This window comes from Spartobacteria bacterium UBA695 (assembly GCA_002298145.1).
Lineage (GTDB): Bacteria > Verrucomicrobiota > Verrucomicrobiia > Chthoniobacterales > Chthoniobacteraceae > UBA695.
Genome location: DBMP01000014.1, coordinates 1 through 47,270 on the forward strand (window position 1 = coordinate 1; position 47,270 = coordinate 47,270).

The 47,270-nt window shown below is 64.1% G+C and carries 45 protein-coding genes and 1 tRNA gene; 21 read left to right on the top strand and 25 right to left on the bottom strand.

From position 1 onward, the window contains the following. Positions 1-17 precede the first annotated feature (17 nt). Together B2828_RS08890 and B2828_RS08895 are read right to left on the bottom strand one after the other, a co-directional pair. Positions 18-740, bottom strand: coding sequence for a tetratricopeptide repeat protein (locus B2828_RS08890; RefSeq protein ID WP_479633369.1), 723 nt, complete (start codon positions 738-740; stop codon positions 18-20). Next, the gene (locus B2828_RS08895; RefSeq protein WP_479633370.1) at positions 737-1,477 is read right to left on the bottom strand and encodes a polyphosphate kinase 2 family protein; all 741 of its coding nucleotides are present in this window, start codon (positions 1,475-1,477) and stop codon (positions 737-739) included. Before B2828_RS08895 ends, B2828_RS08890 begins: the two co-directional genes overlap by 4 nt. Positions 1,478-1,773: 296 nt before the next feature. Here B2828_RS08895 and B2828_RS08900 point away from each other — a divergent pair, with 296 nt between their 5' ends. Further along, entirely contained in the window at positions 1,774-2,802 is a 1,029-nt protein-coding gene (locus B2828_RS08900; protein ID WP_479633371.1) for a DUF2278 family protein, read from the top strand. Between the two features lie 282 nt (positions 2,803-3,084). Here the strand turns inward: B2828_RS08900 and B2828_RS08905 are convergent, their stop codons facing one another. Then, on the bottom strand, positions 3,085-3,423 hold the full coding sequence (locus B2828_RS08905; RefSeq protein WP_479633372.1) for a histidine triad nucleotide-binding protein: 339 nt from the start codon (positions 3,421-3,423) through the stop codon (positions 3,085-3,087). 99 nt (positions 3,424-3,522) lie between these two features. Between B2828_RS08905 and B2828_RS08910 the strand changes: the two genes are divergently transcribed. From B2828_RS08910 to B2828_RS08945, 8 genes are read left to right on the top strand one after another with little or no spacing between them, the layout of a single operon-like run. Continuing rightward, complete coding sequence (locus B2828_RS08910) at positions 3,523-4,326, top strand: MlaE family ABC transporter permease (protein ID WP_479633373.1); 804 nt, start codon at positions 3,523-3,525, stop codon at positions 4,324-4,326. Further along, on the top strand, positions 4,323-5,084 hold the full coding sequence (locus tag B2828_RS08915; protein ID WP_479633374.1) for an ABC transporter ATP-binding protein: 762 nt from the start codon (positions 4,323-4,325) through the stop codon (positions 5,082-5,084). Before B2828_RS08910 ends, B2828_RS08915 begins: the two co-directional genes overlap by 4 nt. A gap of 24 nt (positions 5,085-5,108) precedes the next feature. Then, positions 5,109-6,086 carry an MlaD family protein gene (locus tag B2828_RS08920; protein WP_479633375.1) on the top strand — a complete coding sequence of 326 codons (978 nt, stop codon included), beginning with the start codon at positions 5,109-5,111 and terminating at the stop codon, positions 6,084-6,086. Then, positions 6,083-6,652 carry a Maf family protein gene (locus B2828_RS08925; RefSeq protein ID WP_479633376.1) on the top strand — a complete coding sequence of 190 codons (570 nt, stop codon included), beginning with the start codon at positions 6,083-6,085 and terminating at the stop codon, positions 6,650-6,652. Before B2828_RS08920 ends, B2828_RS08925 begins: the two co-directional genes overlap by 4 nt. A gap of 55 nt (positions 6,653-6,707) precedes the next feature. Next, positions 6,708-7,760 carry a cobalt transporter CbiM gene (gene cbiM, locus B2828_RS08930; RefSeq protein WP_479633377.1) on the top strand — a complete coding sequence of 351 codons (1,053 nt, stop codon included), beginning with the start codon at positions 6,708-6,710 and terminating at the stop codon, positions 7,758-7,760. Position 7,761: 1 nt separating this feature from the next. Continuing rightward, on the top strand, positions 7,762-8,553 hold the full coding sequence (gene cbiQ, locus B2828_RS08935) for a cobalt ECF transporter T component CbiQ (protein WP_479633378.1): 792 nt from the start codon (positions 7,762-7,764) through the stop codon (positions 8,551-8,553). Next, positions 8,550-9,338, top strand: coding sequence for an energy-coupling factor ABC transporter ATP-binding protein (locus tag B2828_RS08940; RefSeq protein WP_479633379.1), 789 nt, complete (start codon positions 8,550-8,552; stop codon positions 9,336-9,338). The genes cbiQ and B2828_RS08940 overlap by 4 nt, the downstream gene beginning before the upstream one ends. Before the next feature lie 13 nt (positions 9,339-9,351). Continuing rightward, positions 9,352-10,809, top strand: a complete 1,458-nt coding sequence (locus B2828_RS08945) for a glycoside hydrolase family 5 protein (protein ID WP_479633380.1) — start codon at positions 9,352-9,354, stop codon at positions 10,807-10,809. Between the two features lie 9 nt (positions 10,810-10,818). Here the strand turns inward: B2828_RS08945 and B2828_RS08950 are convergent, their stop codons facing one another. Both B2828_RS08950 and B2828_RS08955 read right to left on the bottom strand, forming a co-directional pair. Further along, positions 10,819-11,835 (bottom strand): hydroxyacid dehydrogenase, encoded by a 1,017-nt coding sequence (locus tag B2828_RS08950; protein WP_479633381.1) that lies wholly within the window; start codon positions 11,833-11,835, stop codon positions 10,819-10,821. Positions 11,836-11,847: 12 nt separating this feature from the next. Further along, positions 11,848-14,025, bottom strand: coding sequence for a glycoside hydrolase family 3 N-terminal domain-containing protein (locus B2828_RS08955; protein ID WP_479633382.1), 2,178 nt, complete (start codon positions 14,023-14,025; stop codon positions 11,848-11,850). 139 nt (positions 14,026-14,164) lie between these two features. Here B2828_RS08955 and B2828_RS08960 point away from each other — a divergent pair, with 139 nt between their 5' ends. Together B2828_RS08960 and B2828_RS08965 are read left to right on the top strand one after the other, a co-directional pair. Beyond that, positions 14,165-15,670, top strand: a complete 1,506-nt coding sequence (locus B2828_RS08960) for a trypsin-like peptidase domain-containing protein (RefSeq protein ID WP_479633383.1) — start codon at positions 14,165-14,167, stop codon at positions 15,668-15,670. A gap of 110 nt (positions 15,671-15,780) precedes the next feature. Then, positions 15,781-16,515 (top strand): hypothetical protein, encoded by a 735-nt coding sequence (locus tag B2828_RS08965; protein ID WP_479633384.1) that lies wholly within the window; start codon positions 15,781-15,783, stop codon positions 16,513-16,515. Between the two features lie 7 nt (positions 16,516-16,522). Here B2828_RS08965 and B2828_RS08970 read toward each other — a convergent pair whose 3' ends face one another. Genes B2828_RS08970 through B2828_RS08985 form a run of 4 tightly spaced genes read right to left on the bottom strand, consistent with a single transcriptional unit; the run spans position 16,523 to position 19,182 of the window. Further along, entirely contained in the window at positions 16,523-17,173 is a 651-nt protein-coding gene (locus B2828_RS08970; RefSeq protein ID WP_479633385.1) for a LysE family translocator, read from the bottom strand. Positions 17,174-17,222: 49 nt separating this feature from the next. After that, a complete protein-coding gene (gene arsB / locus B2828_RS08975) occupies positions 17,223-18,299 on the bottom strand; it encodes an ACR3 family arsenite efflux transporter (RefSeq protein ID WP_479633386.1) in 1,077 nt (358 codons plus the stop codon). Between the two features lie 11 nt (positions 18,300-18,310). Then, complete coding sequence (locus B2828_RS08980) at positions 18,311-18,769, bottom strand: arsenate reductase ArsC (RefSeq protein WP_479633387.1); 459 nt, start codon at positions 18,767-18,769, stop codon at positions 18,311-18,313. After that, positions 18,766-19,182 (bottom strand): ArsR/SmtB family transcription factor, encoded by a 417-nt coding sequence (locus tag B2828_RS08985; RefSeq protein ID WP_479633388.1) that lies wholly within the window; start codon positions 19,180-19,182, stop codon positions 18,766-18,768. Before B2828_RS08985 ends, B2828_RS08980 begins: the two co-directional genes overlap by 4 nt. A 177-nt stretch (positions 19,183-19,359) precedes the next feature. Between B2828_RS08985 and B2828_RS08990 the strand changes: the two genes are divergently transcribed. Then, a complete protein-coding gene (locus tag B2828_RS08990; protein ID WP_479633389.1) occupies positions 19,360-20,571 on the top strand; it encodes a 6-phosphofructokinase in 1,212 nt (403 codons plus the stop codon). A 185-nt stretch (positions 20,572-20,756) separates the two neighbouring features. On the opposite strand, the gene B2828_RS08995 is transcribed toward B2828_RS08990, so the two are convergent. After that, entirely contained in the window at positions 20,757-21,746 is a 990-nt protein-coding gene (locus B2828_RS08995; protein ID WP_479633390.1) for a glycoside hydrolase family 130 protein, read from the bottom strand. A 102-nt stretch (positions 21,747-21,848) separates the two neighbouring features. Continuing rightward, positions 21,849-22,682 carry a helix-turn-helix transcriptional regulator gene (locus B2828_RS09000; RefSeq protein WP_479633391.1) on the bottom strand — a complete coding sequence of 278 codons (834 nt, stop codon included), beginning with the start codon at positions 22,680-22,682 and terminating at the stop codon, positions 21,849-21,851. Between the two features lie 154 nt (positions 22,683-22,836). On the opposite strand from B2828_RS09000, the gene B2828_RS09005 reads away from it, so the two are divergent. Continuing rightward, positions 22,837-25,659, top strand: a complete 2,823-nt coding sequence (locus B2828_RS09005) for a family 78 glycoside hydrolase catalytic domain (RefSeq protein ID WP_479633392.1) — start codon at positions 22,837-22,839, stop codon at positions 25,657-25,659. 228 nt (positions 25,660-25,887) lie between these two features. Here B2828_RS09005 and guaB read toward each other — a convergent pair whose 3' ends face one another. The 7 genes from guaB to argA all read right to left on the bottom strand — a co-directional run bounded on the left by guaB (position 25,888) and on the right by argA (position 31,800). Continuing rightward, a complete protein-coding gene (guaB, locus tag B2828_RS09010; protein ID WP_479633393.1) occupies positions 25,888-27,465 on the bottom strand; it encodes an IMP dehydrogenase in 1,578 nt (525 codons plus the stop codon). Between the two features lie 60 nt (positions 27,466-27,525). Continuing rightward, positions 27,526-28,197, bottom strand: coding sequence for a PEP-CTERM sorting domain-containing protein (locus B2828_RS09015; protein ID WP_479633394.1), 672 nt, complete (start codon positions 28,195-28,197; stop codon positions 27,526-27,528). Between the two features lie 103 nt (positions 28,198-28,300). Then, positions 28,301-28,540 carry an FmdB family zinc ribbon protein gene (locus B2828_RS09020; protein ID WP_479633395.1) on the bottom strand — a complete coding sequence of 80 codons (240 nt, stop codon included), beginning with the start codon at positions 28,538-28,540 and terminating at the stop codon, positions 28,301-28,303. Next, positions 28,537-29,340 (bottom strand): hypothetical protein, encoded by an 804-nt coding sequence (locus B2828_RS09025; RefSeq protein WP_479633396.1) that lies wholly within the window; start codon positions 29,338-29,340, stop codon positions 28,537-28,539. Before B2828_RS09025 ends, B2828_RS09020 begins: the two co-directional genes overlap by 4 nt. Next, positions 29,337-29,741 (bottom strand): ExbD/TolR family protein, encoded by a 405-nt coding sequence (locus tag B2828_RS09030; RefSeq protein WP_479633397.1) that lies wholly within the window; start codon positions 29,739-29,741, stop codon positions 29,337-29,339. Before B2828_RS09030 ends, B2828_RS09025 begins: the two co-directional genes overlap by 4 nt. A gap of 10 nt (positions 29,742-29,751) precedes the next feature. Beyond that, positions 29,752-30,420, bottom strand: a complete 669-nt coding sequence (locus B2828_RS09035; protein WP_479633398.1) for a MotA/TolQ/ExbB proton channel family protein — start codon at positions 30,418-30,420, stop codon at positions 29,752-29,754. A gap of 69 nt (positions 30,421-30,489) precedes the next feature. After that, entirely contained in the window at positions 30,490-31,800 is a 1,311-nt protein-coding gene (gene argA / locus B2828_RS09040) for an amino-acid N-acetyltransferase (protein ID WP_479633399.1), read from the bottom strand. A 79-nt stretch (positions 31,801-31,879) separates the two neighbouring features. Between argA and ruvX the strand changes: the two genes are divergently transcribed. Then, positions 31,880-32,302: a Holliday junction resolvase RuvX gene (ruvX, locus tag B2828_RS09045; protein WP_479633400.1), complete on the top strand. Its 423-nt coding sequence runs from the start codon at positions 31,880-31,882 to the stop codon at positions 32,300-32,302. Then, entirely contained in the window at positions 32,302-33,066 is a 765-nt protein-coding gene (truA, locus tag B2828_RS09050; RefSeq protein ID WP_479633413.1) for a tRNA pseudouridine(38-40) synthase TruA, read from the top strand. The genes ruvX and truA overlap by 1 nt, the downstream gene beginning before the upstream one ends. Here truA and B2828_RS09055 read toward each other — a convergent pair. Then, complete coding sequence (locus B2828_RS09055) at positions 33,060-33,578, bottom strand: hypothetical protein (protein ID WP_479633401.1); 519 nt, start codon at positions 33,576-33,578, stop codon at positions 33,060-33,062. The two genes, truA and B2828_RS09055, sit on opposite strands and share 7 nt — an antisense overlap. 131 nt (positions 33,579-33,709) lie before the next feature. Here B2828_RS09055 and B2828_RS09060 point away from each other — a divergent pair, with 131 nt between their 5' ends. Together B2828_RS09060 and B2828_RS09065 are read left to right on the top strand one after the other, a co-directional pair. Further along, the gene (locus B2828_RS09060; RefSeq protein ID WP_479633402.1) at positions 33,710-34,687 is read left to right on the top strand and encodes a CobW family GTP-binding protein; all 978 of its coding nucleotides are present in this window, start codon (positions 33,710-33,712) and stop codon (positions 34,685-34,687) included. Between the two features lie 28 nt (positions 34,688-34,715). Continuing rightward, positions 34,716-35,018 (top strand): putative quinol monooxygenase, encoded by a 303-nt coding sequence (locus B2828_RS09065; RefSeq protein WP_479633403.1) that lies wholly within the window; start codon positions 34,716-34,718, stop codon positions 35,016-35,018. A 337-nt stretch (positions 35,019-35,355) separates the two neighbouring features. Here the strand turns inward: B2828_RS09065 and B2828_RS09070 are convergent, their stop codons facing one another. From B2828_RS09070 to B2828_RS09080, 3 genes are all read right to left on the bottom strand, one after another. Further along, on the bottom strand, positions 35,356-37,356 hold the full coding sequence (locus B2828_RS09070) for an alpha-1,4-glucan--maltose-1-phosphate maltosyltransferase (RefSeq protein ID WP_479633404.1): 2,001 nt from the start codon (positions 37,354-37,356) through the stop codon (positions 35,356-35,358). 130 nt (positions 37,357-37,486) lie between these two features. Then, the gene (locus tag B2828_RS09075; RefSeq protein ID WP_479633405.1) at positions 37,487-38,662 is read right to left on the bottom strand and encodes an MFS transporter; all 1,176 of its coding nucleotides are present in this window, start codon (positions 38,660-38,662) and stop codon (positions 37,487-37,489) included. A 59-nt stretch (positions 38,663-38,721) separates the two neighbouring features. Beyond that, on the bottom strand, positions 38,722-39,438 hold the full coding sequence (locus tag B2828_RS09080) for a cytidylate kinase-like family protein (RefSeq protein WP_479633406.1): 717 nt from the start codon (positions 39,436-39,438) through the stop codon (positions 38,722-38,724). 159 nt (positions 39,439-39,597) lie between these two features. Between B2828_RS09080 and rsmH the strand changes: the two genes are divergently transcribed. Next, positions 39,598-40,656, top strand: a complete 1,059-nt coding sequence (gene rsmH / locus B2828_RS09085) for a 16S rRNA (cytosine(1402)-N(4))-methyltransferase RsmH (protein ID WP_479633407.1) — start codon at positions 39,598-39,600, stop codon at positions 40,654-40,656. Between the two features lie 630 nt (positions 40,657-41,286). Here rsmH and folD read toward each other — a convergent pair. The 3 genes from folD to B2828_RS09100 form a co-directional block, all read right to left on the bottom strand. After that, positions 41,287-42,168 (bottom strand): bifunctional methylenetetrahydrofolate dehydrogenase/methenyltetrahydrofolate cyclohydrolase FolD, encoded by an 882-nt coding sequence (gene folD, locus B2828_RS09090; RefSeq protein WP_479633408.1) that lies wholly within the window; start codon positions 42,166-42,168, stop codon positions 41,287-41,289. Between the two features lie 62 nt (positions 42,169-42,230). Continuing rightward, positions 42,231-42,923 (bottom strand): response regulator, encoded by a 693-nt coding sequence (locus B2828_RS09095; protein WP_479633409.1) that lies wholly within the window; start codon positions 42,921-42,923, stop codon positions 42,231-42,233. Further along, positions 42,916-44,385, bottom strand: a complete 1,470-nt coding sequence (locus tag B2828_RS09100; RefSeq protein ID WP_479633410.1) for a hybrid sensor histidine kinase/response regulator — start codon at positions 44,383-44,385, stop codon at positions 42,916-42,918. Before B2828_RS09100 ends, B2828_RS09095 begins: the two co-directional genes overlap by 8 nt. Positions 44,386-44,579: 194 nt before the next feature. Between B2828_RS09100 and B2828_RS09105 the strand changes: the two genes are divergently transcribed. The 3 genes from B2828_RS09105 to B2828_RS09115 all read left to right on the top strand — a co-directional run bounded on the left by B2828_RS09105 (position 44,580) and on the right by B2828_RS09115 (position 46,987). Beyond that, positions 44,580-44,667: transfer RNA gene (locus B2828_RS09105), tRNA-Ser, on the top strand. A 59-nt stretch (positions 44,668-44,726) separates the two neighbouring features. Further along, on the top strand, positions 44,727-46,538 hold the full coding sequence (locus tag B2828_RS09110) for a sensor histidine kinase (protein WP_479633411.1): 1,812 nt from the start codon (positions 44,727-44,729) through the stop codon (positions 46,536-46,538). After that, positions 46,535-46,987, top strand: a complete 453-nt coding sequence (locus B2828_RS09115; RefSeq protein ID WP_479633412.1) for a response regulator — start codon at positions 46,535-46,537, stop codon at positions 46,985-46,987. Before B2828_RS09110 ends, B2828_RS09115 begins: the two co-directional genes overlap by 4 nt. Positions 46,988-47,270: the final 283 nt, after the last annotated feature.

Below are 47,270 nucleotides of genomic sequence, written 5' to 3' on the forward strand. Positions count from 1 at the left end.
GAAATATTTTTGCCACGCTACGGCACCATCAGCACCATGCCGGGCTTGAGCTTGGCGGTGCCGTCCATGGGCTCGAAGTTGGCGTCCTGGATGTTCTTCCACTTGGCGGAGTTGTTGTAGAATTTCCGCGCGATGGAGGCCAGGGTGTCGCCGGGGCCGACGGTGTAGGTGCGCACGCCTTCGCGCAGAGGCTTCTGGGTCTGCTCCGGCTTGGGCCCGCCCGCTTTGCCGAGGGCTTTGTATGCTTCGCTGCGCGCTTTAACGGCGGCTTCGAGGTCGCCCTTGAGCTGGACGATTTTCTTCTGCATCTCCAGGTTGGCGTTTTTCAGCCGCTTGGCGTCCTCCTGCGAAACAGTGGCCCCGTTGCCGAGGGCCGCGCCGAGCTTCATCTGGTCTTCTTTGAGGAAGCGCTGGGCGTCTTTGGCATGAGGGCCGCCGGGCGAGAGGGCCAGGTAGCGCTGGAAGTGGTGGATGGCTCCGACGGGGTCTTTGAGCTGCTCCTCGTAGATAATGCCGAGCTTGAAATGGATTTCCGCCGTTTTGGGCGTGCCGTCCAGGGCCGACTCGTAGAGCGGGATGGCTTCGCCGAACTGGCCGCTTGCCGCTTTCTGGTCGGCCTGGACGGCGCTGCGCTCGGCGCGGTCCTGGAAGGCCTGGTCGCAGCCGGTGAGGGCGACGGCAAGGCCAAGGGCGGCGGCAAGGACCGGGATGAAGGTGAGGGTCCGGGGGGGGCGGCTCATTTTCCGAGGAGTTTCTCGACCTGCTCGGTGACGATTTTCACCATGCGCAGGCGGGCGTACCATTTGTAATTAGCGGGAATGACGTACCAGGGGGCGGCGGCGGTGGAGGTGCGCTCGAACATCTCTTCGGCGGCTTTGTTGTGCTGATCCCAGTTGCGCCGGTTGCGCCAGTCTTCTTCGGTGATTTTCCAGTGTTTGTACGGGTCGGCCTGGCGGCGGTTAAAGCGCACAAGCTGCTCGTCTTTGTCGATGTGGAGGTAAAATTTGAGGATGAGGGTGCCGTCGTCGGTGAGCACGTTCTCGAATTCGTTGATCTCCCGGTAGGCGCGCTTCCATTCGGCCTCGGAGGCGAATCCTTCGACGCGCTCCACCAGCACGCGGCCGTACCACGAGCGGTCGAAGATGGCCATCTGGCCGTAGGCGGGCAGTTTGTTCCAAAAGCGCCACATATAGTGGTGCAGGTACTCCTCGGCGGTCGGCTTGATGACGGAGTAGACTTTGAGGAGCCGAGGATCGAGCCGCTCGACGAGGCGCTTGATGGCCCCGCCCTTGCCCGCGGCGTCGGGCCCCTCGACGACGACGATGACGTTGTTGGTCTTGGACTCGGCCAGCTGGCGCTGGAGGCTCAGGAGCTTGAGTTCCTGCTCTTTGAGTTTGCGGCGGTAGTCTTGCTCGGAGATCTGTTTGTGCTGCAATTCGGCAAGTTGAACGCGGCTTTTTTTGGCGGAGGACGGCATCGGCCCCCATATGAGCATTACCTGGAAGAAATTTCCAGTAAAAGGAAGGGGAGGAAGGGCCGCACTCCTTGCGGTTCCTTCCTCCCCCTGACTTCCATTGTCTTTAAAGGCGCCAGTCTCTCCGGGCGTGTCCATCGCCCGGTGTCGAGTCCATGACCGAAACTGTCGACGGGGGTAAGTTGATCAGAAAATGAAACCGCTGCCTATCGGGGCAACCCCCCGATATTAATGCAGGTTTAACCCATAGCGCACTTGATTCGAGGGGGTTCCATGTGGGAAGTTCAGGGCATTCCCCGATGCCGCTCAAATCCTACGCCGTTCTGAAGGGCCGTCCCTGGGCAACGCGTTCTTCTCAGGAGAACCACCCGCATTTCCAGCTCCAGGTCGACGCCGAGGGGGTCTTCTACCGGGCTGCGATCAATGTGCGCTCGATGCTGGAGCCCTCGGAGATGGAGTACTTGATCAAGCTGCGCTTTGGCCACCCGATCACCTCGGCGCTGCACCGCATTTCCCCGGGGCTGCACCAGATCGAATCGCGGCCGGGCGGGCTGGCGCTTGATTACATCCGGCTCAATTTATTTCCCCGCGATCAGTTCATGAAGCTGCCCTCCTCGGCGCAAAGGGGGGGCGTGGATTTGAACGAGGTGCTGGAGGGGATTTTCGCCGGGGCGATGGATGACCCGGGCTGCTGGGTCTACGTGTTTGGCGAGCCGTGGGAGGCGGACGCGAGCGACCGCATTTTCAAGTTCCACCCCTCGCGCGGGCTGCACGACGTCCATATGAACCAGGGCAACGACCCGTGCCACCTGGAGCAGGACGGGCCCTGGCAGGATGGGGCCGTCTTGATCGAGCATCCCCGGCAGCAGCGCTGGACGGGCATTTTCCTAAAGTTTCAGTCGCAATCCTGGCGTACCGCCTCCGCGAGCGGCCACGCGCTGCCCGCCCCGGCGGTCCCGGACGAACCGGCCCCGGTGGGCTGCGGCGAACGAAGCTCGCGCGCCGAGGAATGCACGGTGCGCATCGCGGCCTTGATGGTCAACCCGGCCCCGAACCAGCCCGCGCGGCAATCGGCCACGCTGCTCAACATCAGCCCGAAGACCATCGACCTGGCGGGCTGGCGGCTGATGGGCGAGAACAAGATGCGCTGGCCGCTCCAGGGGCGCCTCACGCCGGGGGAAGCCAAGGAGTTTCAGCTCGATAGCGGGATGGAGCTGCCGCAGCACGGCGGCATCCTGACCCTGGTAAACCGCGACGGTCTGAAAGTCCACGGCGTCTACTTCACCGCCGACCAGGCCGCGAAACAGGGCTGGCGGATCGCGTTTTAAGAAGAAGACAGGGGAGTTATCCGCAGGTTTTCGCAGATTATACCTGTGTAAATCTGCGTTTCTCTTCTTTCCCGAAAAAATCCTTGAGACAAGGTACTAGCCTCCCCTAAGCCGAAAATAGGTGCCCTATAAAAAAGGCAGGGGGCTCACGCAAAGACGCAAAGGCGCAAAGAGTCCTGCCTTTCTTTGCGCCTTTGCGCCTTTGCGTGAGTATCAATATCCCCCTCTTTTTTCATGCCGCGTGGAGCCCCCCTCTGCGGGGCATGGGGATCTGTCTTCTTCCTAGCCCGGAGGCCAACCCAAGGCCCGGCCGCCGAGTAGGTGGATGTGCAGATGAGGAACCGTCTCCCCGGCGTCTTTGCCGTGGTTGATGACCAGGCGGTAGCCCCCTTCGAACACCCCCAGCTGGCGGGCGATCTTGGGCGTCGCCACGAGCATTTTGCCCAGCAGCTCGGCGTCGCCCGGCTGGCTGCCGCTGATCCCCGGGATGGCCCGCTTGGGAACGATCAGCACATGCACGGGAGCCTGCGGAGTGATGTCCTTGAAGGCGAAAAAATCCTCCTCCTCGTAAACAATGTCCGCCGGAATCTCGCGCGCGGCTATTTTTTCAAAGATAGTCATAGGAAAGGGGCAAGCGTACACCCGCCTCCCGGGGGAACAGAAGGCAAAAGGCCCGGCCAAATTTGCCGGGATCACTGGACGGGGCGGTTTTCGCGGCTTATGATGCCCGGCTTCATGCTCCTGTCGCGTTTCATCGGATCCACTCTCCTCGCGCTTTTGGGCTACCTGGGCGAACTGATGTTCCTGGTGCTCGAAACCGCGCGCTCCCTTGTGACCACGCCCATCCGCTGGAAGCTCGTCCTGGCCCAGGTGATGGAGGTGGGCTACCGCTCGCAGCTGGTCGTCATCGTCACCGGGGCCTTCACCGGAATGGTCTTCGCCGCCCAGACGTATTTCCAATTTCACCGCCTCTCGATGGAAACCGCCGTCGGCGCGGTCGTCTCCGTCTCGATGTTCCGCGAACTCGGCCCCGTGCTCACGGGCCTGATGGTGGCAGGTCGGGTGGGGGCGGCGATGTCGGCTGAGATCGGCACGATGAAAGTGACCGAACAGGTCGATGCCCTGCGCTCCCTGGGCGTTCACCCGGTGGATTACCTCGTGGTGCCCCGGATGGTGGCGCTCATGATTTCCATGCCCATTCTCGTAGCCGAATGCGTCTGGATCGGCATTCAGGCGGGGCAATTCGTCGCCGTCCACATGATGGGCGTGGCGGAGGTCTATTACGTCAATTACATGGAGAAATTCACGGCCTTGCGCGACCTGGAGATCACGCTGACCAAGGGCTTCGTCTTCGGCATCATGATCGTCTTTATCGCCTGCAACGAGGGCCTCAAATCCAAGGAAGGGGCCGTCGGCGTCGGTTACGCGACCACGCAATCCGTCGTGATCGGTTCGCTGGCCATCCTGATCGCGAACTTTTTCCTCACGATGATCCTCAACGTTTTCTTCCCCGCCGGAGTATGACGACGACCGCCCAACAAAGCATGCTTTCCGTGGTGGGGCTGACCAAGACGATCGGCACCCAGAAGATCCTGCGCGGCGTGGACCTGGAGGTCTCCGAAGGCGAGACGCTGGTCATCCTGGGCCGCTCCGGCAGCGGCAAGAGCGTCTTTTTAAAGCACTTGATCGGCCTCATGACGCCCACCTCGGGCCAGGTCTTTATCGAAGGCCGCCAGATCGTGGGCTTGAAGGAGCGCGAGCTGCTGCCGATCCGCAAGACCATCGGCATGATGTTCCAGGGCTGTGCCCTCTTTGACGCCATGACGGTCGCAGAGAACGTCGCCTTCCCCCTGCGCGAAGCCGGGGAGCGCGATCCGAAAATCATCCGCGACAAAGTGGCCGAGGCGCTGGAATCAGTGGACTTGACCGGCCACGAGGAGAAGCTCCCGGTGAACCTCTCCGGCGGCATGAAAAAGCGCGTGGCCCTCGCCCGCGTCATCATCACCCACCCGAACTGCGTGCTTTACGATGAGCCGACGGCGGGGCTGGACCCGGTGGTATCGGACTCGATCAACCATCTCATCCGCCGCATGCAGAAGCGCTTCGGCATTACGTCCGTGGTCGTCACGCACGACATGAAGTGCGCGGGCCACGTGGCCGACCGCGTGGCGTTCCTGCACGAGGGGGCCATCTACTTTCACGGGGCCTACTGCGAGCTTGTCGCCTCGCCCGACCCGCTCATCCAGGACTTCATCGAGGGCCGCTCCGGCGACTCGGATTAACTAAAATTTCCCACTCTCATTCCCATGGCAAACGATCAAAAAAGTCTCGAAACCAAGGTCGGCCTCTTTGTGCTGATCGGCTTGGTCATCATCGGCGCGATGGCCGTTCAGTTTGGCCGCGTCGGGCAAGGCCTTTCCGACACCTACGAAATCACCGTCGAGTTCCCCAACGCCAGCGGGCTCGTCAAAAACGCCGACGTGCAGCTCTCCGGCGCGCGCATCGGCGTGGTGGCCGACGCGCCCAAGGCCATGCCCGGGCAGATCGGTATCATCCCGGTGAAGCTGAAAATCCGCAGCGACATCCGCCTCCCCAAGGGCTCCTTTTTCATGATCGGAAAATCCGGCTTGATGGGCGACACCTCGGTCATGGTGGGCCTGCCCACGGGGTTTGATTACGAGAAATTTGAACCGAAGGACGACAATGTGATCGCGGCAGGCTCGAAAGTGCGCGGAACCCCGGTAACGGACTTCAACGAACTGGCAAGCCAGGGCGAAAAGAACATGAAAAAGCTCGGCGTGGCGCTGGATGAAATCACCGACGTCCTCTCGCAGGTGCGCAACGGCGCGCTCAACGACGAGAACATGAAGAATCTGCAATCCTCCTTCGCGAACATCAAAACCACCAGCGACAACCTGGCCCAAGCCTCGACCAAAATCGACGGCGTGATCGGCGGAGCCCTCTCGGCGGTTGACAGCGCAAAGGAGACGTTCTCCGAGGCGAAGGCGGCCATGGTGACCATCAACGGGGCCGCCACCGATGTGCGCGGGGTCGTGACCGACGTGCGCGGCATCGTCAAGGTGGGCCAGGGCGTGCTCAACCAAGCGCAGAACGGCCACGGGGCGATCCCGATGCTGCTCGGCAACGGCCAGGTGGCCGACGATCTGCGCGCAGTCATCTACAACATCCGCCGCCACGGGGTGCTCTTCTACCGCGACAGCGCTCCGACGCCCGTCCCCGCCAGCGCGGCGGCCTCTTCAGCGGCTTCCAGGAAGACCCGATGAACCTTGTCTTAGCCTCCGCCTCGCCCCGCCGCCGCCAGCTTCTCAGCGAATTCGGCTATTGCTTCCGCGTGGAGCCAGCCGATGTCGATGAGATCATGCCGCCGGACCTGAACGTGGCCGAGATCACGCTTTTTAACGCCCAGCAAAAGGCGCTCCATATTTCGAAAAAGAACCCATCGGAAATCGTCGTGGGCGTGGACACGCTCGTGGCGCTCGACGGGGCCAGCCTTGGCAAACCGGCTGACATGGAGGCCGCCTTTGAGATGATTTCGCGCCTCAACGGGCGCATCCACGAGGTCTACACCGCCGTCTGGGCCGAGCGCGCCACCCCGGCCACCAGCCGCGCGCTGGTGGAGATTAGCCGGGTGAAGTTCCGCACGCTCGACGATGCGGGCCTGCGCCGCTACCTGGCGCGGATCAACCCGCTCGACAAAGCGGGCGCCTACGCGGCCCAGGACGACAGCGACGAGAGCATCGTGGAGTCCATCGAGGGCTCGCGCACGAACGTCATCGGCCTGCCGATGGAGGCCTTCGAGCGAATGCTGCGGGAATTTCCGAAGGCGTAAGGGCCCCAGCGATTTTCTTTTCCCCCGGCGCTCGCTTCCTGATAAAACTCGCTCCATGCATATCCCCGACGGATATTTGAGCCCCTCGACTTGCGCCGTCATGACGGCGGTGAGCCTGCCCTTCTGGGCGGTGGGCCTCAGGCGCGTGAAGGCGGCCTTTAGCGCCCGGCTGGCCCCGCTGATCTCGGTCTGCGCGGCGTTTTCTTTCGTGGTGATGATGTTCAATCTCCCGCTGCCAGGGGGGACGACGGGCCATGCGGTCGGCGTGGCCGTGGCGGCCATCGTGCTGGGGCCATGGGCCTCGATGCTGGCCATTTCCGTGGCGCTTTTAATCCAAGCGGTCTTTTTCGGCGACGGCGGGATCACGGCCTTCGGGGCGAACTGTTTTAACATGGCCATCGCGGGGTCGTTCGTGGCCGACGCGGTTTACCGGGCCATCGCGGGCGCGGCTCCGCTCGGATCGCGGCGACGCGTGGTGGCCGCAGGGCTCGCGGGCTACGTGGCGCTCAACGCAGCGGCGCTGCTGGCGGGGATCGAGTTTGGCCTTCAGCCGATGCTGTTCCACGACGCCTCGGGCGCGCCGCTCTACTGCCCCTACCCGCTCGGGATCGCCGTTCCCGCGATGATGCTGGGGCACCTGGCTTTTGCAGGGGTGGCCGAGGGCATTCTCGCGGCGGGCGTGGTGGCCTGGCTCCAGCAGAACGAACCTTCGCTTTTTGAAATTCACGCGGCGGCGGGCCGTGGCCGCGCGCAGCGCATCGGCTGGGCGGTCGTTCTGGCGCTGGTTTTCGCCGCGCCGCTGGGGCTCATCGCCACCGGGACGGCCTGGGGCGAATGGGCGGTGGAGGATTTCAGCAAACCCGAGGCGCGCGCCGCCGTGGCTGCCGCGTCCGGCAACGTCGAGCCGCCTGCGGAGGCCCCGGGTGGCATGGCCCGCCTGGCCGAGCTCTGGAAAGCGCCGCTGCCGGACTACGCCCCCGCTTTTCTCCACAACGCCGCCGCCGGTTACATCCTTTCCGCCGGAGCGGGGGTGGCCCTTACGGGAGCCGCCGCGCTCGGGCTGCAATGGCTCGCTCGCGGGGCACGCCGCCGGAACCCGGTCGGGTAATATGCGCCGTGATTTTCTGGAAAAAACGCTGCGCAACCTCGGCGATGCCCTGGATGAGGCGGGGCGAGCGGAGAGCTCGGGGCCGTTACGACGGCTCGATCCGCGCGTGAAGCTGGCCGGTTTTTTCGGGCTGATCCTGGCTGCGGCCAGTTCGCGCCATTTGCCGGTAACGCTTGGGCTCTGGGGCCTCGGGGCGACGCTGGCGGCGGTCTCGGGCCCCGGCGCGTGGCGGGCGATTCTGCGGCTCTGGGCGGGCGTGGGCCTGCTGACAGGGGCGGTGGCCCTCCCTGCGCTTTTCCTGACGCCCGGGCCCGCGCTCGACTGGGGCGTGACGCAGACCGGCTTGCAAAGCGCCCTCACGCTGCTCGTGCGTGTGGAGACGACGGCCACGTTCGCCTCGCTCATCGCGCTGACTACCCCGTGGCCCGCGCTCCTCAAGGCACTGCGGCACTTTCACGTTCCGGCGCTGGCGGTGGTGATCTTCGCCATGGCGACGCGGTTTATTTTCGTGTTGCTCGGCATCGCGCGGGACGCCTTCGAAGCCCGGCGCGCCCGGCACGTGGGCCACCTTCCCGGGAAGCTCCGGCGGCAGATGGCGGCCTCGGGGGCGGCGATGTTACTGGGTAAGAGCATCCAGCTCAGCGGCGAGGTCTACGACGCCATGCGGGCGCGCGGCTTCCGGGGCGAGGCGGTAACGCTCGACGAATTCCGCTGTTCCCGCGCCGACTGGGCCGCCGCTGGGCTCTTTCTAGCGCTCACCGGAGCGGCCTTGGAATGGGGGTGCTGGCGATGACGCCTGTTTTCGAACTCGAAGGGGTCGGCTTCCGCTACCCGAACGCCCCGGCGCTCGACGGCGTGAGCTTTTCCATCGCGCCAGGTCAATGCGTGGCGCTCCTGGGCGCGAACGGCTCGGGCAAATCGACGCTGCTGCGGCTGCTCGCGGGGCTGGCCTTCGCGCAGGCGGGCCACGTGCGCTTCCAGGGCGGCGAGCTGACCGAGGCGGCGCTGGCGGATGACGCCGGGGGCCTGGAATTCCGGCGGCGGGTGGGCGTGGTGTTCCAGAACCCGGACGCGCAGCTTTTTAACGCCACGGTGTTTGACGAAGTGGCATTCGGCCCGCTGCAAATGGGCTGGAGCCGCGAGCAAGTGCTCGAACGCACCGGCGAGGCGCTGCGGGCGCTCGATATCGAAGCCCTGCGCGAGCGCCCGCCCTACCGGCTCTCCGGCGGCGAGAAAAAGCGGGTCGCGCTGGCCTCGGTGCTGGTGCTCGACCCGGAGGTGCTGATCCTCGACGAACCGACCGCTGCGCTCGACCCGCAGAGCCAGGCCCGGGTGATTGATTTTCTCTTCGAGCGCCTCGGCGAACGCACCGTCATTATCGCCACGCACAGCCTGGAGGTGGCCCGGGAAATCGCCGACACCTGCGCGGTGCTTTCGGGCGGGCAGCTGGCCGCGCACGGCCCGGCAGAGGGCATTCTTTCCGACGAAGCGCTGCTGCGAAGCACCCATCTTTTGCACGTCCACCGCCACCGGCACGGACCGGGGAGCGCCCACTCGCACCCGCACCAGCATTCCTGATTTTTTTCCAAACATGAAACGCATCCCCCTCCTCGCGGTCCTGCTGGCCCTCTCCATTGGCGCTCCCTTGGCACACGCGGCCCCGACGCCGCTGCCCGAGGCCACCGCCGCGCATCTTCCCCGCTGGCGAGGCTTTAACCTGACGGAGAAATTCATCCAGGGGCAGAACAACCGCCCCTTCGCCGAGGAGGACTTCCAGATCATCTCCGAGCTGGGCTTCAACTTCGCCCGGCTGCCAATGGATTACCGGCTCTGGATCAAAGACAAGGACTGGAAGCAGATCGACGAGGCGGCCTTTGCCGATATCGACCAGGCCATTGCCTACGGCGAAAAATACGGCGTCCACATCTGCCTCAACTTCCACCGGGCCCCGGGCTACACTGTGGCCAAGCCGTCGGAGCCGCGCAATCTCTGGACCGACCCGGAGGCGCAGGCAGTTTGCGCGCAGCATTGGGCTTACTTCGCCCGGCGCTACAAAGGCATCCCCAGCCGCCGCCTGAGCTTCGATTTAATGAACGAGCCGGGGCAAATTCCCCCCGAAACCTACCGGGCCGTGGTGCAAAAGCTCGCGGAGGCCATCCACCGCGAGGACCCGCAGCGGCTCGTCATCGCCGACGGCCTGCGCTGGGGCCGGGACCCGGTTCCCGAGCTGGCGGATCTCGGCGTGGCCCAAGCGACGCGCGGGTATGAGCCGATGGCCATCAGCCACTACCGTGCAAACTGGATGCAGGGCAACCCGGACGGCGCGCCGCCCCTCTGGCCCATGCCGAAGGCCTCCTCGGTAGTCAAGCAGGGCTACCCGCCGAAGGAGCCGCCGCGGGATCTCATTATCGAAGGCCCCTTTCCCGCCGCTACGGCGCTGCGGGTTGACGTCACCAGGGTCCAGCCGCCATGCGAACTCGTCCTCGAAGCCGACGGGAAGCCGCTTCTTACCAAGGCGTGGACGGCCAAGCTGGAAAAGCCGGAGACGCTCGAAGCAGAAATCCCGGCGGGCACGCAAAGCCTCAAGGTCCACGCCAACACCGGCTGGGCCCTGGCCAGCGTCATCGGGCTGCGGCCCGACACCGGTAGTACTGAATACCGGATCGGGCTGGGAGAGGACTGGAAAACCCATACGGTGCCGGTCCGGTTCGACCCGGCCGATCCCGCGCAACCTTTCAAAGCCGCCGCTTCCTTCGACCGCGCCTGGCTGCAAACGGAGGGCGTCGCCCCCTGGAAAGCGCTCGAAGCGCGGGGCGTGGGGGTGTTCGTGGGCGAGTTCGGCGTCTATAACAAGACACCCCACCCGGTAGCTCTGGCTCTTATGGAGGATTACCTCAGCATCTGGCGCGACGCCGGTTGGGGCTGGGCGCTCTGGAACCTCTACGGAACCTTCGGCATCCTCGACAGCCAACGCGCCGACGTGCGCTACGAACCCTACAAGGGCCATAAGCTCGACCGCAAAATGCTGGAGCTTCTGCAGAAGTATTAGTACCTGGTATTACGACATACGCTCCAGCATCTCCAGGCTCACGACGTAGCGCAGTGGGCGGCCGCTCGTCCAGGCGTCGAATTCCTCCAGGCAGTAGTCGGCCATGCGCACCGTCTCGTCATTGGCGGAACCAGCGATGTGAGTGGTCAGGTGGACGTTGGGCAGCGTGAAGAAGGGCGAATCCTCCACGGGCGGCTCGGGCCAGGCGACGTCGAGCAGCGCCGTGAGGTCGGGCCGGGCCCGAAGCACTTCGATGAGCCCCGGTTCGTCCACCGTGGCGCCGCGCCCGGTGTTGATGAACGTGGCCGAGGGACGCATTTTGGCAAAAAGGCCGCCGTGGAGCATTTTGCGGGTCTCGGGGGTGTTGGCGAGGTGATTACTGACAACGAACCCCTGCTCGAACGCCTCTTCGAGGGAAACTTTGGTGACGCCGAGCTCCGCCGCGCGAGCTTCGCCGAGGAAGGGGTCGAACACGACGATGCGCAGGTGGTAGGGCTTGAGATACTCAATCACCCTGCGTCCGATGGCCCCCGCTCCGAGCAGCGCCACGGTCCCGCCGTAGTTGCCGGGCCCCTGAAAGCCCCCGGCCTCCATGTAGGAAGGGCTGGTGTACTCCCGCGCGTTGCGGAAGTAGCCCTTCATGGCCAGGACGACCTGCGCTGAGGTGAACTCGGCGACGGGAATGGCATTGGCCTGCCAGGCGCTGACGACGGTGATGCCCCGCTCCAGGAATGGCCGGGCGAACTTCTTCACGGTGCCCGCCGCGTAGAATACCGCCTTGAGCGAGGGCAACAGGTCGAGCTGCTCCGACTGCAACGCGGGCATGAGCCAGGAGGTAAAGATCGCCTCCAGGTCCCGCAGATGCGGGGCGTGCTCGTGGAAGTTCTCCAGGTCGATGACGTGGGGGTAGAGGTCGGTGCGCTCGGCGATCTGGGCGCGGCGGCCCCGGGCGTATACCTCGTCGATGATCTTATTCCTGCCGAAGAAGGCCGTCTTGATTTTCTTGGGATGTGGGGCGTTTTCCATGGGAAGCATCGCTCAATCGCGAGCCAGTTCGGTAGTGGCCGCCAGCAGGTCGGCCCGGCGGGAGGAGCCGCCGACAAGAATTTCAAACCGGCCCGGCTCGACGACGCGCTCTCCGGCGGCGTTGACGAGGGAGAAGGCCTCGAAGGGCAGGGAGAACGGGACAGTCCCGGTTTCGCCCGGCGCGAGCGAGATCCGCCGAAAGGCTTTGAGCTGCCGATCGACCCACGTAACGGAGGTGACTTCGTCGGAAACGTAGACCTGCACGATTTCGTCCCCGGCGCACTTGCCGGTGTTGGTGACGTCCACTTCAACTTCCACGGGCTGCCCCGGGCTCATCTTTGGGGTGAGCACGCGGAGGTTGGCGTAGCTGAAGGTGGTGTAGCCGAGGCCGAACCCGAAGGCGAAAAGGGGCTCCTGGGTGAGGTCGGCGTAGCGGTAGCCGTGCTGTCCGCGCACCTGGCTGTAGAAAACCGGCTGCTGGCCGACGTGGTAGGGGAAGGAGACGCAGAGCTTGCCGGACGGGTTGACCTTACCCCAGAGGATCTCGGCAACGGCGGTGCCGCCTTCCATGCCGGGGTTGAAGGCTTCCAGAATAGCGGCGGCGTTCTGGACGGAGCGGGGCAGGACGAGCGGTTTGCTGTTGATGAGAACGACGATGAGCGGCTTGCCGGTGGCGGCCAGGAGCTCCAGCAGTTCCAACTGCGCCCCCTGGAGCTCCAGGGTGGCGGTGGAAAGCGTTTCGCCGATGAAGGGGAGGCTGTCGCCCACGACCACGACGGCCAGATCGCTGCGGGCGGCGAGCTCCACGGCCTCGGCGATGGCGTCGGTCTCGGCGGTGACGCCGGAGCAGCCGGGGGCGTAGGCCACTTCGCACCCCTCGGGCGCGGTGCGGCGCAGGCCGTCCAGGATGGTGACGGTGTTTTCGCGCGGCTGTTTGCCCGCTTCGGACGGGTACTGGGAGGCGCCCAGGGACCAGTCGCCGAGCTGGTCGAGGTCGTTGTCGGCGTTGGGGCCGATGACGGCGATTTTCCGGAGGGCTCCGCCGGGGGCGAGCGGCAGGAGGCCGTCGTTTTTCAGGAGCACGATGGAGCGGCGCGCGGCCTCCAGGCAGACGGCGCGGTGGGCCGGGCTGTTCTGGATCTCAGCAGCGAGGGCCAGGTCGGAGCGGCGCGGGTTTTCAAAGAGGCCCATCCGGAACTTCAAGCCCAGGACGCGGCGGCACGGTTCGTCAATCTCGGCTTCGGTAAGGAGCCCTTCGCGAACGGCTTCGAGCGCCCCTTCGAAGAACTCTGGGGTGGTCATGATGAGGTCGTTGCCGCTCTTGACGGCCACGGCGGCGGCTTCCTTGTAGGTGGCGCAGACGCGCTGCTCGGTGACGAGGCGGCCGACGTTGTTCCAGTCGGTGACGAGGATGCCGGGGAAGCCCCACTCCTCCTTGAGCACGGTGCGCAGCAGCCAGCGGTTGCAGGTGGAGGGGACGCCTTCCATGGACTGGTAGCCGGTCATGAAGGTCTGGCAGCCCTCGCGCGCGGCTTTTTCAAAGGGCGGCAGGAAGTAGGAGCGCAGTTTGCGGGGGGAGATATCGGCCTCGGAGGCATCGCGGCCCCCCTGGGTCTCGGAATACCCGGCGTAGTGCTTGGCGGTGGCGAGGATGCCCTGGGGATCGTCCAGGCCGCTGCCCTGGTAGCCCCGGATCATGGCCGTGGCCAGCTCGCCGATAAGGAAGGGGTCCTCGCCGAAGGTCTCGCCCACGCGGCCCCAGCGCAGATCGCGCGTGAGGCAGAGCACGGGGGAGAAGGTCCAGTGGATGCCGGTGGGAACGACTTCGAGGGCGGTGGCGCGGGCGACTTTTTCCAGCAGCTCCGGGTCCCAGGAGCAGGCCAGGGCCATCTGGGTGGGGAAAATGGTGCTCCCCGGCCAGAAGGAGTGGCCGTGGATGCAGTCCTCGGCGATGAGGATCGGGATGCCGAGGCGGGTGGCGAGGGCCAGGTCGATAACTTCGTCGGATTCCGGCGGGCGGATGTGGAGCATGGAGCCGGGCTCTTTGCCCTCGGCGGTTTGCCGGTCCTGGCCGTTGAGCATGAGCAGCTGACCGACTTTTTCCTCCAGCGTCATGCGCGAAAGGAGGTCGTCGAGGCGTTCCTCGACCGAGAGGCCGGGATTCCGATAGGGAAGCAAAGTTTCAGACATTGGGAGTGATGGGGATGAAAGCCCTCTATCGTGCCCTACACGTGCGGGGTGGAACAAGTTCGCGGTTGCAAAAAAGATTCCGGCTTTGACCCCGGCCTGCCCTTCTCCTACAAACGAAAGGGTTACGCACTCGCTCCCGATGAAACGGTTTATTCTCTTTGTCCTTCTCGTGGTCCTGGGCCTTCTGGCTCTTTCCCGGTGGAATCAGCGTCGCCAAACCCCGGTTTCCTTCACCCCGGCCAAGACCGAAGCGCTCAATCTGGGGGATCTCCCCTCGCTGGCGGCCATTGATGAGGAAACGACCCGGCTCATCCAGGCGGTGGTCCCCTCGGTGGTGAGCATTACGACCTCCCGCAAGGTGAAGGATCCGATCATCGACCCTTTTGAATACTTTTTCGGCCGTCGCGGCCAGCGCAGTGAAAAGGCCCCAAGCTCGCTCGGCAGCGGCGTGATCGTCTCCAAAGAGGGGCACATCCTGACCAACTACCACGTGGTGGCCGATGTGGACGAGGTCTTGGTGCAGCTCTCCGATGGCCGCGCCCCCTACCCGGCCCGGATCATCGGCGGCGATGAAAAGAGCGACATCGCGGTGATCCAGATCGACGCCAAGGGGCTGCGGGCCCTGCCGCTGGGCGATTCCGACCAGGTCAAGGTGGGCCAGCTCGTTTTCGCCATCGGCAACCCGTTCGGCCTCCAGGAGACGGTGACCAAGGGGATCATCAGCGCTACGGGGCGCGTGACCGATGAGTTCGGCGAATATTTCCAGACGGAAGCGGTCATCAATCCCGGCAACTCCGGCGGCCCGCTCATCAACCGCAAGGGGGAGATCATCGGCATCAACACGGCCATCGGCAACTACTCCGGCACCGGCACCTGGCAGGGGGTCGGCTTCGCCATTCCCTCCAACAACGTCCGGCGGGCGCTGGAGGGGATCCTGAAAAACGGGCGCGTGGCCCACGGCTACCTCGGCGTGGCGATCGTGCCGCTGACGCCTGAACTGGCGGCCCAGCTCGGCGTGAACGCCCCCAACGGCGCGGTGGTGCGCGACGTCACCCCCGGCTCCCCGGCCCAGAAGGCGGGCCTGGCGGTGGACGACGTGCTCATCGCCTTTAACGGCAAGCCGATCAAGGACAGCCGCGATCTAGTGCGCCAGGTGGCCAACTCGACGGTCGGCTCAAAGGTGGAGCTAAAGCTGCTCCGGGACGGCAAGGAGATGACGCTCCCCCTGACGCTGGAGGAGCCGCCGCCCGGGATGAAGCTCGGGCCGACCCAGCCGCAAGCGCCCCAGCAGCCGCAGCAAACGCCTCAGATGCCCCAGCTTCAGCCGCAGCAGAAGCCCACGCCCGCCCCCGGCTCCGGTTCCGGCCCGCTTTCCGGCCTCACGGTCTCGGAGATCCCGGCAGGGGAGGTCGGGCGTTTCCCGGGGAATGTGCAAGGGGTTTACGTCATGGCGGTCGACCCCTCCGCCCCTTCGGCTGGGTCATTGCGGCCGGGCGATGTCATCGAGCAGATCAACAACCACCCCGTGCCCGACCCGACGGCCTTCCGGGCGCTGGCCTCGCGGCTCCCCGAGGGGCGGCCCGCGCTTTTCTCCATCGCCCGGGGCAAGGTGCGCTCGTTCGTGGTAGTCCAGGCCATCAGGTAAAGTCCGAGGGGCATCCGCTTTTATAAAGGCTTCCCCGGTGGCCTGTTAGGGTTTTGCGGAGCGCCTCCCGTCTTGCCAAGGCAGGGAGGCCGCCGATAGCCTTTTTTTCCATGACCCAAGATGTATGGAATGGGCTGCGTCACTCGGCCCGTAGCCGCCTGATGCAGAGGAATTACCAGCGCGCGTCGCTTGCGCAGCGGCTCGGGACGACGGGTGTCGAGGCGGGCGAGCTGCTGGCGGCGGAAAGGGAAACACTTGCCTGCCAGTGGATCCCCGGCGTGGAGCTTTTTGCCCGGCGGGTCTACCTCCAGGAGCATCGGGGTTTCTTCAGCGAATTCGCTCGCCAGAACGAGGGCCGCCTGGCGGAGATCGGCCTCTGGCCCCAGCAATGGGCCACGGCCACGATGTGGGCGGGCAGCGCGAAGGGCTTTCACGTTCACCCCCCCTACCTGCCCGCGGAGGCCGCTTCCGCCGAAACCTGGTTGCGGCGGCTCTACGTGGAGGAGGCCCAGAACTATGCCCTGCGCCCCTACGGCCAGGAGCAGTGGGATGTGATGTTTTTCGTCCAGGGCAGCGCGGAGATGATCCTGGTGGATGAACGAGCCGGGCTGGAGCGGACCATCATGCGCTTCCGCATCGACGGCGACAACCACCGGGGCCCCAATAACGCCGCCGTGGTGATTCCGCCGGGGGTGGCCCACGCCATCCGGGCCGAGGGGGACGAAAACGTGGTCATGGTCTACGGCACCGCCACGACCTTCGAGCCGCAGTTCGAAGGCCGCATCGAGAGCGGTCTGGAAAAAGCCCCCCTTCCCCGGGAGTGGGAGGAGTACCTCTTCCCATAAAGGCGCTTTATTGTCCCCGGAGGGCGATGGGCAGCGCCAGATCCCACAGCGCCGAGCCCAGGGCCACCACGCCGATGACCATCAGCGCGGTGCCAGAGGCCCGCGAGACCCACCGGGCGACGTTGTGCGGCAGCCGTTGACGGGCCACGGCCACGCCGCCGCAGAGGATCAGCCACCAAAGAAGCGAGCCGCTGAAGATCCCCACCACGACCACGATGGCATTGGCCCCCGTCACCGAGCCAAGGCTGGCGAACATGGCGGCAAAGAAAAACACGGTCATCGGGTTGGTAATGGTCAAAAGAAACGCCATCAACACCGTCCCGGAGAGGCCCCGGGCCCCGTGGGGTGCATGGGGGGAGCGGGACGCGCAGGAGGAATAGCCCACGATGCCCCGCCAGCCCAGCCAGAGCATCAACAGGCCGCCGACCAGCTTGAGGGGGATATGCACGGCGGCGAGCAGGGCGGCGAAAGCGGAGAACCCGAGCGCCGCGATGGCCGCGTACATGGCATCCCCCAGGGCGGTCCCAAGGCCGCCTGCAAACCCGGCGCGGAAGCCCATTTTCAGGGTCCGGTTGATACAAAGCGTTCCGATGGGCCCCAGGGGGGCGGCAACCGCAAGGCCGAGTACCACGCATTTTCCAAGGAGGAGCAAATCCACGGCCTTATCTTTGCACGAGCCGCCTCACAAAGCCAGAAGGCCCGGGGATTTATTTTCCGGGGCGCAGGGCAGGCGCGTCGGCGGGGAACCAGTGGCGGGTGCGGTTGCAGAGGTTGCAGACCGAGAGCATTACCGGCACCTCCACGAGCACGCCGACCACCGTGGCCAGAGCCGCCGGGGAAGAGGGGCCGAAAAGGGTAATGGCCACGGCAACGGCCAGCTCAAAGAAATTGCTGGCCCCGATCAACGCCCCCGGCGCGGCCACCCGGTGCTCGACCTTCAGCCAGCGCATGAGCAGGTAGGCCAGGCCGGAGTTGAAGTAGACCTGGATGACAATCGGCACGGCGATCAAGATCACCGCCAGCCAGCGCTGCGTCAGGTTCCCGGCCTGGAAGGCAAAGATGAGGACGAGCGTCACCAGCAGGGCGGCGATGGTAACGGGGTGGAAGATCGGCAGGAAACGCGTCTCAAACCACTCCCGGCCCCTAGTTTTGAGCAATACCGACCGCGTTAAAAACCCCGCCGCCAGCGGGATGACGATGAAGACGACGACCGAGGTCACCAGCACCTTGGAGGGGACCACGACCTGGGCCACGCCGCAGAGCAGCATGACGATCGGCGCGAACGCCACGAGCATGATGAGGTCATTAAGGGCCACCTGCACGAGCGTGTAAACCGGGTCGCCATCGGTCAGGTAGGACCAGACAAAAACCATGGCGGTGCACGGGGCCGCCGCCAGGATGATGAGCCCGGCGGTGTAGTTTTTCGCCACCTCCGGAGCGATCCACGGGGCAAAGACGTTTTGCAGAAACACCCAGGCCAGCAGCGCCATGCTGAAGGGCTTGACGAGCCAGTTGACGAAGAGCGTCACCAGCAGGCCCTTCGGCTTCCGGGCAACGCCGCCCAGCGCGGTGAAGTCGACCTTGAGCATCATTGGGTAAATCATGAGCCAGATGAGCACCGCGATGGGGATGTTCACCTGCGAGCCGCGCCCAAACTCCAGCCCGCTCAAGGCGGCGGTGAGGTCGGGAGCCAGTTTACCCAGGGCGACTCCGGCGATCATGCAAAGGAAGACCCAGAGAGTGAGGTAGCGTTCGAAGAAGGCGAGGCGTTTGCGGTCGGTCATAAAAAAACGGGTTAGGGTTGCGGGGGACGGAGCCTCGATGCTTCGCGCCACCCGGCGGCGTAGGCTTCGAAAACGAGCCGAATCTGGTCGCGCACGCGCCGGAACGCCTCCAGGATTTCCTCCTCGGTCCCGGTGGCATGGGCGGGGTCGTCAAAGCCCCAGTGGTGCCGCTCGACCTGCCCTGGAAAGATCGGGCAGGCCCGCCCGGCGTTGCCGCAGACGGTAATGACGGTTGCGATTTTCCGGTCCAGGAAGGCCTCCAGCGGCTTGGAGCTGTGGGAGGAAAGGTCGATGCCGATCTCCCGCATCACCGCGATGGCCTTGGTGTGCACGTAACCAGCCGGGGCGGACCCGGCGCTGTGGACCTCCAGCAGATCCCCAGCGGCTTGGCGCAGGATGCCCTCCGCCATCTGGCTACGGCAAGAGTTCCCGGTGCAGAGGATTAAAACGCGGGGTAGGGTGGGGCTCATGGGCGTTGGGCGTTCAGGTTGGGAGCGTGGGGAAGCGCCGCCGAGACGGGCCCGGGGCAGCAGCCTTCCTCAAGCAGCATCGCCACGGGCCGACCCGCCGTCAGCTCCTGGAGCTTTGCTCGATCGGCTTGGAAAACCGGGTCGCTCTGCACGCAGTCCTGCAAACAGCGGAGATTCGCATCCAGCTCGGGGCCGGGCGAAGCAGGCAGGGCGTAAATCATCCATTGCTGATGGCGCGTGCGCGTCACCATCCCCCGCTCCTTCAGGAAGGCCAGGTGCTGGGAGACCTTCACCTGCGGCTTGCGCAAAATACTCTGCAAATGGCAAACGCACAGGGGCGAGACCGAGAGCAGATTCAAAATCCGCAGCCGGGTCTCGTCGCAAAGGCACTTGTAGATGGAAATCAAGCGCATGGGGTATTTATATACGCACTTTCGTATATTCGGCAATATTAATATTCCACCCCCCGCGCGCCCTTCGGAAAAACCGCCCGCATGTTTTCGCTTATCCAAATGCCGGGGAATGCATTATGCTCGGGCCCCTTCCAGAAGAGACGAACCCACGCAACGCATCATTTGGCCCACTATTCCATGAAGATCCCTTTGAAAGGCAAAGTCCTCGTCGCCCAAGGCGGCGGCCCCACCGCAGTCATCAACCAGAGCCTTGTGGGCGTCACGCTGGAAGCCCGCAAATACGCCGAAGTCCAGGCCGTCTACGGCGCGCTGCACGGTGTCCGGGGCATTGTGGAGGGGGACCTGCTGGACCTGACCCGCGAGACCATGCACAACCTGGAGCGCGTGGCCGCCTCCTCGTCCTCCGCCCTCCTCTCAACGCGCGATAAGCCCGACGCAGCCTACTGCTCGCGGATCCTCGACCGGATGCGCCAGCACGACATCCGCTACTTTTTCTACATCGGCGGCAACGACTCCGCCGACACCGTTCGCATCATCGACGAACAGGCCCGCGAGGCAGGCTACGATCTGCGCTGCATCCACATCCCCAAGACCATCGACAACGACCTGGCCATCAACGACCACTGCCCCGGCTTCGGCTCGGCGGCGCGCTTCGTCACACAGGCCTTCATGGGGCTTAACCTCGACAGCCGCGCGCTGCCCGGCGTGTTGATCGGCGTCGTCATGGGCCGCCACTCCGGCTTCCTCACGGCGGCCTCAGCCCTGGCCAAGAAGTACGAGGACGAAGGACCCCACCTCATTTATCTGCCCGAGCGGAGCTTCGACATGGAGCGCTTCATCGCCGACGTGGAGCAGGTCTACTGCAAATACGGCCGCTGCGTCGTGGCCGTCGCCGAGGGGATCAAGGACGCCTCCGGGAACCCCATCTACATCAACCTCAAAGGGGCGCAGGAACAGGACGCCCACGGGAACTGGCAGCTTTCAGGCTCCGGCGTGCTGGGCGAATTCCTCACCGACGCGCTGCGGAGCCGCCTAAAGGTCTCGCGCGTCCGGGCCGACACCTTCGGCTACCTCCAGCGCTGCTTCGCCGGGGTCATTTCCGACCGCGATTCGCAGGAAGCGCGCGAACTGGGTGAAATCGCCGTCCACTACGCGCTGATGGATCACCTCGGCGGCTCGATCGTCATCCGCCGCCCGGTAATGAACTACGGCGTCTCCTACGACCTAGTGCCGCTGGCGGAAGTGGCGGGGAAAACCCGCGTCATGCCCGACGCCTTCATCACCCCCGAGGGCAACGGCGTCACCGAGGCGTTCCTGGATTATTGCCGTCCGCTTGCGGGCACCAAGATCCCCGAATCGTTCCGGCTCCGCGCCCCGAGGGTTCACTGACGGGCTTAGCTCCCCATGCCCCACCTGGGCGAGGCTCCATGCGGCAAGAAAAAGGGCAGATTTTCTATTCTCACGCAAAGCCGCAAAGCTGCAAAGACAGAGACGGGAAACTCTTGCCTTCGTCTTCTTTGCGCCTTTGCGTCTTTGCGTGAGCCTTAATGGCTTTTGTCTCAAGTAAATCGGCCTTAGCCCACCGGTTCGCAGAGGGCCAGCAGATCGTCCACATGCGCCGTGGCCAGGGCCTCCACGGTATCGGCCGCCCCGTAGTAGATCTTCACCTCGCCGCTCTCCTCCAGGATCATTCCGCCGGGGAAGATCACGTCGTTGCGGAAGCCGTTGCGCTCGTAGGGCGCCTCGGCGCTCAGCAGCGGCTTGCGGCTCATACCGATGACGCGCGAGGGGTTCTCCAGATCCAGCAGCATAAGGCCCGCGTCGTAACGCTTGAACCAAGAGCGCTCCCAGCCGCCGAGGTTCTTCTCCCGGTCGAGCCACACGGAGTGGAACGTGGCCAGCCAGCCCTTGGCGGTTTTGATGGGCGGCGCGGCGGGGCCGATCTTGTCGTTGGCAAAGGGGACGTTCTCCACGGCCAGCACCAGCTCGTGGTCGCCCCAGTAGCGCAGATCGGGCGAGCTGCCGCACCAGAGGTCAAAGCGATCCGCCCCCCGGCTGTACACGGTAAAAGGCCGCTCAAGGCGGAAATAGCGCCCCCGGATTTTCTCCGGAAAGAGAACCATGTTGCGGTTATCCGGGGTGCTCAGGGAGAGGATTTCAAAATTGGCAAAGTCCTCCGTGCGGGCAATGCCCCCGCGAATCCCGTGGCGCGTATCCATGGCGAAGCAGACGTGCGGCACGCCGTCCAGGATGGTCAGGCGCGGATCGTAGACCCGCTGGATTTCGTCGCTCTTGACCTTCCAGCACGGCGCGGGGGCCGCCTCCCAGTGGATCCCGTCCTGGCTCGTGGCAAACCCGATGGAGGTCTCAAACGGTTCCGCCGACGGCCGTTTGCCCTCGCGAAGCTCCCGCCATGAGGCTTCGCCGCCCTTGCAGGCGTCGTTGCGAAAGAGCATGACGTAACGGCCCTGGTACTTGGCGACCCCGGCGTTAAAGATCAGGCTCGCGTCATACGGAATATCGCTGGCCTGGAGAATGGGATTGGAGGGATGGCGTAAAATCATAGCGGTGGATCTGAGGTTGCCCCAATGTCATACCCGTTTCGCCCCGGGCGCGTCTTTGCCCCGGGTGACCTTTTTTTGTCTCTGGGTGATGTGACAGTATTTCTAGCGAATCCGGTGGGAAACGCGGTACTGGCGCGGCGTGGCGTGGTGGTGTTGCCGGAAGGCTTTGTAAAAATGCGCGAGGTCCCGGAAGCCGCATTCCAGGGAAATTTCGAGAATGGGACGGGTGGTCATCTCCAGCATCCGGGCCGCGTGGCGCATCCGGGCCTGGCGCACGCAGTCGCTGGGCGTGAGGCCAAAGTGGCGCTTCAGCTCCCGCGCCACGTGCTCGCGGCTGCGCCCCGCCAGGCGAAAAAGCGCCCCCACGCCCTCGGCAAAAGCCTCCGGTTTGCGGATCTCCCGCCAGGTGTGGGCCAGCCAGTCGGGAACCGCCGGGCCGATCTCCTCCGCGCGGGGCGTCAGCAGGGCCAGGACGTTGATCATAAAGCGGTCGAGGGCCAGGGCGCGGTCCCGGGGCGCGTCGAAAAGCTCGTCCACCCATTGGCTAAAAAGGGGTTGCCGCGAGGGCTCCAGCACGGTGGAGAACCCCTCTTTTTCCCGTTCGCGAAAGGCCCATTTCATCTCGTCCGGGTAACGCTTGAGTAAAAGGCGGTACTCCCGCACGGGGATGGCGATATTCGTCAGCTCCAGCGCCTCGGCCCCCAGCGGCAAGAGGCTGTGGAGATCGCTCGCCCGGATGAACAGCAGGCTGCCCGGCTCCACTACATGCTCCAGGCCGTTGACAAAGTGAAGCGCGCGCCCCCGGTCGATACAGGTGATCTCCATGTACTGGTGGGTGTGGAGCTGCAACGGGATGCGCCGCGTGTAGCGGTCGCGCACGGGGCGAAAGCGTTCCGCGTCCGAGGCAAAGGAGTTCCACTTTTTCACGGTGGGCATATCACGAGGGAACAATTTTCTGAAAACAAAGGCAAGCGCATACAAAAATTGGAACCACACCGCAGGCTGAAGCCGGGATAGGGGTTGCAATCCCGAGGGCTCGCGGAAAAGATGCCAAGCAACGCCCACCCTCCCCGAGCACGACAAACTTCCCATGCAAACAACCTCCTGGATTTGGACCCCGGAACCGGTTTCCGAAAAGAATGCCTTTGTGCGCTTCCGCACCGAGTTTACCGCCCGCGCGGCGGAGCAGCTCCTCATCAGCGCCGACTCGCGCTACTGGCTCTGGCTCAACGGCGAATTTCTCGGCAGCGGCCCCGTGCGCAGCTGGGTAAACCACTGGAAATACGACGCCTACGATCTCTCCGGCCTCCTGCGCGAGGGGAAAAACACGCTGGCCGTGCTGGTCAACCACTGGGGCACGGGCAATTTCCAATACCTTCCCGCCAACCCGGGCCTGTGGGCGGGCCTGACAGACGCCAAAGGCCACGCAACCCCGCTTCTGGAGGGCTGGAAATGCTCGCTCTCCCGTGCCGACGCCACCGCCGCCCCGCGCACCTCGGTGCAACAGGGCTTTGAGGAGCAGTTCGATGCCCGGCTCGACGAACCGTGGCGCGAGCCCGGCTTCGATGCCGGGGCGTGGTCCGACGCCGTAAGCATTACCCCGCCCCATCCCGGCCTGGAGCCGAGCGGCATCCCGCTGCTGACGCGCGAGCGCATCCTGCCCCGGCGTGTCGTCAAGGCCGAGCGGATCGCCCCCGCCACGCAGACCTGGACCCTCGACGTGCGGCGGCTGCTGCTCCCGGAGGACTTGAGTTCGCAGCTGCTTTTGGTCCGGGGCTTCCTTTTTACCCGCATCTGGAGCGAACGCGCCCAGGAGGCGGTCTTCATGCGCCCGCACCATCACTCGGGCGAGATCCTGCTCAACGGCAAGACGCTCCCCTCGCTGCAAGGCGGCATGGCGCAGACGCTCGAAGCCCAGAGCGCCCGGCTCAAAGCCGGATGGAACACGCTCGTTGTCCCCTACCCGGACGCCAGCACCACCCAGCTCGGCTACCTGCACCTGGCCCAGTTCGTCCTTACGGTGCGCGCCAAGGCCCCGCTCAACTGGTCGGCCACCGGAGCCAATGGAGGCCCCGCCTGGGGCTTCGTCGGACCGTTCGCCTTTACCGAAGTGCAGGAGAAGGTTCTGCAAGGGCATATGGATTTCCCCCGCGTCTCCGTGGCCCGGCCCACCGACCCGGCTGCGACCGCCGAGGCGTTTGAAGCGCTCCACGCCGATGCGGGCCGCAAGATCGACTTCGCCGCGCTCCCCTACTTCCAGCCGCTGCCGGAGGAATGCGTCCTCTCCAACGCCGACGCCTTCGCCCTGGCCTGCCTGGACCACGTCACCGGCCCCGCGCGGCTCGAAAACGCCGACGCCCTCCTCTCCGACAACGCCGAGTGGGCCCTTTTGCATCCGGGCGAAAAGGGGGAGGACGTTCGCGTGCTCCTCGACTATGGGCGCGAGGTCGTCGGCCCGCATGATTTCGAGCTGGAAGCTCCCGAGGGCACGGTTGTCGATTTCTTCAATTTCGAGTTCATCCAGCCCGATGGCCGCGAGAACTACGCCGAGGGAATGAACAACAGCCTGCGCTACGTCTGCAAAGGCGGCCGTCAGCGTTACCGCTCGCTCCAGCGGCGGGGCTTTCAGTATTCCTACGTCATCTTCCGCAACCTCACCGGGCCGGTGCGGCTGCGCTCAGTGGCGGTAGAGTTCGCCACCTACCCGCAGCGCCACGCGGGCCACTTCGCCTCCAGCGACGCGCTGCTGGACCGGATCTGGGAGGTCGGCGCGCACACCCTGCGCTGCTGCGCCGAGGATACCTACACCGATTGCCCCACCTACGAGCAGACCCACTGGGTGGGCGACTCCCGCAACGAAGCGCTGGTGGACTGGGTCGTCAACGGCGACCCGCGCCTCTGGTTCCGCTGCCTGGAGCAGATCGGCCAGAGCCTGGAGCTCCCCTTTAACCCGATCACCGCGAGCCAAACCCCCAGCGCCTGGCCCAACCTGCTGCCCACATGGAGCTTCCTCTGGATGCGCTCCTGCCGCGAGTACCTCCTCTGGACGGGCGACGCCGAGGGCGCTGCCCGCCTGCTCCCCTGGGTGGAGAAAAACGTCGAGGGCGTGGAAGCCCACGTGAACGCGGAGGGTCTCTTCGAGTTCCAGGGTTGGAATATGTTCGACTGGGCGGCCATGGACACCCCGTCCAGCGGCGTCATCACCCACCTCAACTGCTTCGCCGTTCTGGCGCTCAACGACTGCGCCGAGCTGGCCCGCTGGCTTAAAAAACCGAAGGTCGCTGCGCGCTTTACCCGTCTGGCCGCGAAGATCGCCGCCGCCGTCAACCGCCACCTCTGGAGCGCGGAAAAGAAGGCCTACATCGACTGCGTCCACGCCGACGGCACCCGCAGCAAGGTCTTTAGCCAGCAAACCGCGACCGTCGCGCTAATCTCCGGCGTGGCCACGGGCGACCGGGCGAAGCGCTGCCGCGATATCGTCCACCGCCCGCCCCGGGGCTTCGTGAAAGCGGGCAGCCCGTTCTTCGAATTCTTCCTGCTGGAGGTCCTCAAGGAGGAGCACCGGGAGAAGGCTTTCCTGGATACGATCCGCAAAGACTGGGGTTTCATGGTTGAGCAAGGGGCCACGACCTTCTGGGAGCTCTGGAGCCTGCGCCATGGGCGGCTGACCCGCAGCCATTGCCACGGCTGGTCCGCCGCGCCGACGTTCTTCCTCTCCAGCACGGTGCTCGGCATCGAACCGCTCAAGCCGGGCTTCGCCGAAGTGCGCATCGCCCCGCAACTGGGCGACCTCGCCTTCGCTCGCGGCACCATGCCGACGCCGTTCGGACCCATCGAGGTCTCCGCCCGCCGCGTCGGGAAAAAAGTGGAGGTCGACTGCCGCCTGCCCAAGGGTGTGCGCCGGGTAAAGTAGAATCAGAGGCAAAAGTTCTCGTTACGAATCTCCAGATTCGTAACGCAAGTTGCCCGGGAATCTCCAGATTCCCCCACGGTTGCGAAACGGAGTTTCGCCAGACACTGGCGTTCCCAATCTGGAGATTGGGAACGAAGGCCTCAGGGGCCCAAGGGCGTGCGCCGGGTAAAGTAAAACGGATCGAAGGGTTGCCCCTCCGATCCGTTTCAAATGGCGAACTCGGCTAACCTACGCCCGCTCGTTGGCGGTCGCGCCGGTCTTGACCTCGATGACGTCGTGCGGGGAGGATTCCCGCTGGCCCGCCGGGCTGACCCGGATGTAGCGGGCCCGCTCGCGCAACGCCTTCAAGCTTCCCGCGCCAAGGTAGCCCATGCCCGACTGGACGCCGCCGACCAGTTGGGTCAGCACGGTGTCGAGCGAGGCGGAGACCTCCTTCAAGGCTTCAACGCCCTCGGCCGCCACCTTGCGGGTGGTGTCTTTGATGCTATGACCGTAGCGGGCGGCGGAACCGGCCTTCATGGCCGCCAGGCTGCCCATGCCACGGTATTGCTTATAAAGTTTGCCGTTGATCTCCATGATCTGGCCCGGGGCCTCGGGGCAACCGGCAAGGAGCCCGCCGCAGATGACGGCGTCGGCCAGGGTCAGGGCTTTGACGAGGTCGCCCGACTTGGTAATGCCGCCGTCGGCGATGATCCGGACGCCCTTGGCCAGGGCCGCGCGCGAGGCGGTGTAAAGGGCGGTCAACTGCGGGATGCCGACGCCCGCCACGATGCGCGTGGTGCAGATCGAGCCCGGCCCCTGGCCGACCTTGATGGCGTCCGCGCCGCATTCGGCGAGGAATTCAACGCCCGCGCCGCTGGTGACGTTACCCGCGATGATGGAGAGATCAGGGAAACATTCGCGGATGAGCCGGACGGTGTCGCCGACTCCCTTGGTGTGCCCATGGGCCGTGGAGACGGCCACGACGTCCACGCCGCGTTCCACAAGCGCGGAGACGTGAGAATGAATCCGGTCGCGGTCGAGTTCGCCGTTCGCGCCGCGCGTGGCGGAGACTGCCGCGCCGCAGACGAGGCGAAAGTGCGGGTCGCGCGCGGGCTTGAGGAGCGCCCGGCTTTCCTGCGTGATCCGCTCGATGTCGCTCAGGGTAAAGAGGCCGCAGAGGCGGTCTTCGTCGTCCACGACGAGCAGTTTATGGATGCCGATGTGTTCGTTGAAGAACTGGTCGGCGCAATCGACGGGGTCGGTGGTGAGGTCTTTCTTGCGGATCGTCTGGAGCGCCTCGCGAGGGGTCATCGCTTCGGCGACGGTCTTGCTGGCGTAGCGCTGCTTGATGACGTGCCCGGGGAGGAGACCGATTAAGTGGTTCTGCTCGTCCACAACGGGGAAGGTGCTGAATGAGAAGTTCTTTTCCTCGATGCGTTCGATCACCTCGCCGATCGCCTGCTGCGGGAGCACTTTGATCGGCTCCTGGATGAGCCCGTGGACGTGGTTCTTGACGCGGCTGACCTCCGAGAGCTGCTGGCGCTCGGGCATGTTGTAGTGGATCAGGCCGATGCCGCCGTTGAGGGCCATGGCAATCGCCATGCGCGACTCGGTGACGGTGTCCATGTCGGACGAGATCACGGGAATTTGAAGCCGCAGGGAATCGGAAAGCGAGGTCTCCAGATTCGTCTCGCGCGGGAGGATCTCAGAGTAAAGCGTGGCCAGCGAAACGTCGTCGTAAGTCAGCCCAGTGCTGGCATTCTGAGCAAAGAATGAATCAGCCGTTTTGTAAAAAACAGCGTCAGACTCGGATATGGTTGCCATGGCGTATCATGGGCAAGTCCCCCCCCTCTGGCAAGTCCGCTTACGAATTTTTTGCGGGAACTACCGCGCGGCGGCCACCGCAAAACCCTTACGGCGAAGGACCGAGGAGCCAAACGAGCCGAGCACCAGCAACAGCAGCGCGGCCCAGGTCCCTGGCTCGGGAGCGGCGGCGGATTCGGCGTTGAGCGCTACGGCGTCGATGAAATTGCCATAGGACCCCTGCACCAGCGATTCGAACGAAATGCGCACGGTGTCGCCCGTGGCCGTCGTGGCGCCCGTGGTGTAGTAGCTCCAGGCGGAGGTGCCGTTGGTGTAGATTTGCGAGAAGAGCGTTACGTCGTCGGCCGTTCCGTAGAGGCCGTCGGTGCCGAGGTCGGTGAGCGTGACCCGCATAGATTCCGAGGTCACGCGGCCCCGGTGGGCAAAGTTGAGCGAGATCAGGTCGCCCGCCGTCAGGCCCTGCACGTCCTGGTAGACCGTGGCCATCTGGTTGCCGTTAAGCTCCATGAAGTAATTGCCTTCGTAGGACGATACCCCCATGAACCCGTTGCTCCAGATTTCCATCTGATGGTCCCCGGCGGTGGTCGACCACCCGGGCGCGGCGGTGGGGCTCATGGTCCAGTTGCCGGTGGAATCTTCAAACCCGCCGTTCACCAGCACGGTGGCGCTTGCCTGGCTGGCCGCGAAAATGGCGGTGCATGCCAGGGCGAGAAAAAGAGGTTTAAAGTTCATAAGCGGGACCCTTCTATGAGCTATACGCATTTCAGCCTACGTAAAGATGCGTGTTCCCGTCAATCCAAAAAATCCCGCGCACTGCCGCACCCGCCCTTGGCAATTAGAGCAGCTGGAACGGGTCCCTCTCGTTGGGGCTGCCGCAGCGAGGGCAGTGGGGGAGCGGGTCGTCGCTGGAGTCCTCGAACTCGAAGGAGCAGATGGCGCAGCGCACGCGAAAGCGTACGGCCCGGCGCTCGTTGCGGGTGCGCCGCCACTCGGCCCAGATCCAGAGGGCGATTACGGCGCTCAGGAAGAGGGTCAGGTAGATGAAAATAAGGAGGGTCAGGCTGACGCGGATCATGTGCCGGTGGCCTCCATGGGGGTTGGGCTGGGTTCAGGGGCGTAGGCCTCCGCGCCCCAGGTGATGACGGCATAGCCCCACTCCAGCGCGGTGCCGGAGGGAAGGAAGGCGTGGCTGCGGAGCAGCGCCTCGGCCTGGGTATCCATGGCGGGGTCGCCGCTGCGCTCCTGGAGGAAGCAGTAGCGCACCTGCCCCTCGCTGCTTACGGCGGCCAGGAAGACGGCTCGGTGCAGGTTCACGGTGCTGCGCAGGGTGAGCTTAAGGGGGGTGCCGGGGGCGGCGTCGCGCTTGCTGAAGCTTTCGGAGAATTTCAGGGAGGAGACGACGCGCTTGGGGGCCTCGGGCACGGCTGCCCGGGGGCGTTCGCAGGTCCAGTCGAGCAGGCTGTGGGCCGGGGGCATGGGTACCGGCTCCACGGGCGGCTCCTCGTCAAGCGGCTGGGTCTGGGCCGAGGCGTAGGAGGGGGTGTAGAGGATCTCTTTGAGGGCCGGGGCGCCCGCCGACATGACGCGCGCGGCGGTGGCCGGGTCGCGGGACTCGATCCACTTGAGCAGCGCGGCTCCCTGGGGGGTGTCTCCCGTAAGGAGGGTGACCTGGGCCGGGGGCGGGGCGCTGACTGCTGTGGGCGGGTACTGGACCTGGAAGATGTAGAAGGCCAGCCCGTGGATGCCCACGGAGATCACGAAAAGGAGCGGGAGCAAGAGCGAAGACCGCCGCTCGGGCCACCGAAAGACCGTCCGGTAATGGACCACCTGGGCGGCGAGGGCCGAGAGCGTGCCGTGTTCCGTTTCGGGCTTCATTGCGGCGTGCTGGTGGCGGCGACGGCGACGGAGTACCCGAGCCGCAGGGCGGCGTTGGTGACGTTGGAGACGACTTCGTAGGGCACGGCCCGGTCAGCCCGGATGATGAGCGAGCGGTGTTTGATCTCCGGCCGGGCCAGGGCGGCTTCCAGCTCGGGCAGCTCCACCCGGCGGTCGTCGTAGTAAATGGAGGGGAGCGCCCCGGCGGTGATGCTGACGATCTGCGCGTGGCGCTGTACGCTGAGGTTAAACTGCGAGGAGGGGAGGTTTACCGACAGGCCCGGCTGAAGCACGAAGGTGCGCCCCAGCGTGGCAAAGGCGAGCGCAAGGAAGAGGACGTTGACCAACGGGATAACGTTGAACAACTCCGGGTTGTAGCGAAAAGTGCGCTGGAGCTTCATGCCTGGAGGGTCACTTAACCTGCTGCTGACGGGCCGCGCCGAAGACGGCGAGGGGCTCCGGCGGCTTGGGCGGGTGTTGGGTGATCAGGTTGACGACCTCGATCCCCGCCCGTTCCATATCGTGCATAAGGGTGCTGACCCGGGAGGAGAGGAAGCTGTAGGCGAGCGAGCTGGGGATGGCGACGACGAGCCCGGCAGCGGTGGTAAGGAGGCTCTTGTAGACGCCCGTGGAGATGTCGGCTGTGGTGGAGACGCCCCCGGCGTTGCTGGAAAGGGAAACGAAGACCTCGATCATCCCGGTGACGGTCCCGAGCAGCCCCACCATGGGGGCCACGTAGGCGATGGTCGCTAGCATGGACAGGCGGCGCTCCAGCTTGGGAACTTCGAGCTGGCCCGCTTCCTGGACGATGTCTTTCAACTCCGCGCGGGAGGCTTCGTGCCGGGCGATGGCGGCGTGGATGACGCGGGCGACGGGGCCAGCGGTTCCGGCGCATTCGTGGAGGGCCTCGGCGTAGCGGCCCCCGGCGATCAGGTTGGAGAGGCCGCGCAGAAACTCGCCCACGCGCAGGCTGACGCGGTGGTAGTAGATCAGCCGTTCAAAAAAGACGACCGTTGAAACGATGCTCAGGAGCACCAGGAGCCACATCAACGGCCCGCCTTTCTGCATGTAGTCGATCATGCGTGTTTTATAAGTGGGTTTCCCCTCGCCTGCAACCGCCAATCCCCGTGCGAGGGGTGGGGATTGGAACTACTCTGAGTGGCGTTTGCGTTTGGAGCGCGACGGGAGTTCCACGTCCTTCATGAGGACCTTGGAGTGCCGGTTGCTGGCCTTGTATTTCTCCAACCGGGCGGGCGGCAGCTCCTCGGGCGGCACTTCCTCGTAGCCCCCCTTTTGCTGGAAGAAGGAGAAGGCCTGGGTGGAAAGGGCGAAGACTTTTTTGAGCCCCTTCTCCGCCGCGAGCCGCTCGACGAAGGCCATTAATTTCTGCCCAAAGCCCTGGTCGCCGTAGCCCTTGGCCACGTAGAGGCACGCCAGTTCGCCCTTGACCTCCCCAGGGTAACAGTGAAGCGCCACGCAGCCCACGAGCGTCCGGTCGATCTCCAGGACCCAGTAGTCGTCGATGCTTGAAATGATGTCGCTGCGGGTGCGCCGGATGAGTTCCTCGTTGTGGACGCTCTCGCGAATGAGGGTCATGACGCCGCGCACGTCCTTTTTAAAGACGCGGCGGATTTGCTGGTACTCGTTGGAGTAGACCATCGTCCCGATGCCGTCGTGGCTGAAGACTTCGGAGAGGAGCGCTTCGTTGATGAGCCCGTTGAGGATATGGACGCGCGGGATGTTGTTGCGGCAGGCGTGGGCGCCGAATTCGAGCTTGGAGGCGAGGTTCGGCGGCAGTTTGCGCTTTTTGAGGATCTCCTCGGTCTCGGCGATGGAAATCTGCCGGACAATCTCCCCCTTCTGGCAAAGGCCGTCGCCCGCCATGAGGTAGATGATTTTGGTGGCCCGGAGGGCTTCGGCGACCTCAAAGGCGATGGAGTCGGAGTTGACCCGGAAGGTTTTCCCCTCGCCGTCGAAGCCGATGGGCGGGATGATGGGGATGATCCCCTGATCCAGGAAAAGCTGGAGGGCATGGGTATCAACGCGCTCGACCTTGCCGGTCTGGAGGTAATCGACGCCGCCCCGGATGCCGAAGGGGTGGGCGATGATGGCATTGGCATAGGCCGCCCGGAGGTCGACGGAGGTGAGGCCCTGCATGATGTCGTTGGTGATCTGGATGGCCGCTTCGATGCTCAGGGTGAGCGTCGGGTCGTCGGTAATGCCGGTGCCGTCGGTGTTGCTGACTTCGACGCCGCGCTCCTTGGCCAGGGCCGCGATCTGGCGGGCTGCTCCGTGGACGAGGACGACTTTGATGTTGAGCGAACGCAACACCGCGAGGTCCAGGAGGATGTTGCCTAAATTTTTCGACGCAATGACGTCCCCGTCGATTTCGACCACGAAGGTTTTTTCCCGGAACCGGGGGACGTACTGAAGGATGCCGCGCAGGTCGGAGACTTTCATTGATACTCCGCCGAGAAAAAAGCAATTTGACGAAAAACGCAAAAGAATCTTGGGTGTTTTTCTGATAGAGTCCCCGCTTATGACCCGCATTTTAGGCATCGACGTTGGTGAAGCACGCATTGGGCTGGCCCTTTCGGACGAATTGGGGATGCTCGCGCACCCGCTCGAAACGGTGAAAACAAAGGAGGGCAACCCGATCAAGACCATCGCGGCCCTGGTGGAGCGCGAGAAGATCGCCACGGTGGTCATCGGCCTGCCGCGCAACATGAACGGCACCTATGGCCCCGCGGCTGAGAAGGCGAAGGATTTCGCCGCCAAGCTCCAGAAACTGACCCCCTGCACGGTGAAGTTCTGGGACGAGCGCCTGACGACCGTCGCCGCGCAAAAGCAGCTCCACGAAGCGGGCCGGAACGTAAAGAACAGCCGGGCCGTCATCGACCAGGCCGCCGCCGTCCTGATCCTGCAAGGCTACCTCGACTCCCTCGCGGGCGGCATTCTGTGATGACCCGCCGCCTGCGCCTGACGGTTGCCTACGACGGACGCCCGTTTTGCGGCTGGCAGAGCCAGGCCGGGAAGGGCTCCGTGCAGGATGCCCTGGAAGCCGCCTTCGCCACGCTCAACGGCGGCGTGCGCATTCCCGTCCACGGCTCGGGCCGCACCGACTCCGGGGTCCACGCGCTGGCCCAGAGCGCCCACGCCGACGTGCCGCGCACCTCCCGGTTGACGCTCCCGGGCTGGCTGGCCGCGCTCAATGCCCATCTTCCGCCGGAGGTTCGCGTTACCCGCTGCCAGTGGGCCGCTCCGGAGTTCCACGCCCGCTTTGCCGCCCGGGGGAAACGCTACATTTACCGCATTTGGAATAGCCCCGTCCTGCCGCCGCTGGAGATTGGCCGCGCCTGGCTGGTCCCCCACCCGCTCGACCTCACCCGGCTCCGCGCCGCCGCCGAGTTGCTCACCGGAACGCATGATTTCGGTGGATTCGCCGCCAACCGGGGCGTCCCGTGCCCGGATACCGTACGGACCATACATAAAATCGACCTCAAAGGCCGCCCGGGGGGCTTGATCACGCTGACCTTCGAAGGCGACGGCTTTCTTTACAAAATGGTGCGCCTGCTGACGGGCTCGCTCGTCCGGGTTGCCATAAACCGGGCTGAGCCGGAATGGCTCACGGGCCTGCTGGAGCCGCCCCAGCCGGGCGCGCCACGGGTGAAAACCAGCTTCGCCGCGCCAGCTGAGGGGCTTTATTTGGCCCGGGTGTTTTATTGAGCCGTGTCCACCTTCGGCTTCACGGTGATGGCGTAGCGGTCGATGCCAAAGCTGACTTTCGCCAAGTCGCCCACGTACCGGAGTACCTCGCGGAAGGGGACGTTGGTCAGATTCAGCGTGATCGGCGCGGAGGCATTCACCCCGGGTGCAATCACGAAATTCGGCTGCACCTTCCCACCCGAGGCCTTTGCCGCCTGCTGTTTGAGGGCGTCCAGGGCTGAGTCGAGCGTGGCGTCGTGGAACTCCACCTTGGGCAGGATGAGCGCCTGGAGCTGCTTCTCCATGGAGGCCCCGGGGTTGGCCTGGGACTCGGCTTGCGCGATGGCTTTCAGGTAGTTGCGCGCTGCGACGTTCTGCGGATCGGCCGCGAGCACTTTTTGGAAGAGCGGTTTGGCGGTTTCCAGGTCGCCCGCCACGTAGGCCTTCTGCGCCTGGGTAAGATCCGAGGATTGAGCCGCCAGCGGCAGCGTGGAGAGGGCGAGACCGGCCAGGAGAACGAACGTCTTTTTCATGGGAGGAAACCTTTCGTTTAGCAGGGCTGTTTTGAGGGTAAACTGATGCCACCGCCCTTATCGCGCTTTCCCCGGGACTTGGCAAGCTTGGCGAATGGGGTATGCTTTTTCTTCTAATCGCCTGCTTAGCCATGACCGAATCCACGAACTTCGCCAGCAAACCGCGCATCCCCGTGACCATCCTTACCGGCTTCCTGGGAGCCGGGAAAACCACGCTCCTTAACTACATCCTCCGCGAGAATCACGGCTATAAATTCGCCATCATCGTCAACGAACTGGGCGAGATCGACATCGACGGCCAGCTCGTGGAGAACACCGACGACGAGATCCTGCAAGTGGGCAACGGCTGCCTCTGCTGCACGGTGCGCAAGGATTTGGTCAAGGGCATCCGCAACCTGATCGCGCGCGGCGGCTTCGACTATATCCTGATCGAGACCACCGGCATCGCCGATCCCGGCCCCGTGGCACAGACTTTCCTCAACATCCCGCAGTTGCAGCAATTCGTGCAGCTCGACTCGATCATCACCGTGGTCGATGCCGAGCAGATCTTCCAGCAAATGGCCGACGTGGAGACCGCCCGGGAGCAGATCGCCATGGCCGATTTTCTCCTGATCAACAAAACCGACCTCGTGGACGAAGATCACCTGGAGCGGGTGGAGACCATCGCCCGGGGCTTGAACCCGCACGCGCAGATTTTCCGCACCAACCAGTCGCAAGTGAACTTAAAGGAAGTCCTCGACATGGCCGCCTTTGACGTGGACCGCAAGCTGGCCGTGGACCCGAAGTTCCTCGACGAACTCAATGCCCGGCACCACCACGACATTCAGTCGTGCGCATTCACCTTCACCAAGCCTTTCAGCGTGGACCGCTTCGAGAGTTTCGTGCAGGACCTGAGCTTGAAGGAGAAGATTTTCCGCTCCAAGGGGTTCGTCGCCGTGGCGGGCAACCCGCGCCGGGTCCTCTTCCACGGCGTCAACAACCGCTTCACCATTTTCTGGGACCGCCTCTGGGAAAAAGACGAGGAACGCACCAGCCAACTGGTCTTCATCGGCAAGGACTTGAAGCCCGAGGCGATCCGAGAGCAACTCAACCTCTGCCTGGCTTCGTAGACTCCCAGATCACACTCCCCTACTTAATATGATCCAAACATTATTCGTCCAATTTCTGCCCGCCGAAGGCCGGGAAAAGCAGGTATTAGAAGTCCTCAAGCACATGGTGGCCCAGACGCGCCAGGAGCCAGGCAACCTGGCCTACGACCTCTACCAATCCACCTCGCCTGAGGGCCGTCTGCAATACAACCTCATCGAGCACTACGCCGATGAAGCCGCCATCGCAGCGCACCGCGCGAGCGGGTATTACCAGCAATTCCAGGTGGACATTAAGCCGCTCGTCGCCGCGCCGATCTTCCTCGTGAGCCTTGCTCCCGTGGACGTGGCGTAGAGCCGGGGGGCTTGTCATTGGCCTCCGTTGGCCTCGTTCCCAATCTCCAGATTGGGAACGTCTTCTGTCTGCGAATCTCTGATTCGTTACGTGCGGCTATGGAATCAGAGATTCCCAGACACCGACGTTACGAATCTGGAGATTCGTAACGAGGGAGAAAGAATTGGTGCATCCAAACGCATGCACCTGCATGCAGTTTTTGTCTTTTCACAAACTCCAGGAAAACAAACAATGCAGGTGAATTATATGCCGTAGGAAGCCCGCCACAAGCGCGACTAGGCGCGGAGAGTCTCAGGATTCTCCGCGTCTTTTTCTTTTTCCCCTCTGTGGTTAACTCCTACAGGTAGTAGTCGAAATCCTGCTCCCGGCTCATCCAGCGGCGGACGCGGAAGATATGCACGGGCTTGGTCTGGGGATCGAGCACCACGAAGTTCCGGCTGCCGTGCCAGAGGTAGCGCTGGTCCCACAGGAGGTCATGCACCTGGTAGGTGTCGCTCTCCATCCAGCCAAAGGCGTCAACGGGCACTTCGATAAACGATTCCTGACGGTTCCACGGGTCCAGGTTCACCACCACCAGGATGATGTTGTCCCGCGAGGCGGTCATCTTGCCATAGAATAGGACGTTCTCGTTCTCGGCGCGGAAGAAGCGCAGATTGGAATACTCCTGCAAGGCCCGGTTCTCGTGCCGGATGCGGTTCAAGCCGGTGATGTACTCTTTAATATTACCGGGTGCATTCCAGTTACGACCTTTGAACTGGTATTTCTCGCTGTCGATGTACTCCTCTTTCCCGGGCACGGCCGCGTTTTCGCACAGCTCGAAGCCGCTGTAGATGCCGTAGAGGGGCGAAAGCGTGGCGGCCAGCGCGGCGCGGATCATGAAGGCAGGGCGGCCTCCCTGCTGGAGGAAGTAGGGGAGGATGTCCGGGGTGTTGGTGAAAAGGTTTCCCCGGAAATACTGCGTCATCTCGGTCTGCGTCAGCTCGGTGAAGTACTCGGTAAGCTCGTGCTTGTTGCTGCGCCAGGTGAAGTAGGTGTAGCTCTGGGTAAAGCCGACCTTGGCCAGCGCCTTCATCATCTTGGGCCGCGTGAAGGCTTCGGAGAGGAAAATGGCGTCAGGGTACTTCGCCCGGACTTTGGCGATGAGGTACTCCCAGAAGGAGACCGGCTTGGTGTGCGGGTTATCGACGCGGAAGGTGCGCACGTTATGCTCGCACCAAAAGAGGATGACGCCGGTGAGTTCGTCCCAGAGTTCGCGCCACTGCGGGTTCTGGTAATCGAGCGGGTAGACGTCCTCGTATTTCTTGGGCGGGTTCTCGGCGTACTTGATGGTACCGTCGGGGCGCTTGAAAAACCACTCGGGATGATCGTGTACCCAGGGGTGATCGGGCGAACAGTTGAGCGCAAAATCGAGCGCCACCTCCAGGCCGCGCTTTTTGATTTCGCCCACCAGCCAGTCGAAGTCCTTGAGCGTGCCCAGCTCCGGGGCGACGTCCTTGTGGCCGCCGCCGTTGGGGCAGCCCTGGTTGCGGTTGCCGATGGCGTAGGGGACGCCCGGTTCGCCCGGCTCGCACTTCACGGCGTTGTTGCGGCCCTTGCGGTTGCTTTCGCCAATGGGGTGGATGGGCGGGAAGTAGACGACGTCGAAGCCCATGGCCTTGGCGTCCTCCACGCGGCCCAGGCAGTCGCGGAACCTGGAGCCGCGGTCGGCGTGGCCTTCGGCGGAGCGGGGGAAAAATTCGTACCAGGCGGCGAAGCGGGCGCGCTCGCGGTCGACGTTGACGAGGGGATAGGGAACGTACTCGGTGGAGCGGCTCCGGTCGGACCAAGCGGCCATGAGGGCCTCCAGCTCGGGCCAGTGGGCGATGGCGTCCACCTGGGAGGGCTCGGCGGCTTGGATCAAGTCGGCGATCTCCGCCAGGCGCTTTTTATCGGCGGCCAGCGCGGCGCGGGCTCCAGCGGCACGGACGAGGGCCGCGCCTTCGAGCGTCTCGCTTTCCAGCGGCGTCACCCCGCCTTCGTATTTTTTATGAAACTCCTCCTGCCAGGACCGGAACGAATCCCCCCACGCCTCGATGGTGTACTCGTAGGTGGCGTTTTCGAAAAGGGAACACGTGCCGCGCCAGCGGTCGTTGAGGAGGGGCTTGAGCGGCGTCTCGTTCCAGGCCACCTCGCCGTGCTTGCGCCATTTGAGCAGCGCGCTGATGAGGTCATGGCCGTCCTTGAAAATATCGGCCTCCACGATGAGGTCGTCCCCGACGACCCGTTTGACCGGATAGCGGCCGCCATCGACAAGCGGCGTAAGGTTTTCGATAACAACGGTGGGCTGTTTGGCGATCATAGTTGCAGGAAGGCGGGCCGCCGCTCCTTTTGGGCAGCCGGGTAGTACGGGGTCAACTCTCAACCAGTCCGGCAGCGCAATGCAAACCAAAAGCTATCCGGGATGCCCCGAAGGGCCTGTGAAAAAAACTCTAGCGGCTGCGCAACACCAGCAACGACCCTGCGAGCGAGAGCACGATAACGTACGCGAAGGCGGCGGGCAGCCCCAGGGTGCTCCAGAGGAGGCCGACCATGAGGCTGGAAACCAGGTCGCCCACGCCGTTGACCGTGGCAAGCACGCCGAACCCCATGCCATGGTGCTCGCCGGGAACGAGTTCCGCGCAAAGGGAATCCTCGCACGCCTCTTCGATGCCGACGTAAACCCCGCCGAGGCCGAAGATCAGCGCAAAGGCCCCGATTCCCGGCGGCAGGGCCAGGACCGCCCCCGCCATGACGGCCGCAAGCGCGTAACCGCCCGCCAGCAAGCGGCGTTTGTCGAGGCGGTCGGCCAGCCAGCCGGAGCCAAAGGCGCTGGCGGCATAGCAGACGTTGTGGAAAAGATAGAGCCCCGCGGCAATGGCCGCCGCCCGGCCCGAGCCGTAAACAGGGGCCAGGCGCTGATTGGCCAGCAGGATCAACATGCTGTGGGCGAAGTCCCCGGAGCCAAAAAGCCCCACGGCCACCATGAAGCGCCGGAACGCCCCGGGCAGCGCCCGCAGGTGTTCGCCAAAGGAAACGTGCCCCACCGGGAGGCGCTCCTCTTCCTTGACCGCGAAGGCGATCAGCGCGACGGCGATGAAGCCGGGGATCAAGGTCAGGGCAAACAGCGTGGGGTAGTGGTAATGCAGCAGCGGCAGCAATAGCAGCGCGGTTCCAGGCCCGGCGATCGCTCCCACGGTATCCATCATTCGCTCGAAGCCGAAGGCGCGGCCATACGCGCCGGGGTCCACCGACGCGGCCAGGAGCGCTTTGCGAACGGGCGTGCGCACGCCGCGCCCGAGCCAGGCGCTCGCGCGGGCGATGAGGATGTGCCAGGCGTTGGTGGCCAGACCAAAGGAGGCGGTGCCCAGGGCCGTGACGACGTAACCGGCGACCGCGATCGGTTTGCGGCGGCGAAGGCGGTCGGTGTAGTACCCGCTCCCCATCTTGGCCAGGCTGGAGAGGCCGTCGGAAATCCCCTCGATGGCCCCGAGCCAGACGGCGGCCACGCCAAAGGTGGCCAGGAACGAGGGCAGGACCGTAGTGGCCACCTCGTGCGACCAATCGCTAAAAAGCGACGCTAGGCCGATCCCCAGCGTTGTCCGGTTAAGCCACGAGCGGGATTTCATGCCGGGAATAGATACCCGCTCCCGGCACGGGCCTCCACTATTTTAGGGTAAAGTATTCTTTACGCCAAGGCCGGGGCCGGGGCGACGACCGCCAGGGCTTCCGCGATGATGCGGGCGATGGATTCGTGATCGATGCTGCCGGTGTTGAGCGTCAAGGTGTAGTTGAGCGGGTCGGAAATGTCGGCGTTGAAGTAGCGCTTTACGTAGCGTTTGCGCCCCTGGTCGGCCTTTTTGGCGTAGGTGGCGGCTTCGGCGAGGGTCAGGTTATGGAATTCCGAGAGGGCGCGCACGCGGTCTTCCAGCGGGGCGACGAGCCGGATGTGCAAGGCCGGGCGGATGTGGGAGGCGATCAGGTTCGCGCCGCGGCCAATCAAGATGGCGTTGCCCAGCGTGGCCAGGTGCAGGATGGTCTCGGTGGTGTGTTCGGCGAGCTTCCAGGCCGAGGGGTGGAGCCCGAGCATCTCCTCGACCGCCCCGGTGACGCCCGAATGGACATCCTCGGGCAGGAATTCCGCGATGGCTTTGGGCAGGGCGTGGTCCTCCAGGACGCGCTGCACGATGTTTTTGTCGAATACCGTCCAGGCGGGCGCGCCGGGTTCCAGGTTGGCGTTAAGAAGCTCCGCCACGCGCTGGCCGATCGTCACGGCTCCGGCTCCGGCTTCGCGCGAAATGGTAATCACCGGCCTCGATACGGGACTCGTTTTCTGGGCCGCGAGGCGGTGAGCTTCGAGGTAGGCTCGGCACCCCGCAAAGGGTTCAGGTGAGAATTCGCTCATAGTTCAATTATCCGCTTCTACAGAGAAATCCCAGCAGATTTTTCAGATTTTTTGACTTTTATTTGATTTTCTAATGCTGGCAAACGCCTACCCGAATGCATTTTTAGGAGTGCTTTGGGCGGCCCGGGTGGTATCTTCCCGCGATCTCAAAGCCTTGACGTGAACACCTCGCCGACTCCGCCCGATGCCCCTCTCCAGCCCGCCCCCCACCGGCGGCGGCCACGCTATTCGGGAAAGAATCCCCGGCGCTTTGATCAGAAATATAAGGAGCGCGCCCCGGAGAAATACCCCGAGACAGTGGCCAAGGTGATCGCCTCGGGCAAAACGCCTGCCGGGACGCACCGCCCCATCATGGTGCGGGAGATCCTGGAAGTGCTGCGCCCCGCGCCGGGCGAGACGGCGGCGGATTGTACACTGGGCTACGGCGGGCACTCTTCGGAGCTCCTGGCACGCCTTCAGCCGGGGGGGCGCTTGATCGGCCTCGACGCCGACCCGCTGGAGCTGCCCCGCACGGAGGCCCGCCTGAGGGCGCTCGGCTTCGGCCCGGAGACGTTCACGGCCCGGCGCTGCAATTTCGCAGGGCTGCCCCGGGCGCTGGCGGCGGAGGGTCTTCCCGCGGGCGTGGATCTTATTTTGGCCGATCTGGGCGTCTCCTCCATGCAGCTCGACGACCCTGCGCGCGGTTTTTCCGTGAAGGCCGAGGGCCCGCTGGACATGCGAATGAACCCGGCCAAGGGCCGCCCCGCCTCGGCGCTGCTGGAGAAGCTGCCACCCGGGGAACTGGCCGCGCTGCTGCGGGAAAACTCCGACGAACCCCATGCAGACCGCCTTGCACAAGCGCTGGCGGGCCGGGGCCTGGCAACGACGCTCGACTTGGCGGCGGCGATCCGCGCCACGCTCGCCCACCGGCCCGAGGCGGAGCAGACGCTCTCGGTGCGGCGGGTGTTTCAGGCGCTGCGGATCGCGGTCAACGAGGAGTTCACGGCGCTGGAAACGCTCCTGCGGCTCCTGCCCGCGTGCCTGAAGCCGGGAGGCCGCGTGGCGATATTAACTTTCCACTCGGGGGAAGATCGGCGGGTGAAAAAAGCGTTTGAAGCCGGGCTGCGCGACGGCATTTACCGGGAGTGCGCCCGCGAGGTCACGCGCCCCGGAGCGGAAGAATGCCGGAGCAACCCGCGCGCCGCCTCCACCAAGCTGCGCTGGGCCATCCGGGCCTGATTTTAGGCGGATTCACAGCCACTTGCACGGCCCCGAAATGGTGCTATTTTAATCTCAAGGAAGATGCCGCTGGTTCTTAACGGAGGTCCTAAAAAAACACCGAAAGAGCTGGTTCCCGAAGGAAAAATTTCCGAGGGAAAAAACAACGACATCTTCCGATTTTTTGTACCCCGAAGCAGCGCTTCCGGGCGGCCTCCGCAAGGGGCATCGGCAAAGAAAAAGCCCCCCATTTGCATTGCCTCAAACCCGTGCTATTTTGTTCTCAGGAAGACGCCGCTGGTTAACTAAGGGAGATCGAAAGAGATCCGATAGAAACCGGTTCCCAAAGGACAAAAGCCGGAGGGATGAATAACGACGCCTTCCTCTTTTTTTTGTACCCATGGCGCGGTGTCCCGGGCGGCATCAGCAAAGGGCATCGCCAAGGAAAAGCCCCCCATTTACCCCATTTGCATTGGCCCCAACCCGTGCTATTTTATTCTCAGGAAGACGCCGCTGGTTACTAAAGGAGTTCGCAAGAATCCGATAGGAACTGGCTCCCAAAGGACAAAAGCCGGAGGGAAGAAACAACGACGCCTTCCACTTTTTTTGTACTCAGGGAGGCTCATCTCGCGAGCCTCCCAGTCTCCCTCCCTATTCTTCCGTAATCTGGCGGCAAGCCTTGACGGTATTAGCCATGAGCATGGCGATCGTCATCGGGCCGACGCCGCCGGGGACTGGGGTGATGGCCGAACACTTCGGCGCCACCTCGTCAAAGGCCACGTCGCCCACGAGCCGGTAGCCCCGCTTGGCGGTGGGGTCATCCACGCGGTTGATGCCCACGTCGATGACCACGGCCCCTTCGCGCACGTGCTCGGCTTTGACAAAACCGGGGCGGCCAATAGCGGCAATGAGGATGTCGGCCTGGCGCGTAAGGGAGGCCAGGTCGCGGGAGCGGGAGTGGACCACGGTAACGGTGGCATCGCCGCCCTTGCCCTTGGCCATGAGAAGAAGCGCCATCGGTTTGCCGACAATCATGGAGCGGCCCAGGACCACGGCGTGTTTCCCGGCCGGGTCGATGCCGCTGGCCAGGAGCAGGCGCTGGCAGCCGAGCGGCGTGCAGGGGACAAAGCCCGAGGGATCGTCGAGCGCCAGCTTGGCAACGTTGACGGGATGGAAGCCGTCGACGTCCTTGCGCGGGTCGATGGCCTGGATGACGGCCGCCTCGTCGATGTGCTTCGGCGGCGGGGACTGGACGAGGATGCCGTGGATCGCCGGGTCGGCATTGAGCTTGAGGACCAGGGCGATCAACTCCTCCTGGGTGGTCTCGGCGGGCAGCTCGTGTTTGACGGAGTGGAGGCCCAGCTCGGTGGACATCTTTTCCTTGGAGCGGACGTAAGAGCGGGAGGCGGGATCATCCCCGACCAGGACGACGGCCAGACCGGGCGTCACCCCCTTGGCTTTGAGGGCTTCAACTGCGGCTCGCGTTTCGGCGTGGACTTGGGCAGCGATCTGTTTTCCGTCAATGAGTTGCATGGTGACGGGAGTTTATCAGCAACCGCGCAACTCAGGAAAAGACAATTTAGCCTAAAAAACGCCTACGCCTTGGCCGTTTTGGCTTCCCCGCCCCCTTGGAGCAGGCGGCGAGCCTCGGCAACGGCGGCGGTGCGGCTTTCGACGTTGAGCTTGGCGAAAACGTGCTCGATGTGCTTGGCCACGGTGCGCGGGGAGCTGACCAGGATGGTGGCGATGTCGCTGTTGGACTTGCCCTGGGCCACCCATGCCATGACTTCCGCCTCGCGGGGGGTCAAGCCCAGGGTTTGCAGGCGGTCCTGCGTGAGAGCGCCCGCGTCGGCTTTGTCCTGGACGGCTTCGAGCGCGCCGCTCAGTTCGTCGATCTTCTGGCGCGCCTCGGTCTGCATCTGGTGCTGGCTGACGGCCACGGCGATGGCGCTTTTAAGCTGCACGGCGCTGAAGGGCTTGACCAGAAAGGCTTTGATATCCAGCTCGCGGGTGCTTTCCAGCGCCTCGGAGTCGGTGCGGCCGGTGCTGATGATGAGGGGCAGCGAGCGCTTTTCCAGGATCTTATGAGCCGCCGCCACGCCGTTCATCCCGGGCAGGTCGATATCCATGATCACGAGATCCGGAGCGAGCGCCTCGGCCATCTGGACGGCTTGCAAGCCGTTGCGGGCGACCCCGGCGACCCGGTGCCCGAGCGATTTGAGGACCGTGACGAGGTACCGGGCGACGTCAAGATCGTCTTCAGTCAATAAAATGGAAAGGCTAGACATCGATAGATTTGCGAATGTGTTGGGCCAGGGTGGTTATGGCAAGCGGCTTGGGCAGAAAACTTTGGTACGGAGAAATGGGCGTCGCATAGCCTGACGTCAATATAACCGGAATCCCGGGCCATCGGCTCTGAACAGTCTCTACCAATTCTCCCCCCGTCATTAATGGCATGAAAAAATCCGAAATGACGAGCCGAATTTTCGTCTCTTTCTCAAGCCGCCGCACGGCTTCCTGTCCGTTGGAGGCTTGGTAAACCCGATATCCGAGCGTTTCGATGACCGCCGCGAGGGTTTTTCGCACGGCGGGATCGTCCTCCACGATGAGGATGGCCTCGCCCTGTCCGGGGGGGATTTTCCGGCTTTCCGGCGAAGGCGTCCGGGGGGGCGCAGCCACCAGCGGCAGGGTGACGGTGAACTCGCTCCCTTTGCCGGGCTTGCTTTTGCAGGTGATCCGGCCGCCCGCCCGCTCGACGATCTCGCGGCAGACGGCGAGGCCCAGGCCCTCGGCCCGCTGGCGCTGGCGGGTGGTGAAGCCGGGTTCGAAAATGCGTTTCAGACTGGCGGCGGCGATGCCCTCCCCGGTGTCGCTGACGGCCAGCGTGGCCTGCTTCCCCTGGATGTCGCAGGAGACCTCCAGGCGCCCGCTGCCAGACATCGCTTCGCAGGCGTTGGCGGCCAGGTTGAGGAGGAGCGTTTCGAGCTCCAGAATGTCGGCCCGGACCCATGCGGCGGCCGATTTTTCGCTCACCGTCACCTCGATCTCCTCCCGCGCAAGCCGCCGGAAGAGGGGCTTGAGGTCGCGCAGGACGGTCCCCAGGTTGACAGTGACGGGGTGCTCGGGCTTGGCGTGGGAAACGCGGTGGATCTGCGCGGTCAGCTCGCGGGCGCGGCCCACGGCGCCCATCATTTCGCCAAGGTACTCGGCGTTTTCGGAGCCCGGTTCGGCGTCGAGCTGGAGCAGCTCGGTGTAGCCCTGGAGGACGGCCAGGACGTTGTTAAAATCATGCGCGATGCCCCGGGCGCATTCGCCAAAGACGCTCTGCTTCTGCCGGTGGCGCAGCTGGGCGGCCATTTCCCGGCTCCGGGTGACGTCCTCGAGGGTGCCGGAGAAGCCGCCTCGGCCCCCGGGCACGCGGGTCTCGCGAAGCCATAGGGTGTGGCCGCCAGTGGCCAGGAAGCGGTATTCGAGGGTCTGCGGCTTGCCCTTCACGGCGGCGGCGTCCCACTGGGCCACCGCCACGACATCGTCGGGATGAACCAAGCGGAGCCATTCGGCGCGGCCCCCGCCGAGCGAAGCCGTCTCGCCCAGCAGCGGCTCAAAGGCCCCCTGGAGGGTCATCGGTCCGCGCGGTTCGCATCGGTAGAAGACCTGCCCCGCCGCTTTCCATACCGCTTCGAAGTCATTTCCCTCGGGCCGAAGGGCCTTGGGAGCAGGCTTTGAGGATGGGGAGTGGGGCGGTTTCATGGAAATTCCGCATGGGGGCGGCAACCGCTGGAAACTTGCACATTCCATGCCACTTGGGAAGGTTTCTTCTGGAATATCTTGCCTATTTTCTCCTTTGGGGCGGCATTCGCAGAGCGGGAAGCGGCGTGCTTCTTTAAAATTGAATTCCAAAACCGGCGAAACCACGCTAGAACCTGCGAGGTTGCGATGCATCCGGAGGGATGGCAGAGCGGTCGATTGCACCGGTCTTGAAAACCGGCATGCCGCAAGGCATCGTGGGTTCGAATCCCACTCCCTCCGCCAAAATTGCATCATCTTTTGATTCGACACGCCCGCCTTCCCAAGGAAGGAGCCCAAAGCCCGTGAACATCGCAGGCATTCCCACGTTATCCATCCGGATCAAGCTGCTGCTGGCCTTCGGGGCGGCCATCCTGGCTGTCGCGGTGATGGCCGGCCTCGGGCTGCAAAGCACGCGGGACTTTATCAACGCGGCCCAGGCGGTCTCCAAGACCCACCGCATCCTGGAGTCGCACGAGGCCCTGCTGCGCCACCTGATGGAGGCCGAGAGCGCCGCGCGCGGTTACCTGATCTCAAACGACGATGTGCTGCTCGGTTTTTTCGAACAAGCCGGGGCGGAGGCCATCGCCGAGGGCAAGGAGCTCTCGGTTTTAGTCCGGGATGAACCGGCCCAGTCCGCCCGCCTCAAGGCGATCATGAAGCGGATCAACCACAAGCTCGATTCGCTCCGCCAGCTGACCTGGGCCCGCCAGATGGAGGGGCCAAAGGCGACGGAGAACCGGTTTTCGGCGATGAACCAGGAGGGGGCCACGACGGAACTGCGCTCGATCATGGCGGCCTTCCAGCTCGCCGAAGAGCTGCGGCTCGAAGAACGCTCGACCCTTTCGCGGCAGATCGGCACCGAGACCAAGCGGCGCGTGCTCTTAAGCTCGTGCATCTCGCTGGTGCTGCTCATCGCGGCAGCGGCCCTCATCCTGCGCGACATCGAGGCCCGCCGCCGGGCGGAGGCCCAGCTCGCCCAGGAGCGCAATCTGCTGCGCAATTTGATCGACGCCATCCCGGACCATATTTACGTCAAGGACCTGGAGGGCCGCTTCATGCTCGACAACGTGGCCCACCGGAGCTTCCTGGGCGTGGATTCCTTTGAAAAGCTCGTGGGGCACACGGTCTTCGACTTCGCCCCGCGCGAGCTGGCCTCCATTTACCACGCCGACGATCAGTCGGTCTTCGAAACCGGCACCCCCATCCTTAACCGCGAGGAACCGGCGGTGGACCCGGAGGGGAAACTCGTCTGGCTGTTGACCAACAAGGTGCCCCTGCGCGACTTGAACGGCCAGTCCATCGGGCTCGTCTGCGTCGGCTCCGACATCAGCGAACGCAAGGCGAGCGAGGAAAAGCTGCGCATCTTTGCGGCCCAGCTGGAACGCAGCAACGCCGAGCTGCGCGACTTCGCCAGCGTGGCCTCGCACGATTTGCAGGAGCCGCTGCGGAAAATCCGCGCCTTCTCCGATCGCCTGCGCCTCAAGTGCGGCGACGTGCTTGAAGAACAAGGCCTCGACTACCTCGACCGGATGCAAAAGGCCGCGGGCCGGATGCAAACGCTGATCCAGGACTTGCTGACCCTCTCGCATGTCACCAGCCGGGCCCAGCCCTTTGTCACGGTGGACTTGAATGCCGTCATGGGCGAGGTGCTCTCCGACCTGGAAATCCCCATCGAGCAGACCCGCGCCCTCATCGAAGTCGCCAAGCTCCCGACCATCGACGCCGACCCAGTACAGATGCGCCAGCTTTTCCAGAACCTCCTCAGCAACGCCGTCAAATTCCACAAACCGGGCCAGCCGCCGGAGGTCATCGTCTCCGCCCGCATCCTCCCCGCGCAGGAGCATCAAATTGCCGGAGCCGGGCCGGGCGACGACCTTTGCCAGCTTGTCGTGGCCGACAACGGCATCGGCTTTGAGGAACAATACGTCGAGCAAGTCTTCACCCTCTTCCAGCGGCTCCACAGCCGCCAGGAATACGAAGGGACCGGCATTGGGCTCGCCGTGTGCCGAAAGATTGCAAGTCGGCACGGGGGGAGTATTGTGGCAAAGAGCGAAAAGGGTCAGGGAGCGACGTTTATCGTGCGGCTTCCGGTCAAACAAATCACCAAATCATGAGCAAATACGGAAAACCGATCACCATCCTGATGGCCGACGACGACGACGACGATCGCAGGCTGACCAAGGAAGCGCTGCTCGAAGGGCGCCTCGCCAATGACCTCCGCTTTGTCGAAAACGGAGAGGAATTGATGGACTACCTGCGCCATCAAGGCAAATTCGCCGGGCAGGAGACGCCGCGGCCGGGCTTGATCCTCCTGGACCTCAACATGCCGCGCAAGGATGGGCGGGCCGTGCTCAAAGAGATTAAAAGCGACCCGGAGCTGCGGACGATCCCCGTCGTGGTGCTCACGACCTCCCACGCCGAGGAGGATATCTACAAATCCTATGACCTGGGGGTGAACTCCTATATTGTAAAACCGGTGACTTTCGAGGCCCTGGTGGACATTCTCCAGACCCTGGAAAAGTACTGGTTTGAGATCGTCGAATTGCCACCGGACAAGAACTGATTTTCGGCTGACGCCGATCAACAGGCGCAAGGGAATTGAGTCCTTTGCGCCTTTTTTGTGTCCTGGGGGAAAACCTCGGTTCCGGCTTTACATCCAGCCCCGGAAGAAAGAAATTCGCCGAAGCTGGTGAGAACCAGCCGGGACTTAACAACCCCGCTATAAACGGCTGGCAATAGCCGAAAATCTACTGCCGTTTCCGGGCTATACTATATGACCGGGAGCAACTCTCCTAAGGCGCAAGTACAAAATCGGGGTATTTGAGGATGTGGTTAAGGAGAACGAT

Coding starts and splice junctions, on each gene's coding strand:
- B2828_RS08940 (WP_479633379.1), top strand. CDS start 8,550: ATGACGCCTGTTTTCGAACTCGAAGGGGTCGGCTTCCGCTACCCGAAC.
- B2828_RS08915 (WP_479633374.1), top strand. CDS start 4,323: ATGACGACGACCGCCCAACAAAGCATGCTTTCCGTGGTGGGGCTGACC.
- B2828_RS09025 (WP_479633396.1), bottom strand. CDS start 29,340: ATGAAGCCCGAAACGGAACACGGCACGCTCTCGGCCCTCGCCGCCCAG.
- B2828_RS09005 (WP_479633392.1), top strand. CDS start 22,837: ATGCAAACAACCTCCTGGATTTGGACCCCGGAACCGGTTTCCGAAAAG.
- B2828_RS09070 (WP_479633404.1), bottom strand. CDS start 37,356: ATGATCGCCAAACAGCCCACCGTTGTTATCGAAAACCTTACGCCGCTT.
- B2828_RS08980 (WP_479633387.1), bottom strand. CDS start 18,769: ATGAGCCCCACCCTACCCCGCGTTTTAATCCTCTGCACCGGGAACTCT.
- B2828_RS09055 (WP_479633401.1), bottom strand. CDS start 33,578: ATGAAAAAGACGTTCGTTCTCCTGGCCGGTCTCGCCCTCTCCACGCTG.
- B2828_RS09095 (WP_479633409.1), bottom strand. CDS start 42,923: ATGTCTAGCCTTTCCATTTTATTGACTGAAGACGATCTTGACGTCGCC.
- B2828_RS08955 (WP_479633382.1), bottom strand. CDS start 14,025: ATGTCTGAAACTTTGCTTCCCTATCGGAATCCCGGCCTCTCGGTCGAG.
- B2828_RS09100 (WP_479633410.1), bottom strand. CDS start 44,385: ATGAAACCGCCCCACTCCCCATCCTCAAAGCCTGCTCCCAAGGCCCTT.
- guaB (WP_479633393.1), bottom strand. CDS start 27,465: ATGGCAACCATATCCGAGTCTGACGCTGTTTTTTACAAAACGGCTGAT.
- B2828_RS09000 (WP_479633391.1), bottom strand. CDS start 22,682: ATGCCCACCGTGAAAAAGTGGAACTCCTTTGCCTCGGACGCGGAACGC.
- B2828_RS08925 (WP_479633376.1), top strand. CDS start 6,083: ATGAACCTTGTCTTAGCCTCCGCCTCGCCCCGCCGCCGCCAGCTTCTC.
- cbiQ (WP_479633378.1), top strand. CDS start 7,762: ATGCGCCGTGATTTTCTGGAAAAAACGCTGCGCAACCTCGGCGATGCC.
- B2828_RS09035 (WP_479633398.1), bottom strand. CDS start 30,420: ATGATCGACTACATGCAGAAAGGCGGGCCGTTGATGTGGCTCCTGGTG.
- B2828_RS08995 (WP_479633390.1), bottom strand. CDS start 21,746: ATGATTTTACGCCATCCCTCCAATCCCATTCTCCAGGCCAGCGATATT.
- B2828_RS09060 (WP_479633402.1), top strand. CDS start 33,710: ATGACCGAATCCACGAACTTCGCCAGCAAACCGCGCATCCCCGTGACC.
- argA (WP_479633399.1), bottom strand. CDS start 31,800: ATGAAAGTCTCCGACCTGCGCGGCATCCTTCAGTACGTCCCCCGGTTC.
- B2828_RS08905 (WP_479633372.1), bottom strand. CDS start 3,423: ATGACTATCTTTGAAAAAATAGCCGCGCGCGAGATTCCGGCGGACATT.
- B2828_RS08950 (WP_479633381.1), bottom strand. CDS start 11,835: ATGGAAAACGCCCCACATCCCAAGAAAATCAAGACGGCCTTCTTCGGC.
- B2828_RS09030 (WP_479633397.1), bottom strand. CDS start 29,741: ATGAAGCTCCAGCGCACTTTTCGCTACAACCCGGAGTTGTTCAACGTT.
- B2828_RS09115 (WP_479633412.1), top strand. CDS start 46,535: ATGAGCAAATACGGAAAACCGATCACCATCCTGATGGCCGACGACGAC.
- B2828_RS09020 (WP_479633395.1), bottom strand. CDS start 28,540: ATGATCCGCGTCAGCCTGACCCTCCTTATTTTCATCTACCTGACCCTC.
- B2828_RS08945 (WP_479633380.1), top strand. CDS start 9,352: ATGAAACGCATCCCCCTCCTCGCGGTCCTGCTGGCCCTCTCCATTGGC.
- cbiM (WP_479633377.1), top strand. CDS start 6,708: ATGCATATCCCCGACGGATATTTGAGCCCCTCGACTTGCGCCGTCATG.
- B2828_RS08990 (WP_479633389.1), top strand. CDS start 19,360: ATGAAGATCCCTTTGAAAGGCAAAGTCCTCGTCGCCCAAGGCGGCGGC.
- B2828_RS08965 (WP_479633384.1), top strand. CDS start 15,781: ATGACCCAAGATGTATGGAATGGGCTGCGTCACTCGGCCCGTAGCCGC.
- B2828_RS08960 (WP_479633383.1), top strand. CDS start 14,165: ATGAAACGGTTTATTCTCTTTGTCCTTCTCGTGGTCCTGGGCCTTCTG.
- arsB (WP_479633386.1), bottom strand. CDS start 18,299: ATGACCGACCGCAAACGCCTCGCCTTCTTCGAACGCTACCTCACTCTC.
- B2828_RS09015 (WP_479633394.1), bottom strand. CDS start 28,197: ATGAACTTTAAACCTCTTTTTCTCGCCCTGGCATGCACCGCCATTTTC.
- B2828_RS09080 (WP_479633406.1), bottom strand. CDS start 39,438: ATGAGCGAATTCTCACCTGAACCCTTTGCGGGGTGCCGAGCCTACCTC.
- B2828_RS08920 (WP_479633375.1), top strand. CDS start 5,109: ATGGCAAACGATCAAAAAAGTCTCGAAACCAAGGTCGGCCTCTTTGTG.
- B2828_RS08900 (WP_479633371.1), top strand. CDS start 1,774: ATGCCGCTCAAATCCTACGCCGTTCTGAAGGGCCGTCCCTGGGCAACG.
- B2828_RS08985 (WP_479633388.1), bottom strand. CDS start 19,182: ATGCGCTTGATTTCCATCTACAAGTGCCTTTGCGACGAGACCCGGCTG.
- folD (WP_479633408.1), bottom strand. CDS start 42,168: ATGCAACTCATTGACGGAAAACAGATCGCTGCCCAAGTCCACGCCGAA.
- ruvX (WP_479633400.1), top strand. CDS start 31,880: ATGACCCGCATTTTAGGCATCGACGTTGGTGAAGCACGCATTGGGCTG.
- B2828_RS08890 (WP_479633369.1), bottom strand. CDS start 740: ATGAGCCGCCCCCCCCGGACCCTCACCTTCATCCCGGTCCTTGCCGCC.
- B2828_RS08910 (WP_479633373.1), top strand. CDS start 3,523: ATGATGCCCGGCTTCATGCTCCTGTCGCGTTTCATCGGATCCACTCTC.
- truA (WP_479633413.1), top strand. CDS start 32,302: ATGACCCGCCGCCTGCGCCTGACGGTTGCCTACGACGGACGCCCGTTT.
- B2828_RS08895 (WP_479633370.1), bottom strand. CDS start 1,477: ATGCCGTCCTCCGCCAAAAAAAGCCGCGTTCAACTTGCCGAATTGCAG.
- B2828_RS09065 (WP_479633403.1), top strand. CDS start 34,716: ATGATCCAAACATTATTCGTCCAATTTCTGCCCGCCGAAGGCCGGGAA.
- B2828_RS09075 (WP_479633405.1), bottom strand. CDS start 38,662: ATGAAATCCCGCTCGTGGCTTAACCGGACAACGCTGGGGATCGGCCTA.